Here is a 57,671-nt window from a genome sequence, read left to right as displayed (position 1 = left end):
CGGTTTTCAGCGCTTCAAGTGGTACGCCGACATCGAGCAGCGGTTGCCAGAACTGCGGCAACTTGTTCAGCGCTTCGCGCACTTTGTGTTGTTCGTGGGGCTGGCTGACCAGTTGATTGAGCGACAGATAGCCCTGGAGTTTGTCCAGATTGACCAACTGATCCAGGCGCTCGCTCAATGCGGTTTGGCGTTCGAGCAATGCTTGCTGATTGGCGGCCCGCACCAGGAAGAACTGGCTGGTGGGTTGGTAACCGGTGATGCGCGCAATGGTCTGGGCTTCGTCCGTCAATTGCTGCGGCGCGCCGACCCATTGGCGAATGTCGTTTTTGCTGTCGAGCTGCAACAGTCCACCGACGCAGAAGGCAATCAGCAAGGCCAGCAGCACTGGCGTTCGCGCAATTCTGAGCAGCGCTTCACGACGATCCAGCAAATACTCGGACACCCGCAGCGGCCATTGCGCCGGGCGTAAATCCGCCCCTTTGAGCAGCGCGGGCAGCAGGCACACGGCCGACAGGTAGGCGCCGAGCAGGCCGGCGGTGGAGAACACGGCGATCTGGGTCAGGGCCGGGAACGGCGTCCAGGCCAGCGCCAGGTAACCGATGCAACTGGTGATCAGGCTCAGCGTCAGGCCCGGCAACGTCAGGCGCAACGCCGGCCAGCTGTGCCAGGGTTTCAGGCTCCAGCTCTTGGACAAATAGTGCAGGGGGTAATCGACCGCGACGCCGATCAGGCTGGAGCCGAGCACCAGCGTCATCACGTGCATATGGCCGAACAGCGCCACACACGCCACCGCGCCGAACAGCATGCCCACCAGCACCGGGACGAACGCCAGCAGCACCCGCCAGCGGCGGAAGGCCAGTAACAACAGCAACAGAATGCCGACGGTGGCGCCGCCACCGACCCAGGTCATTTCCCGGGTGGCTTGTTGCTGACCGGCCGCTGCATAGAGCAAACCACTGGCGGCCAGCAGTTGCACGTCACTCTGAGCTGCTTCTTCGCGGCTGTGCTTGAGCAGATCAGCCACTTGCAGCGGCAGGTTCATGTCAAAGGCATTGCCGGTGGTGCGTGCCCGCAACAACACCCAGCTCTTGCCGTCGGCATCGGCAACCAGCGCACCGCTGCCGATGTCCAGTTGCACCGAACCGTGTTGCGGCTGGCTGTTCTGGATGCGCCCGGTCAGGCCCAGCCAGTCATCCTGGCTCGGCACCAGGCTGAAACCGGTGAACGGGTCGAACAGTGCCTGCACCCGTTGCTGGATAAAGGCGTCGGGATGCTCGATCAGTTGCTGTCGATCCGTTGCCGACAGCATCGCCAACCGGCCTTGCAGCAATTGCGTACGCAGCGCCGGCAAGTCGGCTTGCAGAGTCCATTGGACCTTTTCGAACAAACCGCTGGCCTGCCACTGCTCGCCCAGTTTCTGCGCCATGGCGACGGCTTGTTGACGATCCTTGTGACCGACCAACACCAGCATTTCGCGGTTCAGCGGTTCTTGCATGCGTTGTTCGGCGCGCAGTTCCAGCGCGTCCGGTGCCGTGCCCGGCACCAGTTCCATCAGGTTGGCCGACAGCGGTGCGCCGTCACGCCATTGCCAACCGGCGAGCGCGAGCACTGCCAGCAGCAGGATCAGAAACAGGCGTGGAAGCGTGCGTTCACTCGGCAAAGTCATGTTGCTCCGCATCGCTCAACGGTTGGCCGCTGGTGCTGTCCTGCATGCGCAACAGGGTGCTGTCGCCCTGGGTTTCCAGCAGTTCGATGCTGTGCACCAATTCGCCGCCGGTGATATTGATCTGATTGAACACCTGCTTGAGCAGCAGCGAACGCGGGGTCAGTGTCAGTTTCCAGTTCTGCGCCTCGCCGCTCAGCGACAGTTCGAAGTCCCGTTGCAACCCGCTGCTGTCACCTTGCAGCACGGCGAGGAACAAGCGGTTCTGTTCGGCGCCGGCACTCTTGCCGGGCAGCGTCTGCCAACCATTGGCATCACGCCGGGCAATGCCTTTGGCGGTGATGCGGTAATCCTGTTGCAGCGGCGTTTTCAGCAGCCAGAGCAGGCCGTGGTTTTTCGCAAGAACGAAGGCGCCCTTGCTGGTCAACGGCTGGGGCAGGGCGCGCAGGTGTTTTTCCTGGATGAAATTGCCGTGAATCACATCGGGTTTGGCCAGTTGATCGCTGAGCTGTTGCAGATCGAAGGCGTTGGCGAGGCCCGGAATACTTAGCAGCACACACAACACTGCAGGAGCGAGCTTGCTCGCGAAAAGCCTGAGAGCGCCGCGGGGTGTCAGGTGCCCAGCGTTATCGTTAACGACCATCGCTGCGGTGCGGCGATCCGACAAGCCCGCTCCCACAGGGGAGCGGCGGAGGCAGAAAATCATGGCAGGGCTCTCTCGACGGCGTCGGTGAAAATCTTGGGTGAGGCCAGCTGCATTTCGCGGCTGCTCATGTCGACGGCCACCTGCACGGAACTGGCGCGGGTCAAGCGTTCACCGGTTTCCAGGTCGCTGATCAGGTAGTTGATCTTCAACCGGTGTTCCCACTCCACCAGGTTCGCCCGCACATTCAATTTCTGGCCGAACACAGCACCGCGCACGTAGCGCAATTGCAGGTCGATCACCGGCCAGGCGTAACCCGACGCAACCATGGCGTCGTAGTTGTGGCCGATCCTGTCCAGCAGCGCACAACGAGCGATTTCCAGGTATTTGACGTAATGGCCGTGCCAGACGACGTTCATGGTGTCGACGTCAAAGAACGGCACGAGGATTTCCGTATCGGTGTGAAGCACTCCCTTGCTACGCATGCAGCCTCCAGTGTTGCTCGGCAATCCGTTTCAGGCACAGGCGCAATTCGCCTTCCAGTGCGCGGTCTTCGATGACCGGCGGGAAGTCCTTGGCCAGCTCTGCGTGCATGGCGGCGAGGGCAGGTGGCAACGGACGGGCATCTTCAGCTTTGCTGCGCAGCCACACACCTTGATTGGCGGCCAGCAGGGTAGCGGCGGCGACCTGCTCGGTCAGCTCCAGCACGCGGATCGCATCGCGGGCGGCGATGGTGCCCATGCTCACCTTGTCCTGGTTGTGGCATTCGGTGGAGCGCGAGAACACGCTGGCCGGCATGGTGTTTTTCAGGGCTTCGGCGGTCCAGGCGCTGGTGCCGATCTGCACGGCTTTGAAGCCGTGGTTGAGCATCGCGCGATCCGCCGTGGCGCCGGACAGATTGCTCGGCAAACCATGGTTGTAGCGCTCGTCCACCAGCAATGCGAGTTGACGGTCGAGCAAGTCGGCCACGTTGGCCACCAGGTTTTTCAGGCTGTCCATGGCGAACGCGATGTGGCCGCCGTAGAAATGCCCGCCGTGCAGTACACGCTCGGCTTCGGCGTCGATGATCGGGTTGTCGTTGGCGCTGTTGAGCTCGATCTCGATGAACGAGCGCAGCCAGTTCAGGCTGTCGGCCAGGACGCCGAGCACGTGGGGCGCGCAGCGCAGGGAATAACGGTCTTGCAGGCGATGCAGCGGCGCGGTCGGTGCGTCGATCGCCAGGTCCTTGCGCAGCCACGCGGCGACTTGCATCTGCCCCGGATGCGGCTTGGCGGCGAACAGGCGTTCGTCGAAGTGCTCCGGATTGCCTTGCAGCGCGACCACGTTCAGCGCAGTGATGCGGGTGGCCAGTTGCAGCAGGTAATCGGCGCGGGCGTAGGCCAGGCAGGCGAGACCGGTCATCACGGCGGTGCCGTTCATCAGTGCCAGTGCTTCTTTAGGACGCAGTACCAGCGGCTCCCAACCGAGTTCGCGGTGCACGTCCGCGGCCTGGCGGCGTTCGCCGCGGAACATCACTTCGCGTTCGCCGGACAAGGTCGCGGCCACATACGAAAGCGGGGTCAGATCACCACTGGCGCCCACCGAACCCTCTTCCGGGATCAGCGGCAGGATGTCGTGTTCGAGGAATGCTTGCAGGCGTTCCAGCAGTTCCACGCGCACCCCGGACACCCCGTGACACAGCGACTGCAAACGCGCTGCGAGCACCGCGCGTGTGGCCTGGGCGTCGAGCAGTTTGCCCAGCCCGCAACCGTGAAACGTGTACAGATGACGGGGCAGCGCCTCGACGTGATGCAACGGCACAGCGACCACGCAGGAATCGCCGTAACCGGTGGTCACGCCATAGATCACGCCTTCCTTGTCCAGCAGGGAGTCGAGGAATCGCGCGCCTTTGGCGATGCGTTCGCGGTACGCAGGATCATCCTGCAACTGCGTCGGCACCTGACGGTTGGCCAGGGCCAGCACGTCTTCGATGCGCAAAGGGAGTTCGCCGAAGGTTACCGGCTCAAGCGTTGGCGTCGTCATCGGTCTTCCAGAAAGGGTAAAAGTTGAACCATTGTTGAGGCGCTTCAAGGCAATAGTGACCCAGGCGTTCGGCGTAGCGGGTGGCCCACTGATGAATGACCTGTTCGCGGTCGCTGCGTTTCCAGGTGATCGCATCGGCGAACGGTTCGAGGGTCAGTCGATAATCGCCGTCGGGTTTCTTCAGGCACAGCAGCAGGTTGACCGGGCATTTCAACAGCCCCGCCAGCAGCCACGGCCCTTGCGGAAACTTTGCCGGATGGCCAAGGAAATCCACGGTCACGCTGCGCCCGCCATGCAACGGTACGCGATCACCGGCAATCGCCAGCCACTCGCCGCGCTCCAGGCGCTCGTGCAGTTGCAGCATGATCACCGGGTCCAGTTCGCTGACCTGAATCAGCCGCAGATTGGTCGCCCCGGCTTCGCCGAGCAAACGGTTGAACTGCTCGGCGTGCTTGGTGTGCACCAGCACGTTCATCGTGACCTTTTCGCCGATCTCCGCCAGCGCACGGCACACCTCGAGATTGCCCAGATGCGCGCCCACCAGCAGCTGCCCGCGGCTGCCGCGCAACTGATTGCGCAGCAAGGCCGGGTCGATGATTTCGATCTGCTCGATGCTCAGCTTGCCGTTCCACACATCGAGTTTGTCGAGCATCGAATCGGCGAAGGCCATGAACTGGCCGAACACGCGCCAGTGAGTCGGGCGCAGTTCGTTGCGGCCGCTCCAGTCGGCGAGGCGTTGCTGGTACTGCCAGGCGCTGTGGCGGGCACTGCGACCGAACAGAAAAAAGTACAGGACAATGCCGTACAACAGCGGGCTCAACAGTCGGCGACCGAGAACCTTGGCGCCGAACGCGGTGAGCTTCATCAGCCAGAAACTGCCGCGCTCCTGGCGGTCGGCCCAGTGTTCTTTGTCTGCGTTGATGCTCATGCCCGCCACCTTCGCCAGAGGATCACCGGCGCTCGCAGCAACATGCCGAAGAACAGCCGGGTGTGCATGCTCGAAATCAGCACATTGTCGTGGAACATACGGAAGTGTGAGACGCCGTCCAGCGGGTAGTGCACCTTGGTCGGCAGCCATTGCATCGGCTGATTGCGCCAGGCCAGGCGCACCAGAATGTCCGAGTCGAAGTCCATGCGCTTGCCGATCTTCGCCGAGTCGATCAGCGCCAGGGTCGGTGGCAATGGATAAACGCGAAAGCCGCACATGGAGTCGCGAATCTGCAGCGACAGGGTGTTGATCCAGACCATCACGTGCGTCAGGTAACGGGCATACAGGCGACCTTTCGGGACGCTGGCGTCGTATTGCGGATAGCCGCAGATCACCGCGCGCGGATGGGCGCGTGATTGTTCGATGAAGGTCGCGATATCTTGCAGGTCATGCTGACCGTCGGCGTCTACCTGCAGGGCATGGCTGAAGCCCAGGCGCGAGGCTTCGCGCAGGCCGGTCATGACCGCGCCGCCCTTGCCCAGGTTCGCGGCGAGGCGGATCAGGTAAACCATCTCGCGCCGGGCCAGTTGATCGAGTACCGCCGCGCAGGATTGATCACTGGCGTCATCCACCAGAATGCAGGGCAAGTTGCTTGCGATCACTGCGTCGACCACGGTAGTGATCGCGGTTTCGTGGTTGTAGACCGGGATGATTGCGCAGGGGTTATACATCTTGGGTATCGCCTGTAAGACCGAGACGCCTGCATCGCGTGCAAGCCCGTTCCCACACCGTATTTGTGTACGACGCCGCCCACCTGTGGGAGCGGGCTTGCTCGCGATTGAGTGCGCAGCACTCACCAAACTTATGCATCACCCGAAGCCTCCAGCAAAATCCGCCCGCTGGAACAGGTGGCGGTCTCGTTGCGGTACGCGAAGTACAATTTGCTGCGCACCGGATCGAAGCGCAGGTGCAACTGGACTTCATCGCCCGGGCGCACCAGTTGCTGGAACTTCAGCACTTCCATGCCGGCGAATTTTTCCGGCAGGCTCATCAATTGCTGGCCAAGGTGCAACGCCCACTCCACCTGCACCACGCCGGGCAGAACCGGCGCCTGGGGGAAGTGGCCGCTGAAGTAAGCGAGGTCCGGTGGTATCGCCAGTTGCAGGCTCCACTCGCCATCGGTTTCGACCTGCTCCAGCACTTGCGGTGCTTTCGGGCGCGGCGCCAGCAGCAAGGCTTCCACGTCGGCCTGAGGCAGTTTGCCTTGAGTGTTGAACGGCAGTTGCCGCAGCAAACGCCAGCGTCGTGGCAGGGCGAGGGCTTCGCAATGCTGGCTGAGGTGCTGGCGCAGTTCCTGAGTGAGGGTGCGTCGCCCCTGATTGCGCAAGGCATGCAAACCCGATTCGCTCAGCACCAGCAACGCACCCAGCGAAGCGCGATTCTCCTGAACCACGCCGAGGCGTGCTTGCTCGACCCACTCGTGGGCCATCAGCGCCTGCTCCAGCATCGGCAGCGAGATTCGTTTTTCTTCCAGTTTGACGATCCGGTCCAGCCGCCCGAGCAGTTCGAAGCGGCCGTCGGCGGCGATTCGCGCCGCATCTGCAGTGTGTTCAATATGACCGGGCGGCAGATACGGCGACGCAATGAGCAGCGCGCCGTCGCTGTCCTGGCTCAATTCGATGCCGGCAAAGGCTTGCCAGAGATCGTTGCCCTGACGCCAGGCGATGCCACCGGTTTCCGAGCTGCCAAGGATTTCCGTCGGCCACTGTTGCAGCCGTTGTTGCAGGCTTAACGCCGCCTCGGCCGGCAACGCACCGCCGGAGGAAAATACCCGGCGAACCGCGCTCAGCGCCGGCCAGTCAAGGTTGTCGCCCATGCGCTTGAGCAGCGCGGGGCTGGCGACCCATGCAAAGGCCGGGTGTTCGCGGCTGGCGCGTTGCAAATCTTCCGGAAAGGCCAGTTGCTTGCGCACGAACGAGCGTCCGGCACACAGCGGCCACAACACCCGGAACAGCAGGCCGTAGATGTGCTGGGTGGCAACGCTACCGATGAGGCACGCCTCGCCCAGATCGGCACCCCAGAGTTGCTCCAGCGCTTCGACTTCATTGGCCAGTTGGCGCAGGGTCTTGTCGATGCGCTTGGGCTCGCCGCTGGAGCCGGAGGTGCACAGGCTCAGTGAGCAGCGATCCAGGTCCAGGGCCGCGGCGGTCAGTGGCGCATGGCGATAGTCGCTCAGGTGCACGTCGTCGGCCTGATCCGTCAGCCACAGATCGACTTCGCCGGACCAGCGCTGGCGCGTTTGCGGTTGCAGGTCGGCAGGCAGCAGCACGCTGACCCCGGCGCGCCAGGCGCCCAGCAGGGCAATCGCCAGCTCGGCGGCGTCCTCAAGGTGCACGGCGATGCGCCGCGCACCCTGGGCTTGCAGGCCGGCGGCCAGGCTCAGGGCCTGTTCGCACAAGTGTGCGTGATTCAGCACCGGATCGGCCGTCACGGCGCGTTCCGGTTGAGCCTTGAGCAACAGGTGCTCAAGTTTTATCCAATTCATGGGTGGCCTCGTACCCGTTGTCGTATAAGCCATTCAATGGCAAACATCAGGCCGATCAATCCATAGGAAATCAGGCCGGTGTACAACATCCACCAACTCAGCGGCGCCCAGAGAGTCAGGGCGGCGGCGCACAAACCGTTGCAAAGAAAAAACACACACCAGGCAATGGTGACCTGGCGGGTATAGCGAATCGCCTTGGCCGGCAAGCGTGGTTCCCGCAGCCGGGCCAGGCGTTCGATCATCGGCGGGCCGTATTTCAGGCTCAACCCGAACAGCACCAGCATGAAGCCGCTGATCAGCACGGGGTACCAGCGCAGCATGGCGGGGCTGTCGAACAGGGCCAGCAACAGGCAAAACACGATGGCGACGATTGCCATCCACAGGCTTCCCGGCCGGCGCACGCCCGTCAGCGCCCGGGCCAGCCACAGGCTGCCCAGCAGCAGACCGAACTGCCACGGGGCAAAATGCTCCATGCCGAAATACACCGCGAAGGGGTACAGCAGGCCTGCCAGCAGCAGGCCAAGGCCGATCAGTCGGCTCATGCGGCGGGTTGAACCAGGCGGTAGACCGCCTCGACCACGTCGCTGACGGTACGCACCGTCTTGAATTCTTCAGCGGCGATTTTCTTGCCGGTCTGGCGCTTGATGTGGTCGATCAGGTCAACCGCGTCAATGCTGTCGATTTCCAGGTCCTGATACAGGTTGGAGTCGAGGCTCACGCGCTCGGGGTCCAGCTCGAAGAGTTCGACCAAGGCATCGCGCAGGGTGTTGAAAATGTCATCACGAGTTTGCATGGTCCGGTCTCAAGCTGCCTGTTTTGCGGTGACGAACGCCGCAAGGCTCGCCACGTTACTGAAGTGATTGCGGGTGTCCTTGGCGTCGGCGTCGATTTTGATGCCGTACTTTTTCTGGATCGCCAGACCGAGCTCCAGGGCGTCGACGGAGTCCAGGCCCAGGCCTTCGCCGAAGAGCTTCTGGTCGTCGCCGATGTCTTGCGCACTGATGTCTTCGAGGCCGAGGGCTTCGATGATCAGTTCTTTGATTTCACGGTGTAGTTCGCTCATCTTCGGCGAGCTCCTTAATAAAGTAGTGGTGCAAGTATTCATTGAGCTTGCGCGAGGCTTGAGGAGCGGGACCCTGTGCAGCGAAGGCCTGTGGGTCTATATCGGCCCCGACCCGGAAACTGAAGTGCACGCGACGTTTTGGGATCCGATACCAGGGCTCGGCCTTGGTCAATGTGGTCGGGCTGACCTTGATGATCACCGGGGTGAGGATTTTCGCACCGCGCAGTGCGATCGACGCCGCACCCCGATGAAAGGAGGGCGTTTCACCGGGCTGGGTGCGGGTGCCCTCCGGAAAAATGATCAGGGTCTGGCCGCTTTTCAGTGCGTCGGCCGCGGCATCGAGCATGTCCATGCTGCCGTCGTTGCTGATGTATTCGGTGCGGCGTAGCGGGCCGCGGGTAAAGGGGTTTTCCCAGAGGCTGCTTTTGACCACGCAGTTGGAATGGCGCACCAGGCCGATCAGGAACACCACATCGATCAGCGACGGGTGATTGGCGATGATCATCTGCCCGGGTCGGCCGAGCTTTTCCGCGCCATCAATGTCGTAGGTCAGCACGCCGGTGCGGGCCATGAATCGGACGAAAAACCAGAAACAGCGGCTGACGGTTTGCCGTGCCCGCAGGCGATGCGTCTGCGCATTGCCGGGGAGGCAGCTGAGCACCGGGAAAACCACCAGGCGCAGGCACAGCCCGCCCAGTCCGAAGAGGGTGAAGCTTGCGGCGGTGGCCAGCAAACGCCAGTAATAGGCGTCGCGGTTTTTTTCGCTTACAGGTTGCGTTGCCAGGTCCATACACGATTTTTCCAGGCATGTTGGCAGGTGGTCTGCTGGCCGAGCAGGGTACGCAAGAGATTCAAGGCATGGGGCCAGTGAGCTTTGGACAACTCATCCGAAGTGCTGTTCAGGGACAGCTGCCAGTTGTTGCCGGGCGTGAGCAACAAACCCACCGCGTACGGGAAGGGCACGTCGTCGATCCAGGCCGAATAGGCTTCGGGCGGCTGCTCTTCGGTGACCACCAGCAGAACTGCCGGCGCCCCTTCGGCAAGCAGTGCCGCCGCCTCTAGCATGCCGTGTTCAAGGCCATCGCCGGCCGCAGCCAGGGCGGTCATTTCGCTGGTTTCGCCGCGCATGATCGACCACAGGCCGATGACTGCGTTATGCACAGACAGGCTGAACTGGGTCGGTGACAATGGCTGATCGGCGGCCAGGTCGCTGAGGATATCGAAGGTGCGTGGGGTTTCGCCGTGGCGGGAAATAAAGACCAACGGTAGGTCAGGGCGACCATCGGCCAACGGCCAGCCAACACTGAACGCCATCCGCGCCAGACGGCTGAGCCGCCGCCGCTGCATGGCCGGCAGGAACGAGACGTCGGGGGCGGCATCGCAGCTTGGCAGCGCGACCGGTTGTCGGCTCCAGGCCTGCCAATCGTCCACGCTTTCGAGCCCAGGGGCCCACGCGCGCCATTGGGCGATGTTGAAGTTGATCACAGGCATTCATCCCGCCCCTGCGGGCTTTCTTGACGCGGCGAGTCGAAAAAAACAGCGGTTCACCTGATGTGATGCTGAGCGCCGAGTGGCGCGCATTATCCCGGTGCGGCGAGCGCGTAGCAAATGCTGGTTACATTTTGCCCAACGAAATGTACCGATTGGTTCGTGGGTGGGTGTCGTTTGGCCATTATCCATGTCGAATCGCGACTGTCTGTCGGCTCCGGGAGCATCTTTGATGGGCGAGATGACGGCTTTTTCAGTGAGCGTTCGCACCTGACTGCGTAGTCCCTGTGCCGGCGAGGTAGCTAAGCGACGCCGTGGACTACTACACTCGGTCATTCTTTGATACACGGAGGTTTTGACATGCGGCGCGTGGTATTCAATCAGAAAGGCGGCGTAGGCAAATCCAGCATTGCCTGCAATCTGGCGGCCGTCAGTGCCAGCGAGGGCTATCGCACCCTGTTGGTGGATCTCGACGCTCAGGCCAATTCGACCCAGTACCTCACCGGGCTCACCGGTAATGACATTCCGATGGGTATTGCCGACTTCTTCAAGCAGACGCTGTCTTCGGGCCCGTTCTCTAAGAAAAACCAGGTCGACATCTACGAAACCCCATTCGACAACCTCCACGTCATCACCGCCACTGCCGAGCTGGCCGACTTGCAGCCCAAGCTCGAGGCGAAACACAAGATCAACAAGCTGCGCAAACTGCTCGAGGAGCTCGACGGCGACTACGATCGAATCTACCTCGATACCCCGCCAGCGCTGAACTTCTATGCGGTTTCAGCCTTGATTGCCGCTGATCGGGTGCTGATTCCCTTCGACTGCGACAGCTTTTCGCGTCAGGCCCTTTACGGCCTGCTGGCGGAAATCGAAGAATTGAAGGACGACCACAACGAAGGGCTGGAGGTCGAGGGTATCGTCGTCAACCAGTTCCAGGCCCGTGCGAGCCTGCCCCAGCAAATCCTCGATGAACTGATTGCCGAAGGTTTGCCGGTGTTGCCGGTGTATTTGGGAAGTTCGGTGCGCATGCGCGAATCGCACCAGGCCAATACGCCGCTGATCCATCTTGATCCACGGCACAAGTTGACCCAGCAATTCGTCGAGCTGCACAGCCTGCTCGAAAGCGCCTGATTCCCGGAGACAACACCGAGCTCCTGTGGGAGCGGCGGTGCGACGATTCGACGTGCTCGCGATGAGGTCCTTACATTCAACATTGATGTTGACTGAATGTCCGCCATCGCGAGCAAGCCCGCTCCCACTATGGATCGCGGTGTTTTAAATTCCCTGGCTACGCAACCAGCTCATCAACTGCGGCAACGGGAAGGCACCGCTTTGGCGCGCCACTTCCCGGCCGTTCTTGAACAGAATCAGACTTGGAATCGAGCGAATTCCCAGCTGCGCCGACAACTGCTGATTAGCCTCGCTGTCCAGTTTCGCCAGCCTGCACTTGCCTGCCAACTGACCGGCCGCCTGCTCAAACACCGGCGCAAACGACTTGCACGGCCCGCACCAGTCCGCCCACACGTCCACCAGCAACGGCAGATCGCCCTTGATCTGACTGGCGTAGTCACCTTGTTTCAATTCGAACGGCTTGCTCAGCAAGACCTCGGCCTTGCAGCGGCCACATTTCGGGTGGTCGCCGAGGCGCTCGGCGGGAATGCGGTTGAGGCCGTTGCAGTGGGGGCAGGGGATGAGGAGTGGGTCGGACATAATCGGGCTCTGAATAAATGGGTAATCCATGACGCTGATCTGGAGTCGAATACAGCTTTTATCAAGCAGGAAAAGATTTTAGTGGGGCGCTGCGATGTCGCAAATGCTCACATATTTCAGGCTTTCAGTTTGGGTTCCGTGGCTACGCTGGAGGCAGCCACAACCACCCCTGATGAGGAATTCGCTTTTGTCTTTTACCACGTGCTACTTTTGTTGCACTCATCGAGAAGCCGATATCTTTAAATTGTCGGATAGGAGTGATCCCGTGTCCGTGACATCGAAAATCCGCCGTCAAGGTGGTGCTGCCGTTATTACTCTCCCGCCTACACTACTGAAGCTTTTGCACTTGGAGGTAGGGGCGCAGTTGGAGCTTGACGTGGTCGATGGGGAGTTGATCGCTCGTCCGGTCAGACAACCACTTCGTAAACGCTACAGCCTCGCCGAATTGCTTGAAGGTTCTGAAGAATTAGCCGAGCTGAACGCGCAGACAGCATTTGCACGAGAGGGCGATCCAGTCGGCCGGGAGCTGGGCTGATGGTTAGGCGGCAAGCCCCGCAGCGGGGTGATGTCTACTGGATTGATCCAAATCCGGTTGCGGGCCGGGAGATGATGAACCGGCATCGCTTCGTGGTGATTACGCCCAGGGAAATAAACTCGCTCGGAGTGAGCATGACCGTGCCGATAACCAGTGGTGGGAGCTTTAGCCGAAACTCTGGTTTGGCAGTCATCGTCTCCGGCCACGAAACGAATGGCGTCGCGGTTTGTAATCAGGTGCACAGTTTTGATATTGAACAGCGTGTTCGGGACGGCTCAGCCAAATTCATTGAGCGACTCGATGAGATCACGATGGCCGACATCGTTGCCAGAGTCGTTAGTGCCATCGATCCGCTGGAATGATCCACCTCAGGAAGAACAACTGATCTCCAAATGCTTCCCCCACTCAGGCGGTCGCTCGGCGTAGCTCTCCATCCCCGGCTGCTCCTCGAACGGATTGCTCAGCACCGCATGCAGCCGGCGAACCTCTGAATAGTCGCCGCTTTCCGCTGCATCGATGGCTTTCTGCGCCAGGTAATTGCGCAGGATGTAGAGCGGGTTGACCGCGTGCATCCGCTGGCGGCGCTGTTCCTGATCAACTTCACCTTCGCGAGCAACACGGGCGACATAGCGCTCAGCCCAGGCATCGAAGCCCTTGATGTCGACGAAATCGTCGCGCAATCGGCCAACGGCCAGCTCCGGTGATTCATCACCGAGGCGGCGGAAGAACAGGCTGTAATCGACGCCGCTGTTCTGCATCAGTTGCAGCAGATGCTCCAGCAGTTTCTGGTCATCGTCTTCAGCAGTGGTGAAACCGAGGCGGCGGCGCATCAGGTCCAGGTAATGGGCCTGGAACAGCGGCAGGTACAGACCCAGGGTTTCGCGCAGGGCCTCGACGCTGATGAACGGCGTCAGGGCTTGGGCCAAAGCGCTGAGGTTCCACTGGCCGATGGGCACCTGGTTGCTGAAGGAGTACCGGCCTTGGTCATCTGAGTGATTGCAGATGAAATTGGCGTCGAAGTCATCGAGGAAAGCGAACGGGCCGAAATCGAAGGTGATGCCGAGGATCGACATGTTGTCGGTGTTCATCACGCCGTGGCAGAAACCATAGGCCTGCCATTTGGCGATGAGCTCGGCATTGCGCTCGACGATTTCGCGGAACATCGCCAGGTACGGTTCGGGCTGCTCAAGGCATTCGGGGAAGTGCATGGCCAGCACGTGTTCGCCGAGTTCTTTCTGCTTCTCGGGGCGCTTGGTGTAGTAGAAATATTCGAAATGCCCGAAGCGCACATGGCTCGGCGCCAGGCGCAGGACCATGGCTGCGCGCTCCTGTTTTTCGCGCCACACCGGCGTGTCGGAGCCGATCACGCACAACGCGCGAGTGGTCGGGATGTTCAGCGCATGCAAGGCTTCGGAGGCGAGAAACTCGCGGATCGAGGACCGCAGCACTGCGCGTCCATCGCCCATGCGCGAGAAAGGCGTCTGGCCGGCACCCTTGAGGTGCAGGTCCCAATGCTCGCCGGCCTCGTTGTAGACCTCGCCCAGCAACAGGCCTCGACCATCGCCCAACTGTGGGTTGTAGGAACCGAACTGATGACCGGAATAGACCATTGCTCGAGGCACTGCATCGGCCCAGAGCTTGTGGCCGCTGAACAGTTCGGCAAACTCCGGGGTTTCGGCCACAGCCGGATCAAGGTCGAGCAACGCCATGGCGGCAGGGCTCGCGACCACGAGGCGCGGGTTGTCGATGGGCTCGGGCAGCACGTGGGCGGAAAACGTATCGCCCAAGCGATCGAAGCGGTTATCGAAGGTCAGTTCGTCGAGGGCTTTCACCGGCCATCTCCAGCAGAATGTCCGAGCATTCTGCTAGGGATAGAGTCGTTAGTCGAGTTTGGCGGGCGGCGGCTCTTGCGGTGTTTTGCCATCAACCAGCGGCACGATGGTTTTGGCTTCCGGTTCGATCGGCACCATTTTGTATTCCTGGCCGTGCAGGTTCTTCAGGTAAACCTCCATCTGCCGGAACGAAATGTTGATGTGCTGTTTCTTGAACTCGCGGTTGATGAAGCGGTTGACCTCATCGAGCACCGGGTTGCGGTCGCCAAGGTCGCGCACATGCATGCGCAGCTCGTGGTCGAGGGTGCTTTCGCCGAAGTTCAGGAAGTAGACGTGCGGTTCCGGGTCTTTCAGCACGCGCGGGTTGTCCCGTGCGGCTTTGAGCAACAGTTCTTTCACCAGGTCCAGGTCCGAACCGTAATCGACGCCGAGCTTCAAGGTCACCCGGGTGATGGTGTCGGTCAGGGACCAGTTGATCAGTTGCCCGGTAATGAATGTCTTGTTCGGGACGATGATGTCCTTGCGGTCGAAGTCGGTGATGGTCGTGGCGCGGATGCGGATCTTGCTGACAGTGCCCGACAGGTTGCCGATGGTGATGGTGTCGCCGATCCGCACCGGGCGCTCGAACAGGATCATGATGCCGGAGATGAAGTTCGCAAAGATCTCCTGCATCCCGAAACCAAGTCCCACCGAAAGCGCTGCCACCAGCCACTGCAACTTGTCCCAGCTCACGCCGAGCGTGGACAGGGTCGAGACGAAACCGATGCCGGCGATCACGTAAGACAGCAACGTGGTCGTGGCGTAGGCGCTGCCCTGCGCAAGGTTCAGCTTCGACAGTACGAACACTTCCAGCAGCCCTGGCAAGTTGCGTGCAAGGGCGAAGGTGATGCCGATGATGATCAGCGCGCCGAGCATGTCGCCGATGCTGATCGGCACCATGCTCATGTTGGCGCCGGTGCCGCTGGTGTACTCGTAGAGGGTGATGTTGTCGAGGTAGGAGAACACCGAAATCAGGTCGGACCAGACCCAGTACAGCGCAGCGATGAAGCCGCCGAGCAGCGCCAGACGAATCAGGCGCAACGACTGCTCGTTGACCTTCTCGATGTCCAGGGTCGGTTCTTCGATCACTGTTTCGCCATCGCCGGCCTCTTTCGTCGCCTGACGCTTGGCCAGGGCGCGCTGGTAGGCGAGACGACGTGCCGCAACGCTCAGGCCACGGACGAACGTGGCTTCGATCACCAGCCAGAACATCAGCAGGTAAAGCGTATTGATCAAGCGGTCGCTGAGTTTGAGTGCGGTGTAGTAGTAGCCGAAGCATACCGCTACGAACAACGCGACAGGCAGGACAGTAAACAGTACCCCGACCGCTTTGCGGAACAATGAGGCGTTTTCGTGCGCCGGGCTGCTGATCAGCAATCGGCTGAGCAGCCAGGCCATCAAGGCATAGCAGATCAGTACGACCGGCATGCCCAGCACATCATCGGCCAGCGCCGCCGGTTGCAGCTCGGCAACCGCCACTACCGCGACCAGCGCCATGACCACCAGCCCGAGACGACGGATCCAGCTTTGGAGGAATTCGACCTGAGGCTTTTCCCAGCGGAAGTGCAGTTCGGCCACGCCGCCCGGCGCGAGGATCCGGTAAGCGGTGTAGAACACCAGCCAGGCCTGGGCCATTTGCAACAATGCCGAGCCCATGTTGGCGTTCTGCCCGCGGGCGTCGATCTGCAAGGCAAGGCCGCACAAGGCCAGGCCCAGCGAAACCGGCAATGCCAACAGAATATTGATCAGAATCGCCTGCGGTGTGTGCAACTGGCTGTCACGCTTGAAGTGGCCGATGTCCTGGTGAACCTTGTTCAGTCGGGCATACAGGCTTTTGCGTCGCCACAGCAGGGCGCCGATCAGCAGCACCAACGGCAGAAACAGCAGCGGTCGCTGTGTCAGGCCGTCAGTCAATTCACTCACGCTCGACGCCAGCGGCAGGGTCGTCACCTGGCGTTGCAGGCGTTCCGGCACGCCGCGCATCCATTCAAGATCGAGCGGCTTGTTGCTCGGAATCCAGAACATCTGCTCATCGAGGGTCGCCCGCAGGCTTTGCGCGGTGCTGAGCAGCTGCTTCTGATTGAGTTGCAGCGTGATCGATTCGTTAAGCACCGCGCTGAGTTCGCGGTTCAGCCGCTCCAGCAGGTCGGCGCGGGTGGTGGCCAGTTCCAGCAGGCTTTTGCGCAATTGCGGGGTGACTTGCTCGGGAGGTTGGGTCGAGAGCAGGTTGTCGACGTAGGCCGCCGGGTTGCTGAGCAATTCCCGTTGCTGGCTGACTTCGAACTGATACAGGCGGATGTCGGCAATCTGGTCGGCCAGGTCACGGTCGAGCTTGAGGTGCGGCAGGCCCTGTTTCTGTTTGTACAGAATCTTCGACAGCAGCAGGCTGCCCTTGAGCACGTTGATTTGCTCGTCCAGGGCCGAATCGCTCTGGGTCACGTTGTCCAGCTGCTGCCTGGTTTGCAGGTTCTGCTGGGTGACGACGTTCAAGCGGTCAGTGCTTTTGAGCAGGTAGTCGGAAAGCTTCAGATTGGCGGCGCTTTCGGTGGCCAGCAGGGCGCTGCTGCCGGACTTCTGAGCTTCGATGGACTGCTGCGTTACCGTCTCCTGAGACTGGGCCAGGCGCTTCTGGTTGATCAGGGTTTGCAGCTCCTGGATTTCCCGGTCCAGGCGATCGGTTTTTTCTGTCAGCAAGTCATGCTGGCTATTGCCCAGGTCCTGCAACTGGTTGTTGCCGGCCAGTTCCTGGCGGCGCAGCGGGATCAGCGCGTTCAGTGCCGCCAGCTCGGCGTTGAGCAGATCACGCTGTTCGCTGCTCAAGGTCTTGCCGTTGTCCTTGCCAGTCTTGAGGATGTTATTGATCTGCTGGATGCGCGTCTGGCTGCTGGAAATTTCAGCCTGGGCGCGCTCGGGCCGGGTCTGGGCGGTAATGACCAGGCTGTTCGCTTCGGCGAGGGCTTTTTGCAGGTCGCTTTGCTGGGTCGAGCGCTCGGTGAGCATCTGCTCCAGCTGCTGAATGGACTCTTTGGCATAGCGTTGCGCCACCGGCGGCAGGCTGGTGGCCTTGAGGCGAGTCAGTTCGCGCTGGTTCTCGATGTTCTGTTTGGGCGCGGTGGCGAGCTGCTGCTTGAGAGCGGTCAGCTTCTGCTCGTAATCACGCTTGTTATCGAGTTGGGTCAGCGTAGCTTGCAGGAGGGTCTGCAGGGCTTTCTGATCGGCTTCCGGCAGTTTGCGCTCGGCGATCTTGTCCAGGCTCGCCTGCACGGCTTCGCTGGACGGCGGTTCGGCCGCTTGCAACGGACCGACAGAAAGACTCAAGCCCAGCAGGGCCATGATGAAAAAGGTGCGCAGGGTTGACATAGAGACCGATCGAAAACGAGACGAAGTGTGGAGTTTAGAGGAAGAGTCCCGGACCCGGGCGACTTCCTTCGGGGAATCTGACGCCCACTTTGCCGATCTTGTTCCCTTCCATGACCGCGACGGTCCAGATGGTGTTGTTCCACTCCACCTGGTCACCCACGACTGGCGCACCGCCCACTTTGTGAGCAATGAAACTGGCCAGCGTCATGTCCGGATCGATGCCTTCGACTTTCAGCCCGTACAGGGCAGCAACCGCCGCCAGCTGGGCATCTCCTTCGAGTACGAAGTCACCGAAGAAGCGCAAATCGAGGCCCCGTTGAGGCGCCTGGCTAAACAGTTTTCCAAGGGCCGGCAGGTTGTGTTCGTGGCCGATTACGCAGAGCAAATCATCGACTTCGAGCACCGTACTACCCGACGGATGGAGCAGTTGCTGGCCGCGAAACAGTGCAGCGATGCGTGTGCCTTCGGGCATTTTCAGTTCGCGAAGGGGCGAACCGATGCACCATTTTTCAGCACCGAGGCGATAAACGAACAGCTCCCACTCGCTGGTGACATGCACTTCCAGGGCTGAGCGCGAGATCGGCGCAGGTTCCGGTGGCACCGTCACCTTTAACAGTTTGGCGATCCACGGCAGGCTCGTCCCTTGTACCAGCAACGACACCAGCACAATAAAGAAGGCGAGGTTGAAGTAGAGCTGGGCGTTGGGCAGGCCGGCCATCAGCGGGAACACCGCCAGAATGATCGGGACCGCGCCGCGCAGGCCGACCCAGGAAATAAAGGCTTTTTCTCGACCGTGGAAGGCCTTGAAGGGCAGCAGGCCGACCAGCACCGACAGCGGCCGTGCAAACAGGATCATCCACAGCGCCAGGCCTAGCGCGGGCAGGGCAATCGGCAGCAAGTCGTGCGGCGTAACCAACAGACCCAGCACCAGGAACATGCCGATCTGCGCCAGCCAGGCCATGCCGTCGAGCATGTGCAAGATGCCGTGACGGCTGCGCACCGGACGGTTGCCGATCACCAGGCCGCACAGGTAAACCGCGAGGAAGCCGCTGCCGTGCAGGGCGTTGGTCAGGGCGAACACCACCAGACCGCCGGCAATCACCAGAATCGGATAAAGGCCTGTGGCCAGATTGATCCGGTTGACCAGTTGCAGCATCAGCCAGCCGCCACCCAGGCCGATCACGCCGCCGATGCCGAACTCGCGCACCAGATGCACCAGCAGGTTCCAGTGCAGGCCGGTTTCGCCGCTGGCGAGCATGTCGATCAGGGTGACGGTGAGGAACACCGCCATCGGATCGTTGCTGCCGGATTCGATCTCGAGGCTGGCGGTGACCCGTTCGTTCAGGCCCTTGCCGCCGAGCAGCGAGAACACCGCCGCGGCATCCGTGGAGCCGACGATGGCACCGATCAGCAGGCCTTGAATCAGGTTCAGGTTGAACAGCCACGCCGCGGCCATGCCGGTCAGCCCGGTGGTGATCAGCACGCCGACGGTGGCCAGCGACAGTGCCGGCCATAACGCCACGCGGAAACTCGACACCCGGGTTCGCAAACCACCGTCGAGCAGGATGACCGCCAATGCGAGGTTGCCGACCAGATAGGCCGTTGGGTAGTTATCGAAAATAATGCCGCCGCCGTCGACGCCGGCCGCCATGCCCACGGCCAGGATAATCACCAGAATCGGGATGCCGAGGCGGGACGAAAGTGAGCTCACCAGAATGCTCGCACCTACCAGCAACGCGCCGATCAAGAACAGGCTGTTGATGGTTGTCGCATTCAAAGGCAATACTCCAGAAAGCTGAAAGGCGGGCACAAACTGACCATGCAGTCTGCGTGCCAGCGATTCTAACCTGTTGAAATGTGATGCTGTCAAAAAGCTTTTGCAGATCAAAAGCCCGACACATGATCCGTCTACACGCGATCCCTTGTAGGAGCCGGCTTGCTGGCGATGGCGTCTGTGACATCGCCATCGCCAGCAAGCCGGCTCCTACAGATCGGGGGATGTTCCGGATCGACGTATCACGAGCATCTGGTGTTAGCGGGTCAGAGACTAAACCGTCCAACCATTGTGTTCAGGTCCACTGCCAATCGCGACAGTTCGTTGCTCGCCGCGCTCGTCTGATTGGCCCCGGTCGCCGATTGCACCGACAGATCACGAATGTTCACCAGGTTGCGATCCACTTCCCGAGCGACCTGCGCCTGCTCTTCAGCCGCGCTGGCGATGACCAGGTTGCGTTCGTTGATTTCGACGATGGCGCTGTTGATGGTGTCCAGCGACATCCCCGCGCCGCGAGCAATGTTCAAGGTCGATTCGGCGCGCTCGGTGCTGTTGCGCATCGAATCCACTGCGTGTTCGGTGCCGCTTTGAATGCTGCCGATCATCCGTTCGATTTCACTGGTCGACTGCTGGGTGCGATGCGCCAGGGCGCGGACCTCATCCGCCACCACCGCAAAACCACGACCGGCTTCACCGGCGCGCGCAGCTTCGATCGCCGCGTTCAACGCCAGCAGGTTGGTCTGGTCGGCCAGGCCGCGGATCACGTCCAGCACCTTGCCGATGTCACGGGATTCATTCGCCAGGTCGCCAATCAGCGTGGCAGTGCTTTGCACATCGGCGCTCATGCGTTCGATGGCGCTGACGGTTTCCTGAACCAGGTCACGGCCGTCGCCCGCCGACGTGGTGGCGTTCTTCGAGGCTTCGGACGTGCTCACCGCGTTGCGTGCCACTTCTTCCACGGCGCTGGTCATTTCGTTGACCGCGGTGGCGGCCTGTTCGATCTCGTTGTTCTGCTGGGTCAGGCCTCGGGCGCTTTCGTCGGTGACGCTGTTGAGCTCCTCGGCGGCAGAGGCCAGCTGCGTGGCCGAGCCGGAAATCCGCTGCAGGGTGTCGCGCAGCTTGTCTTGCATCTTCGACATGGCCAGCAGCAAACGACCGGCTTCGTCTTCGCCGTCAACGGTGATCGGGCGAGTCAGGTTGCCTTCGGCGATTTCTTCGGCAGCGCTCAAGGCATTCGCGATCGGCTTGGTGATGCTGTTGGTCAGCAACCAGGCAAACAACACGGTCAGGCCGGTGGCGATGACCAGCAAGGTGATCACCAGATTGAAGGACATCGAATACTGGTCACCTGCATTGCGATCTGTTTTGTCGATCTGCAGGGTATTGATTTCAAGCAACTTCGCGAGGGCTGCGTTGACTTCTTCAGAGTTGGCGAGCAACTCGGTGTTCAACATCTTGCGCAGGTCGTCGATCTGATTGTTGCGCGAGAACGTCTTCATCCGCTCTTCGAGTTGGCGATACTGCGCCAGCAATTGCACGTACTTATCATAGGCAGCGCGTTCTTCCGGGCCATCGATCAGTTGCTCGTAGACTTTCTGGGCATCGCGGATCTGCTGGTTGCGCAGGTCGAACAGTTCCATGGTTTTCTGCTGAACATCAGGTTCGCGGTTGACCAGCAAACGATAGGACAGGACCCGAAGACGCAAGGTCAGCTGTGTGAACTCATCCAGGCTTTTGATGCTCGGTACGCTCATGGATGCGATGTCTTCACCGGCACCGCGAATCTTGCTCATCTGGTTCAAGGCAAACACACCCAGAACCAGCATCAAACCGCCAATCAGGGCGAAGCCGAGGAACGCCCGCGGTGCGATATTCATATTACGAAGGGACATGGTGTTTACCGAAATGAGCGCAGCCGTGCGGCGCTGGGACTGACGTATGAATGACTTATCGGTCATACGACTAAAGTCTTGAGTGCCTGTGCGTATTTGTCGCAGTAAGACCATTACCTGTAGGAGCGAGCTTGCTCGCGAAGGACGTTAACGTTAACGCGTGCGGTCTGGATAAACGCGTTGTCTGGACGTCTTTCGCGAGCAAGTTCGCTCCTGCAGGGGGATCTTTGTTTTGTTGGCGACGAAGTGCAGGAACCAGATCCGTCAATCACAGTCTTTAAAGTTCGCGAGGAAGGTCGCCCGCCAGGAAAATCAAGGCCTTGCGCCCCAATAACCCTGGCATCCGTGGTGACTTTTCTTTATCGTACGCGCCCTTTGAAAAAGCTTGGAAAATCAAAATGTTGGAAGCATCCCTAAGTCAATTGGAACAGCTGGTCAGCGACCTTGTTCAACAGAACCAGACCCTGAGCGCAGAACTGGCCCAGGCCAAGGATGAAAACGAAAGCCTGCAACTGAGCCTGATGGAACAGGAAGAGAAACAAGGCGCCACCGCCGCCCGCATTCAGGCCCTGGTTGAACGCGTCAGCGCCGGCCCGGTCAGCGCATGAGTTATGGCGCCGCAGGGGTAAAAGTCGTCTCGATCCTGGGGGAGGACTATTCGATCAAGGCGCCGGCCGGGGAAGAGCAAACCCTGCTGGACGCCGCAATGATGTTGAAAGCCGCTTTGGCAGACACCAAACGAAAGTACCCGACGCTGATCGGTGACCGCTTGCTGGTGCTGGCCGCGATGAATCTGTGCTCTCAGCAGATCGAAATGCAAAAGCAACACAAGCTCGAACTCGACCGTTACCAAGAGCAAGTCAGCGCCACGGTTGAAGTGATCTCCAAGACAATCAATCAGGCCTGATCGGCTTTGCGCACAACCAAAGAATAGGTTGTCGATTGCGTTGTATACAATCGGCACGGCTGTTGCAGTGTTTCAGCCTCTTATTCTTTGGGGGTGCTCCATGCAGTTCTGGCGACGCAGTATTCAATGGCAGTTGATCCTCAGTATGGGCACCGCCCTGCTGGTCAGTATTCTGATCGTGGTTGGCATTTATACCCTCGTGGTCAACCGCCTCGCCCAGCGTTATCTGGTCGAACAAGCGCTGCCGTCGAGCATCGAAGCGATGCGCAACGACATCGAGCGCATCCTCGTGCAACCCCTCACCGCCGCCAAGGACATCGCCAGCAACAGCATGGTGCGTGACTGGCTGGCCGGCGGCGAAAATGCTGCCCAGACCGCCGCGTTCGTGGAGTATCTGGAAGGCATCCGCGCCGAACACAAAGCCTTTACCGCGCTGATCGTCGGTACGGCTTCAAACCACTATTTCACTGAAAAAGGTCTGGACCGGAGCCTCAGCCGTTCCAACCCCAAAGACGCCTGGTTCTACACGTTCCTCGACAGCAACCAACCGCGCACCCTCAATATCGACAATGACACCGCGACCGGAGAATTGGCGCTGTTCATCGACCTCAAGGTCGAGCAGACCGGCAAAGTCGTGGGCGTTGCGGGCCTTGGGTTGAGTATGAAAGAGCTGTCGGAGCTGATCCACAACTTCAACTTTGGTGAGCGCGGCAAGGTCTATCTCGTGCGTTCCGACGGTCTGATCCAGGTTCATCCCGAGGCGCAATTCAGCGGCAAGCGCACACTGGCCGAGCAGATCGGCGCACCGGCTGCGCAAACCGTCATGGGTCAAAAAGTTGCCACCAACAGTAGCTTCGTGCGCGACGGCGAAGATTATCTGGCGTTGAGCCTGCCGCTGCGGGATCTGGGTTGGACCCTGGTGGCCGAAGTGCCACAGTCGCAGATCTACGCCGAAGCCCGTCGCGCCATGTGGATGAGTAGCGGCATCGGCCTGGTGGTGGCGCTGGTGTGCCTGTTGCTGGTGGTGTTGCTGGCCCGTGGCCTGGTGCGTCCGATTCGTCAGGTAACAGCGGCGCTGGTAGCCATCGGTAGCGGTGGTGGAGATTTGACCCACAGGTTAGATTCCAGCCGTGCCGATGAGCTGGGTGACCTGGCCCGTGGCTTCAATCGATTCCTCGACAGTCAGCGCGAGATGATCGGCGAAGTGCTGACCACCAGCGAGCGCTTGCGCACGGCTGTCGGTCAAGTGGCGCGGGTGGTGGACAACACCGCTGAACGTTCCGGCCGCCAGCAGGAAATGACCGACATGGTCGCCACCGCCGTTCACGAGATGGGCCTGACCGTGCAGGAAATCGCGCAGAACGCCGGCAACGCGGCGGTTGCTTCGCAAAATGCTCGCGATGAGGCGATGCAGGCGCGGGAAGTGGTCGGTGGTTCGATCCGGCATATAGAAAGCATGTCCGATGAAATTGGCCACGCCGCTAGTGCGGTAGGCGAGTTGGCCAATCAGGTGGCGTCCATCGATCAGGTGCTGGCCGTGATTCGCGGGATTTCCGAGCAGACCAACTTGCTGGCATTGAACGCGGCCATCGAAGCGGCGCGGGCCGGGGACATGGGCCGTGGATTTGCGGTGGTGGCGGATGAAGTCCGGACGCTGGCCCGACGCACACAGTCGTCCACCGACGAGATTCAGCAGATGATCGGCAGCCTCAAGCAAGGCGCGGAGAATGCGGTGACGTCGATGCACACCGGGCAAGCGGCGACTGGCACCGGGGTTGAATCGAGCCAGCGCACCGGGGCGTCGTTGACGGCGATTACCGGGCAGGTCGAGCGCATCAGCGATATGAATCATCAAGTGGCGACCGCGACGGAAGAGCAGTCGGCGGTGACGGAAGAGATCAACCGCAATGTGCAGGGGATTTCAGATCTGGCCCGGGCGACGGCAGGCGAAGTGAGAGCATGCCGTGAGGACTGTCAGACGCTGCAGCGGTTGGCGGATGATCTGGCGCGGCAGATGGGTGGGTTTCGGTTGAGCTGATAAATGCGTCGCTCGTGCTGACGCCATCGCGGGCAAGCTCGCTCCCACAGGGACCAGTGTTGTTAACAGCGAATGTGTTCAACACAGAGATCCTGTGGGAGCGGGCTTGCCCGCGATTGGATTTCAGCAGCACTACAAGTGCTTTAGTTAAAACCACTTATCCTGCATCCCAAGACAAACATCATCCCGCGCCTCAAGAAGCGCCAATTCATGGTGGCAACCCGGCACTTCCCACGTCAGGAAATACCGCGCCGCCTGCAGTTTGCCTTTATAGAAGTTCACATCCGCCGCATTCCCCTTGGCCAACCCCTCCTCGGCACGAATCGCCTGCTCCAGCCAGCGCCAGCCAATCACCATGTGCCCGAACACTTTCAGGTACAGCGCCGAGTTCGCCAGGCTGCTGTTGACCTTGCCTTGCCCCAGATCGGTCAGCAAGCCAATGGTCACTGTCTGCAAGCGCGCTACCAGTTTCTCCAGTGGTTCACGCAACGGGGTTAACGATTCGTATGCATGAGCGCGCTCGGCAGTATCGGCGATCAGACGGATCAACTGCTTGAGCCCCGCACCTCCGTTCTGCGCCAGTTTGCGCCCCAACAGGTCGAGCGACTGAATGCCGTGGGTGCCTTCATGAATTGGGTTCAGACGGTTGTCGCGGTAGTACTGCTCCACCGGATACTCACGGGTGTAACCGTGACCGCCGAGAATCTGGATCGCCAGTTCGTTGGCCTTCAGGCAAAACTCCGAGGGCCAGGACTTGACGATCGGCGTCAGTAAATCCAGCAGCTCATGCGCCTGTTGGCGCTCGGCTTCGGTCGCCAGTGTCGTGGTGTCGTCGAACAATCGCGCCGCGTACAGCCCAAGGTCGAACGAGCCTTCGACGTAGGCTTTTTGCGTCAGCAACATGCGTTTCACGTCGGCATGTTGAATGATCGCCACCGGCGCGGTGTTCGGGTCCTTGCTGTCTGGCACGCGGCCCTGTGGACGCTCGCGCGCGTACTCCAGCGAATACAGGTAACCGGCGTAACCGAGCATCACCGCGCCCATGCCGACGCCGATCCGCGCCTCGTTCATCATCTGGAACATGTAGCTCAAACCGTGGTGCGGCTTGCCCACCAGATAGCCGACGCACTCGCCGTTGTCGCCGAAGTTCAGCGCCGTGGAGGTGGTGCCGCGCCAGCCCATCTTGTGGAACAGACCGGCCAGCAACACGTCATTGCGCTTGCCCAGGCTGCCGTCATCGTTGACCAGGAACTTGGGCACGATAAACAGCGAAATGCCCTTCACCCCGGCCGGTGCGTCCGGCAACTTGGCCAGCACCATGTGCACGATGTTTTCCGACAGCGGGTGATCGCCGCCGGAGATGAAAATCTTGTTGCCCTTCAGGCGATAAGTACCGTCAGACGCCGGCTCCGCGCGCGTACGAATATCCGACAGCGACGAACCGGCATGGGGTTCGGTCAGCGCCATGGTGCCGAAAAAGCGGCCGTCGATCATCGGTTGCAGGAAGCGTTGTTTCTGCTCAGCCGTGCCGAAGCTTTCGATCAGGTTCGCCGCGCCCATGGTCAGGAACGGGTACGAGGTCGACGCCGCGTTGGCTGACTGAAAATGCGCGAAGCAGGCCTGGGACAACAGCGTAGGAAGTTGCATGCCGCCGGCGTCGAAACTGCGCGCGGCGTTGAGGAAGCCAGCTTCGAGAAAGGCATCCACCGCCGGTTTGACTTCCGGAATCAGAATCGCCTGACCATCCTCGTAGCGTGGCTCGTTCTCGTCACCCTTGCGGTTGTGCGGGGCGAAGAACTTCTCGGCAATGCTGCGAGCGGTGCCGATGGCAGCATCGAAGGTTTCGCGGTTGTGCTCGGCGAAACGCTCACGCTGGGTCAGGCCTTCGGCATCGAGGACTTCGTACAGCTCGAAAGCCAGATTGCGGGAACTGAGCAACGTCTCGGACATGGCGGCCTACCTTTTTTTGGAATGGGCCGAGTCTAGGCGTGGGAATAGAGGCTGAACAGGATGATTGATGTCGGTGATGCACAGGCCAAACACGAACCTTGTAGGAGCCGGCTTGCTGGCGATGGCGGTGCATCAGAGCCACCGCAGTGCATTGATCGCCAGCAAGCCGGCTCCTGCAAGGCAAAAAAATGGGCGCCGGTAAGGGCGCCCATTTTGTGTCGCTTTACGAATCGGTGATTAGCCGATCGTCATCAAGCTCGCATTACCACCCGCCGCCGCGGTGTTAACACTCAGCGCACGCTCGATCACCAGACGTTCCAGCGCAATGTTGGTCTCGCCCTGGGACAACCCATGGACCCCGACAATCGCCCCGGCACGCTTGGCCACTTGCTGACACACCGCACGCAGCTGGTCGGAATGGCCGTGATGCAGAACTGCATCAAACACCACTTCGTCCTTGTTCCAGTCGGCAACCCGTTTGATCTTCGCCTGAACTTCCTTCGGCAGACGTGCGAACAGTGCCTTGGTCAAGTCAGCTTCCGGCCATACGGCCGAACCGCCGACGGCCAATACCGCCGCCAGTTGCGTCAGCAGATCGCCTTCGACTTCCGCCAGGCACAGCACGTGTTCACGCGGCAGGATGGCGTAGCTGTTGCGTTCGCCGGTCGGGCCCGCCAGAACACGGGTGATCCCGCTTTGCGATTGCGCCGCGAACTGCGCGCACAGGGCGCTCAGGTCGCTGAACTTGTTGCTGTCGGCCCAGGCTTGCAGCGCGGTCAACGGTTTGCTCATGGCGTCACGCAGACGAACATCCGGTGCAGTGACGGCGTCGCCGCGAGCGAAGGATTGTTCGATTGCATCGGTAGGACGTGTCGACAGCAGGCGGTACAGGTACAACGGACCACCGGCTTTCGGGCCGGTGCCCGACAGGCCTTCGCCACCGAACGGTTGCACGCCGACCACGGCGCCAACGATGTTGCGGTTCACGTAGACGTTACCGGCATTGACGTTGTCGATCACCTTGGCGATGGTCTCGTCGATGCGGGTGTGCACGCCCAGGGTCAGGCCATAACCGGAAGCGTTGATCTGGCCGATCAACTGGTCGATGTCCTTGCGCTTGTAGCGAACCACGTGCAGCACCGGACCGAAGATCTCGCGTTGCAGTTCGTCAAAGCTTTCCAGTTCGATCAGCGTTGGCATCACGAAGGTGCCGCGTTTGACTTCTTCGCTGTTGGCAATCGCCACCTGATACACATTGCGACCTTTGTCACGCATGGCCTGGATGTGCTTCTCGATGCCAGCCTTGGCTTCGGCGTCGATCACCGGGCCGATGTCTACGGACAGGCGCTCCGGGTTGCCGAGTCGGCATTCAGCCATGGCGCCCTTGAGCATTTCGATGACGCGGTCTGCGGAATCTTCCTGCAAGCAAAGTACACGCAGAGCCGAGCAACGTTGACCGGCGCTGTCGAAGGCCGACGACACCACGTCGATCACGACTTGTTCGGTCAGTGCCGAGGAGTCGACGATCATCGCGTTCTGGCCGCCCGTTTCAGCGATCAGCGGAATCGGACGACCCTGTGCATCCAGGCGACCGGCGACGTTGCGTTGCAGCAAGCGAGCAACTTCGGTGGAACCGGTGAACATCACGCCTTTGACCCGGTCGTCGCCGACCAGACGGGCGCCGACGGTTTCGCCACGGCCCGGCAGCAGTTGCAGCACGCCTTCCGGAATCCCGGCTTCGAGCATCAGGCGCACGGCTTGAGCCGCGACCAGCGGGGTTTGCTCCGCAGGCTTGGCCAATACCGGGTTACCGGCGGCCAGTGCTGCAGCGACCTGGCCGCTGAAGATCGCCAGCGGGAAGTTCCAAGGGCTGATGCAGACCACCGGGCCCAGCGGGCGGTGGGCGTCGTTGGTGAAATCGTTGCGCGCCTGCACGGCGTAATAACGCAGGAAGTCCACGGCTTCACGCACTTCGGCGATGGCGTTGGCGAAGGTCTTGCCGGCTTCGCGAGCCAACAGGCCCATCAGCGGCTGGATCTCGCCTTCCATCAAATCGGCGGCACGTTCCAGAATCGCGGCGCGTTCGGCGGGCGGGGTGGCCTGCCAGATCGGCGCAGCGTTGAGGGCGCACTGGATCGCGTTGTCGACGTCTTCGACGGTGGCTTCCTGTACGTGGCCGACCACGTCGCGCAAGTCGGACGGGTTCAATACCGGTGCAGGCGTTTCAGTGCTGGAGACGCAACCGAGCATCGGCGCGGCTTTCCAGTGGTTATGAGCAGTGGCCAGCAAAGCACACGACAGCGAAGCCAGACGATGTTCGTTGGCCATGTCGATGCCGCTGGAGTTGGCGCGCTCGGCACCATAAAGATCACGCGGCAGCGGAATACGCGGGTGCGGCAGGCCGAAGCCGCCTTCCAGCGTCGCCATCTGCTCGATGCTGGCCACTGGATCGGCCACCAGCTCCTGAATCGAAATGGACTGGTCGGCGATCCGGTTAACGAACGAGGTGTTCGCGCCGTTTTCCAGCAGGCGACGCACCAGGTACGCCAACAGTGTTTCGTGAGTGCCGACCGGAGCGTACACGCGGCACGGACGGTTCAGCTTGCCTTCGGAAACTTTACCTACAACCTGTTCGTACAGCGGTTCACCCATGCCGTGCAGGCACTGGAACTCGTACTGACCCGGGTAATAGTTCTGACCGGCAATGTGGTAAATGGCCGACAGGGTGTGGGCGTTGTGCGTGGCGAACTGCGGGTAGATGACTTCCGGCACCGACAGCAGTTTGCGTGCGCAGGCGATGTAGGAAACGTCGGTGTACACCTTGCGGGTGTAGACCGGATAGCCTTCCAGGCCTTCGACCTGGGCGCGCTTGATTTCGCTATCCCAGTACGCGCCTTTTACCAGTCGGATCATCAGGCGATGACGGCTGCGACGCGCCAGGTCGATTACGTAATCGATCACATACGGGCAACGCTTCTGATAGGCCTGGATCACGAAACCGATGCCGTTCCAGCCGGTCAATTGCGGCTCGAAGCACAGGCGCTCCAGCAGATCCAGCGACAGCTCGAGGCGGTCGGCTTCTTCGGCGTCGATGTTCAGGCCGATGTCGTATTGCTTGGCCAGCAGGGTCAGCGACAACAGGCGCGGGTACAACTCGTCCATCACGCGCTCGTACTGCGCACGGCTGTAACGCGGGTGCAGTGCCGAGAGCTTGATGGAAATGCCCGGGCCTTCATAAATCCCACGACCGTGGGACGCTTTGCCGATCGAGTGGATGGCTTGTTCATACGAGGCCAGGTACTTCTGGGCGTCGTGCTCGGTGAGTGCGGCTTCACCCAGCATGTCGTAGGAATAGCGGAAGCCTTTGGCTTCGAACTTGCTCGCGTTGGCCAGGGCTTCGGCGATGGTTTCGCCGGTGACGAACTGCTCGCCCATCAGGCGCATGGCCATGTCGACGCCCTTGCGGATCATCGGCTCGCCGCTCTTGCCGATGATGCGGCTCAGGGAAGAAGTCAGGCCCGCTTCATTATGGGTGGCGACCAGTTTTCCGGTCAGCAGCAGACCCCAGGTGGCGGCGTTGACGAACAGCGACGGGCTGTTGCCCAAGTGCGGCTGCCAGTTGCCGGTGCTGATTTTGTCGCGAATCAGTGCGTCGCGAGTGCCTTTGTCCGGGATGCGCAGCAGCGCTTCGGCCAGGCACATCAGCGCCACGCCTTCCTGGGACGACAGGGAAAATTCCTGCAACAGGCCTTGAACAATCCCGGCTCGGCCGCCGGCGCTCTTCTGATTGCGCAGTTTTTCGGCAATCGAGGCAGCCAGCTTGTTGGTGGCTTCGGCCATGGCGACCGGCAAGCGAGCCTGTTCGATCAGCATTGGCACCACTTCCGGCTCAGGACGACGGTAAGCAGCGGTGATCGAAGCGCGCAGTACCGATTGCGGCAGGATGCTTTCGGCGAACTCGAGGAAGCACTGGTGCGCGTGGTCGACATGGACTTCGCCACTGTCGTCAGCTTCTTTGGCGGTCAGGCCGTTCAGCTCGGTCAGGGTTGCACCACCCTCGAGTTTTTCCAGGTAATTGAAAATTGCCTGCTTGATCAGCCAGTGCGGCGTGCGATCAATCGAGGTCGCGGCGGCCTTTAGGCGCTCGCGGGTCGGGTCATCAAGTTTGACCCCAAGGGTGGTGGTAGCCATATTTTTATCCTCATGTTTGCCACGACCGCGTGGCATCAGCTGGCGGCAAGATTAGCTGGGCAATCTTTGAGGTGCAACCGGGTGCAACCCTTTTTTTGTCGGAATAATAAGCAGCTCGTCAGGAATTAAATTCCGGTACGGACGTACCGCACTTGCTTGGTGCTTTTAATTCTAGCAACGGTCGTTGACTGCGCTAAAAGGAAGCAAAAACCGCCTTTTTTCGGGAAAATCCGACTGGGTGCAACTTATTCTCGAGAAATGGGTTGCACCTTATTTGCTTTGTTGAATAGCATTCGCGGCCAAGGTGCAACCGGTCAAAAAGACAGGTGTACCGGCTGATGGCTTTCCTGGGGAAACATCAGTCATAAATGCGCGGGATCCACAATCGTCTGCCAAACGTCGTCGTTTGCGAGCGGTTAACAAAAACCGCCGCTACATAAAAACAAAGCCAGGGCGTAACTTAATGAGCGTAAGCAATCCAACCCTGATCACGTTCGTGATCTACATCGCAGCAATGGTGCTGATCGGCTTCATGGCCTATCGCTCCACCAACAACCTTTCTGACTACATTCTGGGCGGTCGCAGCCTGGGCAGCGTCGTGACTGCATTGTCCGCCGGCGCCTCCGACATGAGCGGCTGGTTGTTGATGGGCCTGCCGGGCGCTATCTACATGTCCGGCCTGTCCGAAAGCTGGATCGCCATCGGCCTGATCATCGGTGCTTACCTGAACTGGCTGTTCGTCGCCGGCCGTCTGCGCGTGCAGACCGAGCACAACGGTGATGCGCTGACTCTACCGGATTACTTCTCCAGCCGTTTCGAAGACAAAAGCGGCCTGCTGCGGATCATCTCCGCGGTTGTGATCCTGGTGTTCTTCACCATCTACTGCGCTTCCGGCATCGTGGCTGGTGCCCGTCTGTTCGAAAGCACCTTCGGCATGTCCTACGAGACAGCGCTGTGGGCCGGTGCTGCGGCGACAATTGCCTACACCTTCGTCGGCGGTTTCCTGGCCGTCAGCTGGACTGACACCGTACAAGCCACGCTGATGATCTTCGCCCTGTTGCTGACGCCGATCATCGTGCTGCTGGCCACCGGTGGCGTTGACACCACGTTCCTGGCCATCGAAGCGCAAGACGCCAGCAACTTCGACATGCTTAAAAACACCACCTTCATCGGCATCATCTCGCTGATGGGCTGGGGCTTGGGTTACTTCGGCCAGCCGCACATCCTGGCGCGTTTCATGGCCGCGGATTCGGTCAAGTCGATCGCCAACGCTCGCCGTATCTCCATGACCTGGATGATCCTGTGCCTGGGCGGCACTGTCGCTGTAGGCTTCTTTGGTATCGCGTACTTCTCGGCCCACCCTGAACTGGCCGGTCCTGTGACCGAAAACCACGAGCGCGTGTTCATCGAGCTGGCGAAAATCCTGTTCAACCCGTGGGTTGCCGGTGTACTGCTGTCGGCCATTCTGGCTGCCGTGATGAGTACGTTGAGCTGCCAGCTGCTGGTGTGCTCGAGCGCCCTGACCGAAGACTTCTACAAGACTTTCCTGCGTAAATCCGCTTCCCAGGTTGAGCTGGTCTGGGTCGGCCGCGCCATGGTGCTGCTGGTTGCCCTGGTCGCCATCGCTCTGGCGGCTAACCCGAACAACCGTGTACTGGGTCTGGTCAGCTACGCCTGGGCCGGTTTCGGTGCTGCGTTCGGTCCGGTCGTCCTGATCTCCGTGATCTGGAAAGACATGACCCGTAACGGCGCATTGGCCGGTATTCTGGTCGGCGCGATCACCGTGATCGTGTGGAAACACTTCGAACTGCTGGGTCTGTACGAAATCATCCCTGGTTTCATTTTCGCCAGCCTGGCGATCTACATCGTCAGCAAACTGGGCAACCCGACTGCCGGCATGCTTCATCGCTTTGCCGCTGCCGAGGCTGATTTCCGCCTGAACAAGTGATCGGGATGAGCTGAGGCTCTGACCTTTCGCCGAACATGAAAACGGCCCGCTTCCTTTGGAGGCGGGCCGTTTTTTTTGGTCTTCCGGATGGGGATGAAGCTTCGCAGACCCCTTGTGGGAGCGGGCTTGCTCGCTAAAGCGGTCTGTCAGTCGGCATCACCGTTGAATGATTGACCGCTTTCGCGAGCAAGCCCGCTCCCACAGTGGGGCGGTGGCGCTTCCGAAGGTAATGTCTGTAGCCAAACACACCGATTTTCGAAGGAAAAATCTCTAAAAAAACACGATAAATCTGAGTTTCCTGTCCCTTCGTCAGCACCCCTTGTCGCTCATGCAGAATCGCCCGCCTTCATTCTGCAGAGACACATCGGATGTTCGCTCTCGCCAATCAACCGCGCTTCACGCTGACCGTCGACGGCAACCAGAATGGACTCAAGGTGCTTGAGTTCACCGGCAAGGAAGCCATCAGCCAGCCTTACCGTTTTGATCTGGAACTGGTCAGCGAGCGACCGGACATTGAGCTTGAAAGCCTCCTGCATCGTCAGGCTTTTCTGAGTTTTGATGCGCAAGGTTGCGGTGTTCACGGTCAGATATTTCGGGTTGGTCAGGGCGATTCCGGCCAGCGTCTGACGCATTACCAGGTCAGCCTTGGCCCACGTCTGACCTACCTTGACCGGCGCATCAATCAGCGAATCTTCCAGCGTAAAAGCGTGCCGGCGATCATTGCGCAAATCCTTGAGGACCATGGCATTCAGGGCGACGCGTTCAGGTTTCAGCTCGGCCGCGAGTACCCTGATCGCGAGTATTGCGTGCAATACGCGGAAAGCGATCTGGCGTTCATCCAGCGCCTGTGCGCCGAGATCGGCATTCACTACCACTTTCAACACAGCCTCGATGGCCATCTGCTGGTGTTCGGTGATGACCAGACGGTTTTTCCGCTGATCGCCGAACCGACGCTTTACTTGCCTGACACCGGCATGGCGGCAGATGCGCCAGCGATCAATTGCTTCAACGTACGACTGGAAACCCGCACCACGGCGGTAGCCCGTCGCGACTACGACTTCCATAAACCGCGACTGCAACTTGAAAGCCGAATCGACAACGGACACCTGCCGGCCCTTGAGGATTACCACTTTCCTGGCCAGTTCACGGATCGCGAGTACGGCGGGGCGCTGGCTCAGCGAGCGCTTGAACGGCACAACGCGGACTACCGTCAGGCTGAAGGGCGGGGCGATGAGTCTGCTTTGGTCAGCGGGCATTTCCTGCACCTGGCCGAGCATCCGCGTCAGGCATGGAATGACCTGTGGCTGATCACCCAAATCGAACACCATGGCCGTCAGCCGCAAGTGCTGGAAGAGATGGCCGGCAGCAACCCGGAAGATGTCCAAGGCTATCGCAATGCCTTTCTGGCTACGCCGTGGGATGTTTCGTTTCGCCCGGCTCAGATCGCCAAACCCTCGTTCACCGGTTATCAAACGGCTGTCGTCACGGGCCCGGGTGACAGCGAGATCCACTGCGACGAGCACGGCCGCGTCAAAGTTCAGTTCGCCTGGGATCGTGACGGCAAGCGCAACGAACATTCCAGTTGCTGGCTGCGCGTCGCCACGGGTTGGGCGCATGACGGCTGCGGCATCGCACTGATTCCTCGGGTCGGCATGGAAGTATTGGTGGGGTTCCTTGATGCCGACGTCGATAAACCGATGGTCATGGGCTGCGTGCCCAATGGTGCGAACTCGGTACCACTGAATCTGCCCGCCGACAAAACCCGCAGCATTTTCCGCAGCCACAGCAGTCCCGGAGGCGGCGGTTACAGCGAATTGCGCATCGAGGATCGTAAAGGCGCCGAGGAAATCTACCTGCGGGCCCAGCGAAACTGGACTCAGCATGTGCTGCAAGACATGCACGTTCAGGTCGGCAACCAGCGCAGTGCGGTTGTTGGTGCAAACGATACCCTGCATGTTCACGGTGATCGATCCATCACCGCCACCCACCAGACTTTCAAAGCGAGCGGACAATTCCACGCAAGCGCCGGCGAGCAAATCGTCATCGACGGTGGTGTCAGCGTCACGCTTCAGGCGGGCGGACACTGGATCAACATGGGGCCCGCCGGAATTTTCAGCAGCGTTCCGATTGGACTCGGTGGTGCACCGATGCCGGTAATGGGCGCGTCGAGCAGCCAAAGACAACTCGCCGCACTCAGCGTCGCACAGATTCTGAGCCTCAAAAGCGACGCGCCGTTCTGCGAGGAATGCGCGCGTTGCAAGGAGGGTGTCTGTGCAGCCTGATCGCTTGTCGCCTCGCGAATGGCTGGAGCGCCAACCGCTGAAACCTTCGGAACAACTGTTTGCGATCTTCAGCAATGCAAGCTCCGCAGAACCCTTGAAGGCCTGGCAGCGATCGTCCGCCGCTCAAGCGCCCCGTCCGATCTGGGCAGACACCGACTATGCCGAGTGGGAACCGGTCATGCCCTATGTCGGAATCGTCGCGGCGGGCAGTGAGTTTCTGGAGTGGGCGGCCACGACCGAGTCTTGCGACTGGGGTTGGCTCGCGGTGTCTTCTTCGACTCTGGACGTGCTGGTCGAGCATTTGCGCAGCCTTACGCAAGTGCTTTTGCCTAATGGCAGCGCGGTGTTTTTCCGTTTCTGGGATGGGCGTTATTTACTGCCGATTCTGCAGTCTGTCGAGGTCGACGTCGCTGAACTGCTGCCCGTAATGGGGCGTTGCCTGATCAATGGCCAACCACTCGAAGTCGGTGGCGCCGCGCTGAAAAGCTCCAGGGTTTTTCCATGGTGGGAAGTCTCCGAAACGCTGCTGGAACATCTCGCTGAACAGTCAAGCACCACTCGGGTGAACAACTTGCTCAAGTGGCTGAGCGAGGGCCGTCCTGATCTTTTCGAGGCGTTTTCCGACAGTGTTTTGCGGCACAAGGTAGCGATCTTTCTGGAAGAGCCGGGCCTGCCGCCAGCACCGAAATCAGCCTTGGTGGACTACCTGATAACGGAGCTGGGCTGATGGATCAGATCGTACGGATCGAGCAGGAGCTCGACGGTTTCAAAGACACCTTGACGCTCTATCGCGAACAACTTGGCAACTGGTTCAACCGTACTGCAGACCAGGTTAGCCGGGCTGCGGACATGCCCTCGCTGATGGGCGTGGAACGGCAGATCAAACTCGGCAATACCACCAGGTCGGTAAGCAGTGGCGATGACGATTTTATTTCCAGTGTTGCTCAGTGTCCTGAGAGTGGAATTCTGGAGATAGAGAGCAAGTTCGAGTCGGTTTATGACATTGCGCTGGGGAACATCGATGTTGATGTGATTGCCGTTGATGGGGGCGAAAAGACGACGATCACGCTTGATGAACATGGCAAGGGAGTGTTCGAAGGTAAGCCCGGCAAGTTCTACCGCGTTCATGTCCAGAGTGAAGTGACCCCGAAGCAAGTTGAGGCGCTTTTCTCCTCTTACGACGGCCTGACCCAACAGCTGGAAGACTGGCTGCGCAACGAGTGGAAAGGATTCAAACCGCAGTGGCCGCAATCGGCTTTTGCCGCGGCGGGTAACGGGATGCTCGCCGGAAGTTGGGCCGCAATCATCGGCGTGTGGGACAGCATCAACCTGCTGTCGGACGTACTCCAGGATCCCGGCGAGTTCGTTGAACGATTGGGTAGCGGTGCTGATGAGCTGGCCAAGCTGGCAAAAACTGCGCCGGACGTGATGGCAAAAGTCCAACTGCTGGCCAGTGATGAAGCGGCACTGTGTTTGTTGCTACGCACCGCCAGTCTCTGGTTGGAGATGCTGCCGCCCAGCGAGATCGCCGGTAAAACTGCCGAAGCTGTATCAACAGTAGTCGTGCAACTGCTCATCGACATTCTGATCGGGATCGTCTTGACCTTCGCTGGCGCGGGGGCTGGCATTGCTTATCTGGGTATGCGTTTTGCCAACTATGGCGCCCGCATCGTCAGCGCCGTGCAGGGATTCGTCAAAGCGATTTTCACACTTATCAACAGCTTCATGTCCTACGTCGATCGCTACAAAAAGGTCGCCGCACGGGGTGTCGCGGCCGGTCTGAAAAACGGTCAGATGCAATTGCGTTGGGACGCCAAACGCAACACCACGCTCAAACAAAACGAACACCACGAAGACGTCCCGGTTCAAGCGAAAAATCCCAACGGCGACCCCGCCGATTCCGCCGATAAAACCGCCACCAACAAATGCCCGGTGTCGATGGTCACCGGCGAAGAACTGTTGACCCTCACTGACGGCTCGCTGGATGGCGTCCTGTCCTTCGACTTCACCCGGCTCTATCGCACCAGCGCCGTCGAGATCGATTGCGGGCTTGGTTTCGGCTGGAGTCACAGCCTCGCGCACCGGTTGGAAATCGATGGCGACAACGTCATCTGGATCGACCACGAAAACCGCCGCACCTCCTTTCCACTGCCGACTATCGAGCGGCCGGCCATCCACAACAGCCTCTCGCGCGCGGCGATTTTCCTGGGTGACGAACCCGAAGAAATGATCCTCGCCCAGGCCGGCGATGACACGCGTTTCTATCACTTCATCAACGGTCGACTGACAACGATCAGCGACGGATACGACAACCGACTGCACGTCACGCGCGATCGCCAGGAGCGCATCAAACGCCTCGATAACGGCGCTGGCCGAGCCCTACTGTTGCGCTATGAGCGCAGCCATCTGGTCGTCGTTGATTATCAGGTTTTTGTGCCGTCCGAGACCCTCGATGAGGGTTGGCACACCGAACAGACGCTGATCAGTTACCGCTACAACGAGCGCCGGCAACTGATCGAGGCCACCAACGCTGTCGGCGAAAGCGAGCGTTACGACTACGACGATCAGCACGTCGTCCTGCAACGGCAACTGGCCGGTGGGGCGAGTTTCTTCTGGGAGTGGGAAAGGTCCGGCAAGGCTGCGCGATGCGTCCGACATTGGGCGTCGTTCGCGCAGATGGATGCGCGGTATGTCTGGGATGACGAGGGCAGCGTCACCGTCCAGAACATCGACGGCAGCGAAGAGGTTTATCAGCACGACGACCGTGCGCGACTGGTGCGCAAGGTCGAGCTGAATGGCGGCGAACACCTCAAGGCCTACGACGATAAAGGTCGATTGATTGCCGAGCAGGATCCCCTCGGCGCCGTCACCGAATACCACTACGACGAAGTCGGACGGCTGGTCGCGCTGATTCCGCCGGAAGACGAACCCACTTCCTACGAGTATCGCAACGGTTTCCTGCATGCGCAGTCCCGCGGCAACGCCGTGTGGACGTATCGGCGCAATGCCCAGGGTGACGTCACCGAAGCGACCGATCCTGACGGCCATGTCACCCATTATCACTACGATGAAAAAGGGCAGTTGCTGTCGATCCGGTATCCGGATAGTAGCCGCCAGGCTTTCGTCTGGAACGGTTTGGGTCAACTGGTTGAAGAAACCTTGCCGGACGGTGGTCAGCGGCGGTTTGCCTACGACGCGTTGGGGCGGCGGATTACGGGGCAGGACGAACACGGCGCCGTCACCCGTTACGAATGGGATGCTGTCGGACGACTGATCCAGACGACGCTTCCTACAGGTGCCACTCGCGCCTTCAGCTACAACGCCTACGGAAAAATCACCGCCGAACGCGACGAGCTCGGCCGCGTCACGCGCTACGAGTACCTCGACGATCTGCACCTGGTCAGCCGCCGCATCAATGCCGACGGCACCCAGCTGAAGTATCGCTACGACAATACGCAGCTGTTACTCACAGAAATCGAAAACGAATCCGGCGAAAAATATCGCCTGGACTACACGCCGAACGGCTTGATCCGACAAGAAAGCGGATTCGATGGCCAGCGCACGGCGTATGCCTATGACCTCAACGGCCATCTGCTGGAGAAAACCGAGTTCGGCGATGACGGTTCGCAGCGGTTTACCGCTTATGAACGGGATTCGGCAGGGCGGTTGCTGGTCAAGACGCTGCCCGATGGCATCAAGGTCGAGTACCGCTACGACAGCCTCGGCCGACTGATCAGCGTCGATGACGGCCACGACCACCCGCTGGAGTTCGAGTATGACCCACAGGATCGCCTGATCACCGAGCACCAAGGCTGGGGCACCTTGCGCTATGGCTACGACGCCTGTGGCCAACTCAACCGCCTGCGCCTGCCGGACGGCAGCAAACTCGACTACCACCACGAAAAGGGCGGCGCACTGGCCGCCATCGACCTCAACGGCGCGCGGCTCACCACCCACCAATTTGCCTTCGGTCGCGAGCAGCAACGCCAACAAGGCCAACTCACCAGCCAGTACCACTACGACGAACAAGGTCGGTTGCAAGCCCACGCGATCAACCAGTCAAACCGACCGCTGTACATGCGCCACTACAGCTACGCGGTCAACGGCAACCTGGCGACCATCGCTGATAGCCGTCACGGCCAGCGCAGCTATTACTACGACGCGCTCAACTGCCTGACTCGCGTACGCCACACCCGCGACGACCCACCGGAAACCTTCGCCCACGACCCGGCCGGCAACTTGCTGATGCAGGATCGCCCGGGTGTGGCGACCGTTAAAGGTAATCGCCTGCTGATGCAGGGTGACCGGCATTACGACTACGACGCCTTCGGAAATCTCATACGCGAGCGGCGCGGTACCGGGCAAAAGCTCGTCACCGAATACCGTTACGACTGCCAGCATCGGCTGATCGGTGTCACATTGCCGGATGGACGCTGCGCGAGTTACCGCTACGACGCCTTCGGCCGTCGCATCGCCAAAACCGTCGACGGCCACACCACCGAATTCTTCTGGCAAGGCGACAACCTCGTCGCAGAAAGCAGCCGCGAGCACTACCGCAGCTACGTCTACGAACCGGGCACATTCCGCCCATTGGCCATGCTCGACGGCAAAGGCCCGCGCAAGGCTTGCCCGTTTTACTACCAGCTCGATCACCTCGGTACACCGCAGGAACTGACGGATTTTGGTGGCGAGATTGTCTGGTCGGCGAAGTACAACGCCTACGGAAAAGTCACGCACTTGGCGTTTGGCGGGGGAGAACAGCTCAATCAACCGCTGCGGTTTCAGGGACAGTACTTTGATGTCGAGAGCGGTCTGCACTACAACCGTCATCGGTACTATGATCCGGAGGTGGGGCGGTACCTGACGCCGGATCCGGTGAAGCTGGCGGGTGGGCTGAATCAGTATCGCTACGCGCTGAATCCGACGGGGTGGGTTGATCCGTTGGGGTTGAGCGGGAATTGCCCGCAGTCGAATAAGCCTGGTTGTGGGGCGCCGGATGATACGACTGGCGCTAGGGTTGATGAGGGTGAGCCGCCGCTGCCGAAAATGACGGCTGAGCAACGGCGGGCGAGGATTGATGAGTTGGCTGAGGCGAATGCCAAGGGGCGGGTAATTAAAATGGAGAAGAAGTACAAGATGCACACTGTGCAAAAGCACAGTTCAGAGATACCTGATGCGGCACTCAAGCAGAGGGCTATAAATGGAGCGAATCCTAAGACGGGACGAGTGCCAGTACCACCAAGAGGAAATTTAAGCTCCCAGTTCAGTAACTGGAGAGTTCATCTAAATGCGTTGAACAAAGCTATGACGAGGGAGCGTCTAGGGCTGGATCCACATACAGGCAGGGATCACAACAATGACCCGGTAGTGAGGATGGAGTTGCCTGGTGCAGGTCGCGGTTATCGACCCAACAAAAAGGATAAACAAAACCCTACGTTGAATGAGAACTTTGATTGGTTTGAAGTTAAGTTTGATCAGGATAAGGTGGGTCGTCCTTATACGGGTTTTCCAACGGAGAGAAAATGATGTTGCGAGATCCGTTTGTTGACGAGGCTTTTGAACCGAACCTGATGTGGTTTGTCGGTGTGTTTAATGTCTATGATCGGGAAGAGACTCGTGGTGAAGAACTGAGTGTTTTTGATCCTGATAACCAGTTTGATAGAAGGGTCCTTATCGTTAAGTATAGTTTGAAGCTGGGGTGTCTGTCGTACAGGCACAAATTTGTGTTGTTTGAGTTCTTGGCCGAAAAACTACGAGATCGCAGTTATGACTTTAAAAACTTATTCGATATTGATGATGTTTATGACTCGAGCTGGCCTCGAGCTGAGTGGTACTCGCTGAAAGATGCCCGTGGATTCTTTGAAGATATATATAAGCTGGCAAGCGAAGAATGGAAAGACGACCTTCATAAAGCCAGCCTCGAAGATCAATCAACCTGGTGAGGCTTTCGATCTCCGACTCAGATAAATTTTATGACCGCTTCGCGCTCAATTCGCGGGCAAGCCACGCTCCCACAGGATTGAAGTCGTTCCCGTTTTTTGTGGCTTGACTCGGTCCTGTGGGAGCGTGGCTTGCCCGCGAAGGCGGTCTTACAGGCAGCGAAATTTCTGGGCAAAGTCGTCGGAAGTTTCCTTCAAGTTGTAGCGGTTTCCATGAACTGGTGCGCATCGGGCCACATCGATAGTCTCTAGCGGTCACTGCAAATTCAGTGACAGGGTGTGGAAGCCCTTCTATCGTTAGGCGCGTCAAGCGCCACCAGTTCGGCGTTTTCTATCGTCTGTGTTTTATGGTGGCTGTGCGCGGGGCGCTTTCGAGTGCGCCGAGTGCCTAACGTCTCGGTCTTCCACACCTGCGTACAGCCGCCACCCATTATGTGGAAGTGATTTGTTGGCGGTTCCAATTCATACGTTAGGAATCAGACTGATGACAACAATTACCCCCGATCCACCCTACGAAAAACCAGCCCCTCCACCCAAAAGCCGCTTCATGGCGCTCACCAGCAACTGCGATGACATGCCCACCTTGTTCGTCGATACCCTCGCACCGCTCGACGTTTTATACGACGCGGCCAGCTTTCGAATCCGTGCCGTCACCCAAGTCATGGAAAACCTGTCGATGCGTGGCTCGATCGAGTGTCAGTCCTTCATCCTCAGTGACTTTGCCTTGCTCTGCGCCATTCCGTTGCGGGACGGGTGTGATGTGCTGGATGTGTTGGGGCGGCGATTGAAGGCACGGCGTTCGGAGTAGCGGCGGGAAGCTGTTGTGGCGAGGGGGTAACCCCCCTCGCCACAGGGTTTGTGGGGTGTCGCTGCCCGCTCAGCCGCGAAGCCCTGACGTTCGCCTCGGTACAAGGTAAACTTCCCGGCCTTCGCAGGAGCAATCATGAATTATCGTCACGCCTTCCATGCCGGCAATCACGCCGATGTGTTCAAACACCTGACCTTGACCCGCCTCATCGCCCTGATGTCGCGCAAGGAGCAGCCGTTTGCCTATCTCGACACTCACGCCGGCATTGGTCTGTATGACCTGCAGGGTGATCAGGCGAGCCGCACCGGGGAGTACCTGGAAGGCATCGCGCGGTTGTGGGATCAGCCGGACCTGCCGGCGTTGACCGCCGATTACATGAAGGTTTTGCATGACATGAACCCGGATGGCCAGTTGCGCTATTACCCGGGTTCGCCCGAGTTGGCGCGGCGTCTGACGCGGCCGCAGGATCGGGTGATGCTCAACGAGAAGCACCCCGAAGACGGTGTGTTGCTCAAGGACAATATGGCGGGTGATCGTCGGGTGAAGGTGCACTTGGGCGAAGGCTGGCATGTGCCGCGTGCGATGTTGCCGGTGCAGGAGAAGCGGGCGGTGATGTTGATCGATCCGCCGTTTGAACAGCTGGATGAAATGCAGCGCTGTGCGGCGGCGCTGAAAGAGGCGGTCGGGCGGATGCGTCAAACTGTGGCGGCGATCTGGTACCCGGTGAAGGACCAGCGCATGTTGCGGCGTTTCTATCAGGATCTGGCCGGGTCGGGCGCGCCGAAGTTGTTGCGGTTGGAGTTGCTGGTGCATCCGCTGGACACGCCGAACAGTCTGAACGGTTCCGGTTTGGCGATTGCGAATCCGCCGTGGGGGCTGGAAGAGGAATTGCGTGAGTTGCTGCCGTGGTTGTCCAAGAAGCTTGGGCAGACCCAGGGTGGGTGGCAGATGGATTGGTTGATTGCTGAGAGTTGATGGCTGATCAGATGGATTGATGGCGTCTGATCGGACGCATTCGCGGGCAAGCCTTGCTCCCACAGGACTTGGCGTCAAACGCAATATCATGACCGGCGCAAAACTTTGTAGGAGCCGGCTTGCTGGCGAAGGCGGCCGGGAGGTCATCGCTGAACCTCCCGCCGCTATCGTCAGCAAGCCGGCTCCTACAGGGGATCTGTGTCAGGTCAGATCGGGCAGGTCACGCCGGTGCCGCCGATGCCGCAATACCCTTCAGGGTTTTTTGCCAGGTATTGCTGGTGATACGCCTCGGCGAAGTAGAACGTCGGCGCCTCTTCGATTTCGGTAGTGATGGTGCCTTTACCCGCCTTGGTCAGTTCGGCCTGGAACACTTGCTTGCTGTGCTTGGCGGCTGCCAGCTGAGTCGGGTTGGTGGCGTAGATCACCGAGCGGTACTGAGTGCCGATGTCATTGCCCTGACGCATGCCCTGGGTCGGGTTGTGCAATTCCCAGAACATTTTCAGCAGCTCTTCGTAGCTGACTTTCGCCGGCTCGTAGACCACCAATACCACCTCACTGTGTCCGGTCAGGCCCGAGCAGACTTCTTCATACGTCGGGTTCGGCGTGAAGCCGCCGGCGTAACCCACCGCCGTACTCACCACACCTTCGCGCTGCCAGAACTTGCGTTCCGCACCCCAGAAGCAACCCAGACCGAAGATCGCGAAATCCACGTCCATGGCAAACGGGCCCAGCAGGGGGGCGTCGTGGACGAAGTGTTTTTCCGGCACGGTCATCGGGGTTTCACGGCCAGGCAGAGCTTGTTCTTTGGTAGGGAGCACGTTTTTGTTCACCAGAATTTCCGAGCGCAGAACCATGATCAGTCCCCTCAGTCAGGTTGAAATGTAAGTAGTCAGACCACCAGTTTGCCCAATACCGCCCTGATACGCACTACCCAATGTGGGAGCGGGCTTGCTCGCGAAGGCGGTGTGTCAGATAACGCAGTTGGTGACTGACCCACCGCCTTCGCGAGCAAGCCAGCTTCCACGGGATCTAGTGCGGTAGGGCGGTCAGGCGATTGGGCCGCGCGGGTAGCGTTTGAGCTTTTCGATCAGCTCGGAGCCCGGAATCGGTCGGTCGAACAGGTAGCCCTGGCCGACGTCGCAGCGGTGGCGGCGCAGGAAGGCCAACTGCTCGGCCGTCTCGATGCCTTCAGCCACGACCTTGATTTTCAGGTTGTGGGCCATGGCGATCACCGCGGAGGTGATTTCCATGTCGTCCTGGTTGTCCGGGATTTCGTGAATGAAGCTTCGATCGATCTTAATGATGTCGATCGGGAATTTTTTCAAGTAACTGAGCGACGAGTAACCGGTGCCGAAGTCGTCCATGGCCAGGGTCAGGCCCAGGCGCTTGAGCTGGTCGAGCTGCAAGTGGGTGTCTTCGGTGGCTTCCAGCAGCAGGCCTTCGGTCAGTTCCAGCTCCAGCAGGTTCGGCGGCAGCGCTTCTTCCTTGAGGATGTTGGCGATCGACGACACCAGGTCGGGGTCGGAAAACTGCTTGGGTGACAGGTTGATCGCCACTTGCAGATTGCCCAGGCCGGCGGCGGTCAGGTCTTTGCTCATGCGGCACGCCTGGCGCGCGATCCATTTGCCGATCGGAATGATCAGCCCGGTTTCTTCGGCGACGCTGATGAACTGGTCCGGACGGATCATGCCTTTTTCCGGGTGGTTCCAGCGCAGCAGCGCTTCCATGCCGAGCAGGCGACCGCTGCGCAGGCAGAGCTTGGGCTGGTAGAACACGTCCAGCTCGTTCTGGGTCAGGGCGCGGCGCAGGTTGTTCTCGACGAACAGTTTGTAACTGGCTTCGGCATTCAGCGCTTCGGTGAATACCTGGACCTGGTGCTTGCCGTTGGCCTTGGCCTTGTGCAGCGCGAGCCCGGCGTTACGCATCAGGGTTTGCGGATCGCGGCCGTGCAGCGGCGCGCAGGCCAGGCCCACGGACCCGGTGACGCTGATCAGTTGGTTGTCGACGAACATCGGTTTATCGAGGGTCGCCAGCAGTTGATTGGCGACTTGCTGGCCCATCGCGAGGTCGGTGTCGTCCAGCAGCACGGCGAATTCGTTACTGGCGAAACGCGCCAGGCTGCCGCTTGGGATCAGGCTGTTGCGCAGGCGCCGCGCCAGGCTGATCAGCAGCTTGTCACCGGTCTGGTGGCCGAGGCTGTCGTTGATCCGCTTGAAGTTGTCGATGTCCACCAGCAACAGGCTGATCGGCGTATCGCTGTCTCGGGCGAAGCGTTCATCGAGGTTGCGGATGAACGCCGGACGGTTGCCGAGGTTGGTCAGGTTGTCGGTGTAGGCCAGGCGCTCGATGCGCTGCTGGGCGAGCTTGGTGTGGGTGATGTCTTCGTAGATGCCGATGTAATGCGTCAGCTCTCGGTTGTCGCCATACACCTTGGAGATCGACAACTGGCCCCAGTAGGGTTCGAGGTTTTTGCGCCGGCTCTTGAATTCGCCCTGCCAGCTGTTGCTCTTGGCCAATGATGAGGGCGCGTCGAACAGCAGTTCGCTGAGGTTTTCCAGGGCCGGCAGTTCCGACAGCCGCTGGCCGTGGACTTCTTCGGTGCTGTACTGGGTGATCGCGGTGAAGCTCGGGTTGACGTATTCCACCACGCCGTCGCAGTTGACCAGCAAAAAGGCGTTTGCACTTTGCTCGACCGCACGCTGGAACAGGTGCAGGGCGCTGGTGGCGGTGCGGCGGTTGTGGTTGTTGATGACTTGGGCGAACTGGTCGGCGAGCTCGCCAGCGAAGGCAATTTCGTCGGACTGCCAGGCGCGGGTCGCACCCGTTTGTTCAAGGCAGAGCACGCCGACCACCTGACCATCGACGCGAATGCTGGCGTCGAGCATCGCGTTCACGTCGCGCGGGCGCAGGCTCTCGGCCATTTCCCGGGTGCGCGGGTCACGAATCGCATTGTGGGCATCGATCGCTCGGCTACCGTGCAGCGCGTCCATGTAATCGGGGAAACCGCTGATGTCGATCGGCTCCGGCAGGGCGTATTCCTGTGTGGCGCGGTGATACGCCGAGATCGGCGCCAGCATCGAACCGTCGAGGTTCCACAGGCTGGCGCAGTCGATTTCGTAGATGTCACAGGCACTGCGGGTGATCAGTTCAGCGGCTTCTTGCAGCGAATTGCCGGTGCTGTAGCGCTGGCGGGTCAGCAACAGGATCAGGTCTTGCTGGGCGCGCACGCGATCCAGGTGCAGGAGTTGCTCCTGTTGGGCGCGCTGATTAAGTTCAAGGGCGATCTGCAGACGCGAGTTCTGGGTTTCCAGGTCCAGCGCCGGCAGCAGCGGTTCGCCCTCGAACAGACCGTCGACCACCAGCAGGTAGCCGCGCAGCAGGTGCCGATTGTGTTGTTTGTAGGCTTCACCCATTTCCAGCAGGCTCAACGTGCCGGCGGCGGTGTGGAGGGTGTAGCGGATCAGGTAATGCGGGCACTCGGTGAGTTGCTGCTGGATGGCGTCATGCAGCTGATAGCGCGCTTCGGGCTCCATCAGGCTGGCGTAGGGCGAGCCGACCAGGGCACAGAGCTCCACCGCCGGCAAGCCGAACTGTCGCTCGCAATTGGGATCGAGAAACAGCAGCGCCCAGCTTGGTTCGTTCAGCCGTTCGAAACGCAGCATGCCGAGCCGCGAGGGCACAGGCAACTGTGTCACTACCTCGGCCACCATACGGCTGGCGGCATCGGGTTGGCTCTTCATATGGAGGGAAACTCGCTTCGAATGTGCTGATCGCGCCGGGCTCTCGCCCTCTTTACTGTTGCCTGCGGCAAGGTTGCATCATTGCGACACTGACTGACAAGAGACATGAAGGCCAAGTGCTATAAGAATATGTCGGCAGACGGAAACATTTCTTCAGTTATGACTGAAAACTAACGTGCCTGGCTGGAAAAAGTATTGCGGTTGATCGCCAGCAAGTCGGCTCCTGCAGGGGCGTGGCAATTCTCGATTTACGGAACGACACCGAACCTGTAGGAGCCTGGCTTGCGGGCGATGGCGGCCTGAAGAGCAGCGCAGGATTTGGTGATCAACGCAGCGTAATATTCGTTGCCTGCAAAAATTTGCCTTCCCGGTCGTGATAACTGATGCGAATCCGCTCTGGCTCTACGATCAGATGGGCAAAGTTGTCCTGGCTGATCACCTCGCTGGTCAGTTCATGCTGATAATCTCCCGCCGCTGTACGGGCGAGCGGTTGATCGAGGACGAAGGTGGAGGCCTTGGCGTAGGGCAGCAGTTTGCTGTTGCACAGCGGCGAGGAGACAATGGTGTGAACCTCGAAATCCGGGTCTTCGCTGTGTGTCAGCCGGCTGGTGAGGGAGCCGTGCACATCGCCAGACACGAAGAAGACGTTCTTGATGCGGTGTGTGCGAACAGTCTCCAGCAACCGCAGGCGTTGTTCCGGAAAGGCTTTCCAGGCGTCATCGCCCAAGCGTTTGCGGTCGGGATAAAACATCACACTGGTGACCACGAATTTGACCCGGGCCGGGCTGTGGATCAGCCAGCTGCACAAGGCTGCTTCCTGCGCTTCGTCGAGGATGCGCCGGTCACCGGCCGACAGATTGCGCCGGGTCCGGCTATCAGTGACAAACCACTCGATATCGCCGTGGGTGAATTGATACCAATAACGTGCCAGGTGCCGATCGATGTTCCCATCTTCAAGCAACTCACAGGCCGGGCTATGACTGGCTTGATATAACTCATAGGCGGCGATGGCATTGTTATAGAGATGGTCGTCGTTTTTGTTTTTATTGACGGGCCAGTTGTCTTCGATTTCATGGTCGTCGAGGATCATGTAAGTCGGTATTCCGGACATTAACTTTGCAATATGAGGCTGGGAAAAAGCGGTGCGGTACTTACTGAGTATTTCTTTGTATTCCCGATCAGGGGCGATGATGTTCAAGTCATCGATGTAAACCTGGTCGCCGGTCATCAACATTGCGTTGATGGGCGTTTCGGCGCGTTGCGCCAGGTGCGTGATGGCGGCAAAGATCCTGTCGCCCATATGCGGGAGCGAAGGCGCGCCGACCGTCATCCGCAGGTAACGGCATGACCCGACGATGTAAGCCCTTGGCGTCGCGGGATTGCTGGGCTGGGTGCTGAAACAGTAGACGTCCCGGGGCCACTGCAGCGGCAGTTCCTGAATCGTCTCCACGGTGTGCACCGGGCTCATGGGGCTGAACCAACCCGCCTGGTATTCATACTCGGTATCGGCGGCGAGGTCGTTGAGGGCAAGGACATCGCACATGTCATGCGCGTTTGTCAGTCGTGTGAAAGTGCCTTTGGACCAAGGCGTGTCACCGCTGCGTCGATAACGTATTCCACCAAATACCAAAGCATCTTTCTGTAATTCACCACGCAAAAAAATGCGGGCGTGATGAGGTGTAGTGTGGCCAATGATCGGGCCGACTGTAGGTTTAAACATATTCGAATCCATTCGAAGTTGTACTAACTAAGCAAGTAGGCTGACTAAACTTTACGTCAGTTGTATGTGTCACTAAGCCTAGCGGCGTTCCGGCAAGAAAAATGGTGCCGAAGTGGATTCGAATTGTGGGTGAACTCATCCGCGAACGTAGGAAAGAGACTTTCTTCAAGGCAAAAAAAGCCCCGCCAAATTGGCGGGGTTGAGGTACGAGCGTGGCGCTCGGAAAACGTGGAACGCGACGGGCCCTCCGGTGAAGGAGGGCCGGCCGGTGTTACAGCAGGATAGTGCGGATGTCCGCCAGCAGGCTGCTCAGGCGCTGGGTGAAGCGTGCAGCAGCGGCGCCGTTGATCACACGGTGATCGTAGGACAGCGACAGTGGCAGCATCAGTTTCGGCTGGAAGGCTTTGCCGTCCCAGACTGGCTGAATGGTTGCCTTGGAAACACCGAGGATCGCCACTTCCGGCGCGTTGACGATCGGCGTGAAGCCGGTGCCGCCAATGTGGCCGAGGCTGGAAATGGTGAAGCAGGCGCCTTGCATGTCGTCAGCGGTGAGCTTCTTGTCGCGGGCCTTGGCGGCCAGCGCAGCGGCTTCGGCTGCCAGTTGCAGCAGGCTCTTCTGATCGACGTTCTTGATGACCGGTACCAGCAGGCCTTCAGGAGTGTCGACGGCGAAGCCGATGTTCACGTATTTCTTGCGGATGATCGCCTTGCCGCTTGGTGCCAGCGAACTGTTGAAGTCCGGCAGTTCCTTGAGCAGGTGCGCGCAGGACTTGAGCAGCAGCGGCAGGATGGTCAGCTTGACGCCGGCCTTCTCTGCAACGGCTTTCTGAGCGATACGGAACGCTTCCAGCTCGGTGATATCAGCCGAATCGAACTGAGTCACGTGCGGGATGTTCAGCCAGCTGCGGTGCAGGCTCGACGCACCGATTTGCATCAGGCGCGTCATCGGCACTTCTTCGGTTTCACCGAAGCGGCTGAAGTCCACGACCGGAATCGGCGGGATGCCCGCGCCGCCGGTTGCGCCTGCAGCCGCGGCCGGTGCTTCCTTGGCCTTCTGCATCATGGCTTTGACGTAAACCTGCACGTCTTCTTTCAGGATGCGACCGTGCGGACCGCTGGCACCGACGGCGCTCAGCTCGACGCCGAACTCGCGAGCCAGTTGGCGTACCGCCGGGCCTGCGTGAACCTTCGCGCCTGGCTTGGCCGGTGCAGCAGCCGGTGCGGCCGGTGCCGGAGCAGCAGGCGCAGCGGCGGCCGGGGCAGGAGCGCTCGGTGCAGCAGCGGCAGGAGCCGGGGCAGCCGCAGGGGCAGCGCCTTTGACTTTCAGTTTCAGGATCAGGTCGCCAGTACCGACTTCGTCATCCAGCTTGATGGAAACGCTTTCCACCACGCCAGCGGCAGGCGATGGGATTTCCATGCTTGCCTTGTCGGACTCCAGAGTGATCAGTGACTGGTCGGCGGTGACGGTGTCGCCTGCCTTGACCAGCACTTCGATGATCTTGGCCTTGCCCGACGAGCCGATGTCCGGGACGTGAATGTCCTGAACGCTGTCGGCAACCGGTGCAGCCGGGGCTGCAGCGGCAGGCGCCGGAGCAGCGGCCGCAGGTGCAGCAGCCTGTGCTGGCGCGGCAGCAGGGGCCGCAGCACCCGCTACTTCCAGATCCAGGATCAGGTCGCCGGTACCGACTTCGTCGTTGAGCTTGACGCTGATGCTCTTGACCACGCCAGCGGCAGGCGATGGGATTTCCATGCTGGCCTTGTCCGATTCCAGGGTGATCAGTGACTGATCAGCAGCGACGGTGTCGCCAACCTTGACCTGGATTTCGATGATCTGGGCCTTGCCCGCCGAACCGATGTCCGGCACGTGCACTTGCTGAACCGAAGCGGCAGCAGGCGCAGCAGCTGGAGCAGGAGCGGCGGCAGGTGCAGCGGCCGGTTTCGCTTCAGCCTTGGCGGCAGGCGCAGCGGCAGCCGCTGGGGCCGCAGCAGCGGCACCTTCGACTTCCAGCTCCAGCAGTTCGTCGCCTTCTTTCAGGCGATCGCCCAGCTTCACTTTCAGGCTCTTGATGATACCGGCCTTCGGCGCAGGCACTTCCATGCTCGCCTTGTCCGATTCCAGCGTCAGGATGCTCTGGTCGGCTTCGATACGGTCGCCGACCTTCACAAACAGTTCAATTACTTCACCTTCACCGCTGCCGATGTCAGGTACGCGAATGAGTTCGCTCACAGAATCTCTCCTCAGCAGTCCAGTGGGTTGCGTTTTTCCGGGTTGATACCGAACTTGACGATGGCTTCAGCCACCACCTTGGGTTCGATATCGCCACGGTCAGCCAGTGCTTCCAGGGCTGCCAACACCACGAAATGACGATCGACTTCGAAGAAGTGACGCAGCTTCTTGCGGCTGTCACTGCGGCCGAAACCGTCGGTGCCCAGGACTTTGAATTCCTTGGACGGGACCCACTGACGAATTTGCTCGGCGAACAGCTTCATGTAGTCGGTAGAGGCGATGACCGGACCTTTACGGCCGTTCAGGCACTCTTCGACGTAGCTCAGCTTAGGCTTCTGGCCCGGGTGCAGACGGTTGGTGCGCTCGACGGCCAGGCCATCGCGACGCAGTTCGTTGAAGCTGGTAACGCTCCACACGTCGGCGCCCACGTTGAACTGCTCGCGCAGGATCTTCGCCGCTTCACGGACTTCACGCAGGATGGTGCCGGAGCCCATCAGCTGAACGTGGTGCGCCGCTTCGCGGACGTCTTCCTCGAGCAAGTACATGCCCTTGATGATGCCTTCTTCCACACCGGCCGGCATGGCTGGCTGCTGGTAGGATTCGTTCATCACGGTGATGTAGTAGAAAACGTCCTGCTGCTCTTCGGTCATCTTCTTCATGCCGTCCTGAATGATCACCGCCAGCTCGTAGCCGTAGGTTGGATCAAAGGTGCGGCAGTTCGGGATGGTGGCAGCCAGGATGTGGCTGTGACCGTCTTCGTGTTGCAGGCCTTCGCCGTTCAGCGTGGTCCGGCCGGCGGTGCCGCCGATCAGGAAACCACGGGTACGGCTGTCGCCGGCAGCCCAGGCCAGGTCGCCGATACGCTGGAAGCCGAACATCGAGTAGAAGATGTAGAACGGCAGCATTGGCTGGTTGTGGCTGGAGTACGAAGTACCGGCAGCGATGAAGGAGCTCATGGCGCCCGCTTCGTTGATGCCTTCTTCGAGGATCTGGCCCTTCTTGTCTTCCTTGTAGAACATCACCTGGTCTTTATCGACTGGCTCGTAGAGCTGGCCGACGGAGGAGTAGATGCCCAACTGACGGAACATGCCTTCCATACCGAAGGTACGGGCTTCGTCCGGGATGATCGGAACGATGCGCGGGCCGATTTCCTTGTCCTTGACCAGCTGCGCGAGGATCCGCACGAACGCCATGGTGGTGGAAATTTCACGGTCGCCCGAACCGTCGAGAATCGCCTTGAGCGTATCCAGCGATGGCGTCGGTACGCTGAAGCTCTGCGCGCGGCGCTGTGGCACGAAGCCGCCCAGTGCAGTGCGGCGCTCGCTCAGGTAGCGGGCTTCGGCGCTGTTTGGCTCTGGCTTGAAGAACGGCAGGTTTTCCAGCTCGTCGTCTTTGACCGGGATGTCGAAACGATCACGGAACAACTTCAGGCTGTCGACGTCGACTTTCTTGGTGTTGTGCGCAGTGTTTTTCGCTTCGCCGGCACCGGTGCCATAACCTTTGATGGTCTTGGCCAGGATGACGGTTGGTTGTTCTTTGTGGTTGACCGCTTCGTGGTACGCCGCGTAGACCTTGTATGGGTCGTGGCCGCCACGGTTGAGTTTCCAGATCTCGTCGTCGGACAGATCGGCAACCATCGCCTTGAGTTCTGGCGAGTTGAAGAAGTGTTCACGCACGAACGCGCCGTCTTTGGCTTTGTAGTTCTGGTACTCGCCGTCGATGACTTCGTCCATGCGGCGTTGCAGGATACCGTCGACGTCCTTGGCCAGCAGTGGGTCCCAGAAACGGCCCCAGATGACTTTGGTCACGTTCCACTGAGCACCGCGGAATACGCCTTCGAGTTCCTGGATGATCTTGCCGTTGCCGCGAACCGGGCCGTCGAGGCGCTGCAGGTTGCAGTTGATGACGAAGATCAGGTTGTCGAGCTTCTCGCGGCCAGCCAGCGAGATCGCGCCCAGGGATTCCGGCTCGTCGCACTCGCCGTCGCCAAGGAAGCACCAGACTTTCTGCTTGCCTTCCGGAATGAAACCACGGGCTTCCAGGTACTTCATGAAGCGTGCCTGGTAGATCGCCTGGATCGGGCCCAGACCCATGGATACGGTCGGGAACTGCCAGAAATCAGGCATCAGCCAAGGGTGCGGGTAGGACGACAGGCCCTGACCGTCCACTTCCTGGCGGAAGTTGTTCATCTGGTCTTCGGTGATGCGGCCTTCCATGAACGCGCGGGCGTAAACGCCTGGCGAAGTGTGACCCTGGAAGTAGATCAGGTCGCCGCCGTGTTCGTCGGTCGGGGCCTGGAAGAAATAGTTGAAGCCGATGTCGTACAGGGTTGCGCTGGAGGCGAAGCTGGAGATGTGACCGCCCAGGTCAGAATCTTTCAGGTTCGTACGCATCACCATGGCCATCGCGTTCCAGCGTACCAGCGAGCGAATGCGGCGTTCCATGAACAGGTCGCCAGGCATGCGTGCTTCGTGGGTAACGGGAATGGTGTTGCGGTATGGCGTGGTGATGGCGTAAGGCAATTGCGAACCGCTGCGGGTTGCGAGTTCGCCCATACGGGTCATCAGATAGTGAGCACGGTCTTCGCCTTCTTTGTCGAGAACCGATTCCAGGGCGTCCAGCCATTCCTGGGTTTCGACGGGATCGAGGTCTTGCATGGCTTGCTCCAGGGCGGAAAGGCTTCCAGAATCGGTTGCCTGAGTTTGCGACTGGCCTTGTGGGCAGACGATATAAATTCTTGGATTGCCGAGAGGTAGGTTCCGGCGGCGTGTAGTTTTACTACAAATCATCGGGCATTTCAGCTATCCGAATGTATATACGAGTAGTAAAACTACAGATGAGCGGCTTGTGGCCTCCAGCTGCGTTGTGAGAATAATCGTTAAGGTTGGTCTTTTGCCAACCGAAAAAGGTGAAAGCTTGATGCTGTCTGCCAAAAATAAAGAAAATTCAGCTATTTCTAACCTTTGTTCGACAGTCGATCACGTAGTGCGATTTGAAAATTCACTACATGCAGCCCTCTACACGCCGATCAAGGATAGACCATGAGCCTCCCTTCGCTTGCCGAACTGCCCGGCATTCTGTTGCCGTTTGTCACCCGTGCCGAACAGTCGTTCCGTGCGGCCGTCGAGGCGCTCGATGATGATCATGGCCTGTCCGGCTGGACGCCTGAACGCTGGGCGCAATTCGCCCGCGTCACCGCCGCCAGCGACTTCGTGATTGAACAGAGCGTTCGTGACCCGTTGATGTTGCTGGCGCTGGTGCAGTCCGGCGAACTGGATCGCGGTTTTGCCCCCGGCGAGTTGTGCGCGCAGATTGCGGCGGCGGTGAATGCCGCGGAGACCGAAGACGAACTCGGTCGCGCCCTGCGTCGCCAGCGCGCACGCCATCAAGTGCGGATCATCTGGCGTGACCTGACTCGTCAGGCCGACCTCATCCAGACCTGCCGCGACCTCTCGGACATGGCCGATGCCAGCATCGATCAGGCTTATCAGTGGTTGTACTCACGCCATTGCCAGCAGTTCGGCGTGCCGACCGGTCGGCGCAGCGGCGAGCCGCAGCAGATGGTCATCCTCGGCATGGGCAAGCTCGGCGCGGTCGAGCTCAATCTGTCGTCGGACATCGACCTGATCTTCGCCTACCCCGAGGGCGGCGAAACCGTCGGGGTGAAACGCTCGCTGGATAATCAGGAATTCTTCATCCGTCTCGGCCAGCGCCTGATCAAGGCACTGGACCCGATGACCGTCGACGGTTTTGTGTTCCGCGTCGACATGCGCCTGCGACCTTACGGTTCGGCCGGTGCGTTGGTGCTGAGCTTCAACGCGCTGGAGCAGTATTACCAGGATCAGGGCCGTGACTGGGAGCGCTACGCGATGATCAAGTCGCGGGTGGTGGCCGGCGATCAGGTGGCGGGCGCGCAACTGCAAGAGATGCTGCGCCCGTTCGTCTACCGGCGTTACCTGGACTTTTCCGCCATCGAAGCGCTGCGCACGATGAAGCAGTTGATCCAGCAGGAAGTCCGGCGCAAGGGCATGGCCGACAACATCAAGCTCGGCTCCGGCGGCATCCGCGAAGTCGAGTTCATCGCCCAGGCGTTTCAGTTGATCCACGGCGGCCGCGACCTGAGCCTGCAACAACGTCCACTATTAAAAGTACTGAGCACGCTGGAAGGTCAGGGTTACCTGCCGCCGGCGGTGATCAGCGAACTGCGCGAAGGCTACGAATTCCTGCGTTACACGGAGCACGCCATTCAGGCGATTGCCGACCGCCAGACCCAGATGTTGCCGGACGGTGCGCAGGATCAGGCGCGTATTGCCTATATGTTGGGCTTCGCCGATTGGGACGCCTTTCATGAGCAGCTGATGTATTGGCGCGGTCGCGTTGCGTGGCACTTCGGTCAGGTGATCGCCGATCCCGACGAAGAGGACGGGGCTGAAAGCGAAGTGGTGGTCGGCGGTGAATGGCTGCCACTGTGGGAAGAAGCGCAGGACGAAGAGGCCGCTTGTCGGCAGTTGGAGGAGGGCGGTTTCGTCGATGCCACCAAAGCCCTGAAAGCCTTGGCCAGCCTGCGCAGCAGCCCGCAATTGCGCGCGATGCAGCGTTTGGGGCGCGAACGCCTCGATGCCTTTATTCCACGGTTGCTGGCGCAGGCGGTCGAGCACGCCAACCCGGATCTGGTGCTGGAGCGCGTACTGCCGCTGGTTGAAGCGGTGGCCCGGAGGTCCGCGTACCTGGTGCTGCTGACCGAAAACCCCGGTGCGCTGCGACGTTTGCTGACCTTGTGCGCCGCGAGCCCGTGGATAGCCGAACAGATCACCCGCTTCCCGCTGTTGCTCGACGAATTGCTCAACGAGGGCCGGCTGTTCAAGCCGCCCCTGGCGCCGGAACTGGCGGCGGAGTTGCGCGAGCGCCTGACGCGGATTCCCGAAGACGACCTCGAACAGCAAATGGAAGCCCTGCGCCATTTCAAACTGGCGCACCGCCTGCGCGTCGCCGCGTCGGAAATCGCCGGCAGCCTGCCGCTGATGAAAGTCAGCGATTACCTGACCTGGCTCGCCGAAGCGATCCTCGAACAAGTGCTGGCCCTGGCCTGGCGCCAGACCGTGGCCAAATACGGTACGCCGCAACGCACCGACGGCACCTTGTGCGATCCTGGCTTCATCATTGTCGGTTACGGAAAAGTCGGCGGTCTGGAACTGGGGCATGGTTCGGATCTGGACCTGGTGTTCATTCACGATGGCGATCCGCAGGCGGAAACCGACGGGCTGAAGCCTATCGACGGTGCGCAATTCTTTACTCGGCTGGGCCAGCGGATCATTCACTTGCTCACGGCCCAGACCAACTCCGGTCAGCTGTATGAAGTGGACATGCGCCTGCGGCCCTCCGGTGCTTCCGGTCTGTTGGTGAGTTCGCTCGGCGCGTTTGCCCGTTATCAGGAAAACGAAGCCTGGACCTGGGAACATCAGGCGCTGGTACGGGCGCGGGTGCTGGTGGGCAGTCCGGACGTCGGCCAGGCGTTCGAGAAGGTTCGCGCAGCGATTTTGGGCAAGCCCCGTGATTTGCCGACCTTGCGTCAGGAGGTCAGCGAGATGCGCGCCAAGATGCGCGACAACCTCGGCAGCAAGAGCACCGCAGCCGGCACCGGGGCGAATGCCTTCGAGGCCACGGCGCCGTTCGATCTCAAGCAGGACGCCGGAGGTATCGTCGATATTGAATTTATGGTGCAATACGCGGCCTTGGCGTGGTCCGAAACACACCCGCCATTGCTGCGCTGGACCGACAATATCCGGATTCTGGAAGAGCTGGAACACGAAGGGCTGATGCCCGCCGAAGACGCCAGCCTGTTGCGCGAGGCCTATAAAGCCTACCGCTCCGCCGCGCACCGGCAGGCCTTGCAGAAGGACGCCGGGGTGATACCGGGCGACCAGTTCGTGGACGAACGACTGCAGGTGTTGCGGATCTGGCGCGAGCTGGGGTTAAGCTGAAACCGGACAGTGGCAGCACCGAATACCCCTGTAGGAGCAAGCTTGCTCGCGATGGCGGAGTGTCAGTCACCTCCAATGCTGGATGTGATGGCCTCATCGCGAGCAAGCTTGCTCCTACAGGTGATCTGCGTTGTTTTGTAAATTGAGGCAGCTAAGCTGCACCGCACTGGATGTGCACCAATACCCAATGTGGGAGCGAACTCCCACAGTAGATCTGCAGTGTTTTGTAGAATTCTCGAGGCGGGGAGGCGTATGCCTCCCCGGTTCGTTTTTGGAAACCACATGAAAATTCTGATCGTTGGGCCCAGTTGGGTCGGTGACATGGTGATGGCGCAGACACTGTTTCAGTGTCTCAAGCAACGCCACCCGCAGTGCGAAATCGACGTGCTGGCCCCCGAGTGGAGCCGGCCGATTCTTGAGCGCATGCCCGAAGTTCGCCAGGCCTTGAGCTTTCCGCTTGGCCACGGTGCCCTGGAGTTGGCAACGCGTCGGCGCATCGGCAAATCCCTGGCCGGCCAGTACGACCAGGCGATCCTGCTGCCCAATTCCCTGAAGTCGGCGTTGGTTCCGTTCTTCGCCGGCATCCCGAAGCGCACCGGCTGGCGTGGCGAATTCCGCTACGGTCTGCTCAATGACGTGCGCACGCTGGACAAAGAACGTTACCCGCTGATGATCGAGCGTTTCATGGCCCTGGCTTACGAGCCTGGCGTCGAACTGCCGAAACCGTATCCGCGGCCGACCTTGCAGATCGATCCGGTGTCTCGCGAAGCGGCGCTGGCCAAATTCGGTCTGGCCCTCGACCGTCCGGTGTTGGCGCTGTGCCCCGGTGCCGAGTTTGGCGAGTCCAAGCGCTGGCCGTCCGAGCATTACGCCAAGGTCGCCGAAGCGAAGATTCGCGAAGGCTGGCAAGTCTGGCTGTTTGGTTCGAAGAACGATCACGCCGTGGGCGAAGATATCCGCGCGCGGTTGATTCCCGGCCTGCGCGAAGAGTCGGTGAACCTCAGTGGCGGCACGTCCCTGGCCGAGGCTATCGACCTGATGTCCTGCGCGGATTCGGTGGTGTCCAACGATTCCGGCCTGATGCACGTCGCCGCGGCGCTGAATCGCCCGTTGGTGGCAGTGTACGGCTCGACGTCGCCGGGCTTCACGCCGCCGCTGGCCGAGCACGTCGAGATCGTGCGCCTGGGCATCGAATGCAGCCCGTGCTTCGATCGCACGTGCCGCTTCGGTCATTACAACTGCCTGCGCCAGCTGATGCCGCAAGCAGTGAACGAAGCCTTGCAGCGGTTGCAGGGCACTGTGGTCGAGGTCAAATAGTTTGCGGGTTCTGCTGATCAAGACTTCTTCGCTGGGCGACGTGATTCATGCGTTGCCGGCGTTGACCGACGCGGCCCGGGCGATTCCCGGCATCACGTTCGACTGGGTGGTGGAAGAGGGTTTCGCCGAGATCCCGACCTGGCACCCGGCCGTG

General features: G+C 60.1%; 40 protein-coding genes and 2 pseudogenes (2 of these 42 running past the window's edge). 17 read left to right on the top strand and 25 right to left on the bottom strand.

Annotated elements, in window-relative coordinates:
* The 12 genes from PMI01S_RS16230 to PMI01S_RS16175 form a co-directional block, all read right to left on the bottom strand.
* Positions 1-1,666, bottom strand: partial view of an MMPL family transporter gene (locus PMI01S_RS16230; RefSeq protein ID WP_084320996.1) — the 5' portion only. 674 nt of this gene lie to the left of the window's left edge; 1,666 of the gene's 2,340 nt are visible here — the first part of the coding sequence; it begins with the start codon at positions 1,664-1,666; its stop codon lies off the left edge, out of view.
* Positions 1,650-2,369 carry an outer membrane lipoprotein carrier protein LolA gene (locus PMI01S_RS16225; RefSeq protein ID WP_084320995.1) on the bottom strand — a complete coding sequence of 240 codons (720 nt, stop codon included), beginning with the start codon at positions 2,367-2,369 and terminating at the stop codon, positions 1,650-1,652. The genes PMI01S_RS16230 and PMI01S_RS16225 overlap by 17 nt, the downstream gene beginning before the upstream one ends.
* On the bottom strand, positions 2,366-2,791 hold the full coding sequence (locus PMI01S_RS16220; RefSeq protein ID WP_084320994.1) for an acyl-CoA thioesterase: 426 nt from the start codon (positions 2,789-2,791) through the stop codon (positions 2,366-2,368). Before PMI01S_RS16220 ends, PMI01S_RS16225 begins: the two co-directional genes overlap by 4 nt.
* Positions 2,784-4,328 (bottom strand): HAL/PAL/TAL family ammonia-lyase, encoded by a 1,545-nt coding sequence (locus PMI01S_RS16215; RefSeq protein WP_084320993.1) that lies wholly within the window; start codon positions 4,326-4,328, stop codon positions 2,784-2,786. The genes PMI01S_RS16220 and PMI01S_RS16215 overlap by 8 nt, the downstream gene beginning before the upstream one ends.
* Complete coding sequence (locus tag PMI01S_RS16210; protein WP_084320992.1) at positions 4,309-5,256, bottom strand: lysophospholipid acyltransferase family protein; 948 nt, start codon at positions 5,254-5,256, stop codon at positions 4,309-4,311. Before PMI01S_RS16210 ends, PMI01S_RS16215 begins: the two co-directional genes overlap by 20 nt.
* Positions 5,253-5,987, bottom strand: a complete 735-nt coding sequence (locus PMI01S_RS16205) for a glycosyltransferase family 2 protein (RefSeq protein ID WP_084320991.1) — start codon at positions 5,985-5,987, stop codon at positions 5,253-5,255. Before PMI01S_RS16205 ends, PMI01S_RS16210 begins: the two co-directional genes overlap by 4 nt.
* A 131-nt stretch (positions 5,988-6,118) precedes the next feature.
* A complete protein-coding gene (locus PMI01S_RS16200; RefSeq protein ID WP_084320990.1) occupies positions 6,119-7,801 on the bottom strand; it encodes an acyl-CoA synthetase family protein in 1,683 nt (560 codons plus the stop codon).
* Entirely contained in the window at positions 7,798-8,343 is a 546-nt protein-coding gene (locus PMI01S_RS16195; RefSeq protein WP_084320989.1) for a COG4648 family protein, read from the bottom strand. The genes PMI01S_RS16200 and PMI01S_RS16195 overlap by 4 nt, the downstream gene beginning before the upstream one ends.
* Complete coding sequence (locus PMI01S_RS16190) at positions 8,340-8,594, bottom strand: acyl carrier protein (protein ID WP_084320988.1); 255 nt, start codon at positions 8,592-8,594, stop codon at positions 8,340-8,342. Before PMI01S_RS16190 ends, PMI01S_RS16195 begins: the two co-directional genes overlap by 4 nt.
* A 9-nt stretch (positions 8,595-8,603) precedes the next feature.
* A complete protein-coding gene (locus tag PMI01S_RS16185) occupies positions 8,604-8,864 on the bottom strand; it encodes a phosphopantetheine-binding protein (protein ID WP_084320987.1) in 261 nt (86 codons plus the stop codon).
* Positions 8,845-9,654, bottom strand: a complete 810-nt coding sequence (locus tag PMI01S_RS16180; RefSeq protein ID WP_084320986.1) for a lysophospholipid acyltransferase family protein — start codon at positions 9,652-9,654, stop codon at positions 8,845-8,847. Before PMI01S_RS16180 ends, PMI01S_RS16185 begins: the two co-directional genes overlap by 20 nt.
* The gene (locus tag PMI01S_RS16175; protein WP_084320985.1) at positions 9,630-10,355 is read right to left on the bottom strand and encodes a beta-ketoacyl synthase chain length factor; all 726 of its coding nucleotides are present in this window, start codon (positions 10,353-10,355) and stop codon (positions 9,630-9,632) included. Before PMI01S_RS16175 ends, PMI01S_RS16180 begins: the two co-directional genes overlap by 25 nt.
* Before the next feature lie 357 nt (positions 10,356-10,712).
* On the opposite strand from PMI01S_RS16175, the gene PMI01S_RS16170 reads away from it, so the two are divergent.
* Positions 10,713-11,483 (top strand): ParA family protein, encoded by a 771-nt coding sequence (locus PMI01S_RS16170; RefSeq protein WP_084320984.1) that lies wholly within the window; start codon positions 10,713-10,715, stop codon positions 11,481-11,483.
* A 144-nt stretch (positions 11,484-11,627) separates the two neighbouring features.
* Here PMI01S_RS16170 and trxC read toward each other — a convergent pair whose 3' ends face one another.
* Positions 11,628-12,062, bottom strand: a complete 435-nt coding sequence (gene trxC, locus PMI01S_RS16165) for a thioredoxin TrxC (RefSeq protein ID WP_084320983.1) — start codon at positions 12,060-12,062, stop codon at positions 11,628-11,630.
* A 265-nt stretch (positions 12,063-12,327) separates the two neighbouring features.
* Here trxC and mazE point away from each other — a divergent pair, with 265 nt between their 5' ends.
* Both mazE and mazF read left to right on the top strand, forming a co-directional pair.
* Complete coding sequence (gene mazE, locus PMI01S_RS16160; RefSeq protein ID WP_084320982.1) at positions 12,328-12,597, top strand: type II toxin-antitoxin system antitoxin MazE; 270 nt, start codon at positions 12,328-12,330, stop codon at positions 12,595-12,597.
* On the top strand, positions 12,597-12,959 hold the full coding sequence (gene mazF, locus PMI01S_RS16155) for a type II toxin-antitoxin system toxin MazF (protein WP_084320981.1): 363 nt from the start codon (positions 12,597-12,599) through the stop codon (positions 12,957-12,959). The genes mazE and mazF overlap by 1 nt, the downstream gene beginning before the upstream one ends.
* A gap of 6 nt (positions 12,960-12,965) precedes the next feature.
* Here mazF and selO read toward each other — a convergent pair whose 3' ends face one another.
* From selO to PMI01S_RS32435, 5 genes and pseudogenes are all read right to left on the bottom strand, one after another.
* A complete protein-coding gene (gene selO / locus PMI01S_RS16150) occupies positions 12,966-14,429 on the bottom strand; it encodes a protein adenylyltransferase SelO (protein ID WP_084320980.1) in 1,464 nt (487 codons plus the stop codon).
* A 48-nt stretch (positions 14,430-14,477) separates the two neighbouring features.
* The gene (mscK, locus tag PMI01S_RS16145) at positions 14,478-17,828 is read right to left on the bottom strand and encodes a mechanosensitive channel MscK (RefSeq protein WP_084320979.1); all 3,351 of its coding nucleotides are present in this window, start codon (positions 17,826-17,828) and stop codon (positions 14,478-14,480) included.
* Positions 17,829-17,862: 34 nt separating this feature from the next.
* Entirely contained in the window at positions 17,863-19,605 is a 1,743-nt protein-coding gene (locus PMI01S_RS16140; RefSeq protein ID WP_084320978.1) for a potassium/proton antiporter, read from the bottom strand.
* 263 nt (positions 19,606-19,868) lie between these two features.
* A complete protein-coding gene (locus PMI01S_RS32440) occupies positions 19,869-20,732 on the bottom strand; it encodes a methyl-accepting chemotaxis protein (RefSeq protein ID WP_371850925.1) in 864 nt (287 codons plus the stop codon).
* A pseudogene (locus PMI01S_RS32435) lies at positions 20,724-21,479 on the bottom strand (MCP four helix bundle domain-containing protein); the annotation flags it as partial. The pseudogene PMI01S_RS32435 and the gene PMI01S_RS32440, both read right to left, overlap by 9 nt.
* A gap of 413 nt (positions 21,480-21,892) precedes the next feature.
* Here PMI01S_RS32435 and PMI01S_RS16130 point away from each other — a divergent pair.
* The 4 genes and pseudogenes from PMI01S_RS16130 (at position 21,893) to PMI01S_RS32425 (ending at position 24,439) form a co-directional block, all read left to right on the top strand.
* A complete protein-coding gene (locus PMI01S_RS16130; protein WP_008025106.1) occupies positions 21,893-22,102 on the top strand; it encodes a hypothetical protein in 210 nt (69 codons plus the stop codon).
* Positions 22,099-22,401, top strand: coding sequence for a cell division protein ZapA (locus PMI01S_RS16125; RefSeq protein WP_084320977.1), 303 nt, complete (start codon positions 22,099-22,101; stop codon positions 22,399-22,401). The genes PMI01S_RS16130 and PMI01S_RS16125 overlap by 4 nt, the downstream gene beginning before the upstream one ends.
* A gap of 100 nt (positions 22,402-22,501) precedes the next feature.
* Positions 22,502-23,575 (top strand): annotated as a pseudogene (locus PMI01S_RS32430) (HAMP domain-containing protein); the annotation flags it as partial.
* Positions 23,576-23,593: 18 nt separating this feature from the next.
* Entirely contained in the window at positions 23,594-24,439 is an 846-nt protein-coding gene (locus tag PMI01S_RS32425) for a methyl-accepting chemotaxis protein (RefSeq protein WP_371850924.1), read from the top strand.
* Between the two features lie 147 nt (positions 24,440-24,586).
* On the opposite strand, the gene PMI01S_RS16115 is transcribed toward PMI01S_RS32425, so the two are convergent.
* On the bottom strand, positions 24,587-26,389 hold the full coding sequence (locus PMI01S_RS16115) for an acyl-CoA dehydrogenase (protein WP_084320975.1): 1,803 nt from the start codon (positions 26,387-26,389) through the stop codon (positions 24,587-24,589).
* Positions 26,390-26,626: 237 nt separating this feature from the next.
* A complete protein-coding gene (gene putA / locus PMI01S_RS16110; RefSeq protein ID WP_084320974.1) occupies positions 26,627-30,580 on the bottom strand; it encodes a trifunctional transcriptional regulator/proline dehydrogenase/L-glutamate gamma-semialdehyde dehydrogenase in 3,954 nt (1,317 codons plus the stop codon).
* Positions 30,581-31,043: 463 nt separating this feature from the next.
* Between putA and putP the strand changes: the two genes are divergently transcribed.
* The 7 genes from putP to PMI01S_RS16070 all read left to right on the top strand — a co-directional run bounded on the left by putP (position 31,044) and on the right by PMI01S_RS16070 (position 42,532).
* Positions 31,044-32,528, top strand: a complete 1,485-nt coding sequence (gene putP, locus PMI01S_RS16105; protein ID WP_084320973.1) for a sodium/proline symporter PutP — start codon at positions 31,044-31,046, stop codon at positions 32,526-32,528.
* 368 nt (positions 32,529-32,896) lie between these two features.
* The gene (locus tag PMI01S_RS16100; RefSeq protein WP_084320972.1) at positions 32,897-34,810 is read left to right on the top strand and encodes a type VI secretion system Vgr family protein; all 1,914 of its coding nucleotides are present in this window, start codon (positions 32,897-32,899) and stop codon (positions 34,808-34,810) included.
* A complete protein-coding gene (locus PMI01S_RS16095; protein ID WP_084320971.1) occupies positions 34,800-35,537 on the top strand; it encodes a DUF4123 domain-containing protein in 738 nt (245 codons plus the stop codon). Before PMI01S_RS16100 ends, PMI01S_RS16095 begins: the two co-directional genes overlap by 11 nt.
* Entirely contained in the window at positions 35,537-40,336 is a 4,800-nt protein-coding gene (locus PMI01S_RS16090) for an RHS repeat-associated core domain-containing protein (RefSeq protein ID WP_084320970.1), read from the top strand. The genes PMI01S_RS16095 and PMI01S_RS16090 overlap by 1 nt, the downstream gene beginning before the upstream one ends.
* Complete coding sequence (locus PMI01S_RS16085) at positions 40,333-40,752, top strand: hypothetical protein (protein ID WP_084320969.1); 420 nt, start codon at positions 40,333-40,335, stop codon at positions 40,750-40,752. The genes PMI01S_RS16090 and PMI01S_RS16085 overlap by 4 nt, the downstream gene beginning before the upstream one ends.
* A gap of 481 nt (positions 40,753-41,233) precedes the next feature.
* Positions 41,234-41,557, top strand: a complete 324-nt coding sequence (locus PMI01S_RS16080) for a hypothetical protein (RefSeq protein WP_084320968.1) — start codon at positions 41,234-41,236, stop codon at positions 41,555-41,557.
* A gap of 135 nt (positions 41,558-41,692) precedes the next feature.
* A complete protein-coding gene (locus PMI01S_RS16070) occupies positions 41,693-42,532 on the top strand; it encodes a 23S rRNA (adenine(2030)-N(6))-methyltransferase RlmJ (RefSeq protein ID WP_084320966.1) in 840 nt (279 codons plus the stop codon).
* 206 nt (positions 42,533-42,738) lie between these two features.
* Here PMI01S_RS16070 and msrA read toward each other — a convergent pair whose 3' ends face one another.
* The 5 genes from msrA to aceE form a co-directional block, all read right to left on the bottom strand.
* Complete coding sequence (gene msrA / locus PMI01S_RS16065) at positions 42,739-43,386, bottom strand: peptide-methionine (S)-S-oxide reductase MsrA (protein ID WP_084320965.1); 648 nt, start codon at positions 43,384-43,386, stop codon at positions 42,739-42,741.
* A 192-nt stretch (positions 43,387-43,578) separates the two neighbouring features.
* Positions 43,579-46,272 (bottom strand): putative bifunctional diguanylate cyclase/phosphodiesterase, encoded by a 2,694-nt coding sequence (locus PMI01S_RS16060; protein WP_084320964.1) that lies wholly within the window; start codon positions 46,270-46,272, stop codon positions 43,579-43,581.
* A gap of 325 nt (positions 46,273-46,597) precedes the next feature.
* On the bottom strand, positions 46,598-47,992 hold the full coding sequence (locus tag PMI01S_RS16055) for an alkaline phosphatase D family protein (RefSeq protein WP_084320963.1): 1,395 nt from the start codon (positions 47,990-47,992) through the stop codon (positions 46,598-46,600).
* Positions 47,993-48,263: 271 nt separating this feature from the next.
* The gene (gene aceF, locus PMI01S_RS16050; RefSeq protein ID WP_084320962.1) at positions 48,264-50,219 is read right to left on the bottom strand and encodes a dihydrolipoyllysine-residue acetyltransferase; all 1,956 of its coding nucleotides are present in this window, start codon (positions 50,217-50,219) and stop codon (positions 48,264-48,266) included.
* An 11-nt stretch (positions 50,220-50,230) separates the two neighbouring features.
* Entirely contained in the window at positions 50,231-52,876 is a 2,646-nt protein-coding gene (aceE, locus tag PMI01S_RS16045; RefSeq protein WP_084320961.1) for a pyruvate dehydrogenase (acetyl-transferring), homodimeric type, read from the bottom strand.
* 384 nt (positions 52,877-53,260) lie between these two features.
* Here aceE and glnE point away from each other — a divergent pair, with 384 nt between their 5' ends.
* The 3 genes from glnE to waaC all read left to right on the top strand — a co-directional run.
* Positions 53,261-56,200 carry a bifunctional [glutamate--ammonia ligase]-adenylyl-L-tyrosine phosphorylase/[glutamate--ammonia-ligase] adenylyltransferase gene (gene glnE / locus PMI01S_RS16040; RefSeq protein WP_084320960.1) on the top strand — a complete coding sequence of 980 codons (2,940 nt, stop codon included), beginning with the start codon at positions 53,261-53,263 and terminating at the stop codon, positions 56,198-56,200.
* Between the two features lie 282 nt (positions 56,201-56,482).
* Positions 56,483-57,517, top strand: coding sequence for a lipopolysaccharide heptosyltransferase II (waaF, locus tag PMI01S_RS16035; RefSeq protein WP_084320959.1), 1,035 nt, complete (start codon positions 56,483-56,485; stop codon positions 57,515-57,517).
* 1 nt (position 57,518) lies between these two features.
* A protein-coding gene (gene waaC, locus PMI01S_RS16030; protein ID WP_084320958.1) for a lipopolysaccharide heptosyltransferase I crosses the window boundary here: on the top strand, positions 57,519-57,671 show its 5' end (the start). It continues 909 nt past the right edge of the window; 153 of the gene's 1,062 nt are visible here — the first part of the coding sequence; it begins with the start codon at positions 57,519-57,521; the stop codon falls past the right edge of the window.

The organism is Pseudomonas migulae NBRC 103157 (assembly GCF_002091715.1).
Lineage (GTDB): Bacteria > Pseudomonadota > Gammaproteobacteria > Pseudomonadales > Pseudomonadaceae > Aquipseudomonas > Aquipseudomonas migulae_A.
This window is presented reverse-complemented; position numbering and strand designations above follow the sequence as displayed.

Coding starts and splice junctions, on each gene's coding strand:
- PMI01S_RS16210 (WP_084320992.1), bottom strand. CDS start 5,256: ATGAGCATCAACGCAGACAAAGAACACTGGGCCGACCGCCAGGAGCGC.
- PMI01S_RS16080 (WP_084320968.1), top strand. CDS start 41,234: ATGACAACAATTACCCCCGATCCACCCTACGAAAAACCAGCCCCTCCA.
- PMI01S_RS16090 (WP_084320970.1), top strand. CDS start 35,537: ATGGATCAGATCGTACGGATCGAGCAGGAGCTCGACGGTTTCAAAGAC.
- trxC (WP_084320983.1), bottom strand. CDS start 12,062: ATGTCCGACCCACTCCTCATCCCCTGCCCCCACTGCAACGGCCTCAAC.
- PMI01S_RS16070 (WP_084320966.1), top strand. CDS start 41,693: ATGAATTATCGTCACGCCTTCCATGCCGGCAATCACGCCGATGTGTTC.
- msrA (WP_084320965.1), bottom strand. CDS start 43,386: ATGGTTCTGCGCTCGGAAATTCTGGTGAACAAAAACGTGCTCCCTACC.
- PMI01S_RS16200 (WP_084320990.1), bottom strand. CDS start 7,801: ATGAATTGGATAAAACTTGAGCACCTGTTGCTCAAGGCTCAACCGGAA.
- PMI01S_RS16055 (WP_084320963.1), bottom strand. CDS start 47,992: ATGTTTAAACCTACAGTCGGCCCGATCATTGGCCACACTACACCTCAT.
- glnE (WP_084320960.1), top strand. CDS start 53,261: ATGAGCCTCCCTTCGCTTGCCGAACTGCCCGGCATTCTGTTGCCGTTT.
- PMI01S_RS16170 (WP_084320984.1), top strand. CDS start 10,713: ATGCGGCGCGTGGTATTCAATCAGAAAGGCGGCGTAGGCAAATCCAGC.
- PMI01S_RS32440 (WP_371850925.1), bottom strand. CDS start 20,732: ATGCAAGACAAGCTGCGCGACACCCTGCAGCGGATTTCCGGCTCGGCC.
- PMI01S_RS16190 (WP_084320988.1), bottom strand. CDS start 8,594: ATGCAAACTCGTGATGACATTTTCAACACCCTGCGCGATGCCTTGGTC.
- PMI01S_RS16215 (WP_084320993.1), bottom strand. CDS start 4,328: ATGACGACGCCAACGCTTGAGCCGGTAACCTTCGGCGAACTCCCTTTG.
- putA (WP_084320974.1), bottom strand. CDS start 30,580: ATGGCTACCACCACCCTTGGGGTCAAACTTGATGACCCGACCCGCGAG.
- PMI01S_RS16220 (WP_084320994.1), bottom strand. CDS start 2,791: ATGCGTAGCAAGGGAGTGCTTCACACCGATACGGAAATCCTCGTGCCG.
- PMI01S_RS16180 (WP_084320986.1), bottom strand. CDS start 9,654: ATGGACCTGGCAACGCAACCTGTAAGCGAAAAAAACCGCGACGCCTAT.
- PMI01S_RS16115 (WP_084320975.1), bottom strand. CDS start 26,389: ATGTCCGAGACGTTGCTCAGTTCCCGCAATCTGGCTTTCGAGCTGTAC.
- PMI01S_RS16205 (WP_084320991.1), bottom strand. CDS start 5,987: ATGTATAACCCCTGCGCAATCATCCCGGTCTACAACCACGAAACCGCG.
- PMI01S_RS16125 (WP_084320977.1), top strand. CDS start 22,099: ATGAGTTATGGCGCCGCAGGGGTAAAAGTCGTCTCGATCCTGGGGGAG.
- mazF (WP_084320981.1), top strand. CDS start 12,597: ATGGTTAGGCGGCAAGCCCCGCAGCGGGGTGATGTCTACTGGATTGAT.
- mscK (WP_084320979.1), bottom strand. CDS start 17,828: ATGTCAACCCTGCGCACCTTTTTCATCATGGCCCTGCTGGGCTTGAGT.
- PMI01S_RS16175 (WP_084320985.1), bottom strand. CDS start 10,355: ATGCCTGTGATCAACTTCAACATCGCCCAATGGCGCGCGTGGGCCCCT.
- waaF (WP_084320959.1), top strand. CDS start 56,483: ATGAAAATTCTGATCGTTGGGCCCAGTTGGGTCGGTGACATGGTGATG.
- PMI01S_RS16225 (WP_084320995.1), bottom strand. CDS start 2,369: ATGATTTTCTGCCTCCGCCGCTCCCCTGTGGGAGCGGGCTTGTCGGAT.
- PMI01S_RS16100 (WP_084320972.1), top strand. CDS start 32,897: ATGTTCGCTCTCGCCAATCAACCGCGCTTCACGCTGACCGTCGACGGC.
- PMI01S_RS16195 (WP_084320989.1), bottom strand. CDS start 8,343: ATGAGCCGACTGATCGGCCTTGGCCTGCTGCTGGCAGGCCTGCTGTAC.
- PMI01S_RS16060 (WP_084320964.1), bottom strand. CDS start 46,272: ATGAAGAGCCAACCCGATGCCGCCAGCCGTATGGTGGCCGAGGTAGTG.
- PMI01S_RS16185 (WP_084320987.1), bottom strand. CDS start 8,864: ATGAGCGAACTACACCGTGAAATCAAAGAACTGATCATCGAAGCCCTC.
- aceE (WP_084320961.1), bottom strand. CDS start 52,876: ATGCAAGACCTCGATCCCGTCGAAACCCAGGAATGGCTGGACGCCCTG.
- PMI01S_RS32425 (WP_371850924.1), top strand. CDS start 23,594: ATGATCGGCGAAGTGCTGACCACCAGCGAGCGCTTGCGCACGGCTGTC.
- PMI01S_RS16130 (WP_008025106.1), top strand. CDS start 21,893: ATGTTGGAAGCATCCCTAAGTCAATTGGAACAGCTGGTCAGCGACCTT.
- PMI01S_RS16085 (WP_084320969.1), top strand. CDS start 40,333: ATGATGTTGCGAGATCCGTTTGTTGACGAGGCTTTTGAACCGAACCTG.
- putP (WP_084320973.1), top strand. CDS start 31,044: ATGAGCGTAAGCAATCCAACCCTGATCACGTTCGTGATCTACATCGCA.